The sequence below is a fragment of the Salipiger mangrovisoli genome (assembly GCF_015223355.1).
Lineage (GTDB): Bacteria > Pseudomonadota > Alphaproteobacteria > Rhodobacterales > Rhodobacteraceae > Salipiger > Salipiger mangrovisoli.
The window spans coordinates 55,205-111,173 of sequence record NZ_JADFFK010000018.1 but is presented as its reverse complement, the minus strand read 5'-3'; the positions used below and the strand labels follow the sequence as shown (position 1 = coordinate 111,173).

Annotated in this window: 52 protein-coding genes (2 of these 52 cut by a window edge); 19 read left to right on the top strand and 33 right to left on the bottom strand. The window is 67.6% G+C overall.

Annotated features, from left to right (window positions below; translation table 11 throughout):
- On the bottom strand, nt 1-96 hold the 5' end (the start) of the coding sequence (locus IQ782_RS21190; protein WP_194136664.1) for a hypothetical protein. It extends 309 nt beyond the left edge of the window; 96 of the gene's 405 nt are visible here — the first part of the coding sequence; it begins with the start codon at nt 94-96; its stop codon lies off the left edge, out of view.
- Nucleotides 96-1,298, bottom strand: coding sequence for a pyridoxal phosphate-dependent aminotransferase (locus IQ782_RS21185; protein WP_194136663.1), 1,203 nt, complete (start codon nt 1,296-1,298; stop codon nt 96-98). The genes IQ782_RS21190 and IQ782_RS21185 overlap by 1 nt, the downstream gene beginning before the upstream one ends.
- 114 nt (nt 1,299-1,412) lie before the next feature.
- Here IQ782_RS21185 and IQ782_RS21180 point away from each other — a divergent pair, with 114 nt between their 5' ends.
- The 3 genes from IQ782_RS21180 to IQ782_RS21170 all read left to right on the top strand — a co-directional run bounded on the left by IQ782_RS21180 (nt 1,413) and on the right by IQ782_RS21170 (nt 2,680).
- Nucleotides 1,413-1,814: a helix-turn-helix domain-containing protein gene (locus IQ782_RS21180; RefSeq protein WP_194136662.1), complete on the top strand. Its 402-nt coding sequence runs from the start codon at nt 1,413-1,415 to the stop codon at nt 1,812-1,814.
- On the top strand, nt 1,811-2,074 hold the full coding sequence (locus IQ782_RS21175; protein ID WP_194136661.1) for a succinate dehydrogenase assembly factor 2: 264 nt from the start codon (nt 1,811-1,813) through the stop codon (nt 2,072-2,074). Before IQ782_RS21180 ends, IQ782_RS21175 begins: the two co-directional genes overlap by 4 nt.
- A gap of 108 nt (nt 2,075-2,182) precedes the next feature.
- Nucleotides 2,183-2,680 carry a winged helix DNA-binding protein gene (locus tag IQ782_RS21170; RefSeq protein WP_194136660.1) on the top strand — a complete coding sequence of 166 codons (498 nt, stop codon included), beginning with the start codon at nt 2,183-2,185 and terminating at the stop codon, nt 2,678-2,680.
- Nucleotides 2,681-2,717: 37 nt separating this feature from the next.
- Here the strand turns inward: IQ782_RS21170 and htpX are convergent, their stop codons facing one another.
- The 5 genes from htpX to IQ782_RS21145 all read right to left on the bottom strand — a co-directional run bounded on the left by htpX (nt 2,718) and on the right by IQ782_RS21145 (nt 7,567).
- Nucleotides 2,718-3,755, bottom strand: coding sequence for a zinc metalloprotease HtpX (htpX, locus tag IQ782_RS21165; RefSeq protein ID WP_420832681.1), 1,038 nt, complete (start codon nt 3,753-3,755; stop codon nt 2,718-2,720).
- Nucleotides 3,756-3,823: 68 nt separating this feature from the next.
- Nucleotides 3,824-4,573 (bottom strand): DUF1194 domain-containing protein, encoded by a 750-nt coding sequence (locus tag IQ782_RS21160; protein ID WP_194136659.1) that lies wholly within the window; start codon nt 4,571-4,573, stop codon nt 3,824-3,826.
- Nucleotides 4,574-4,577: 4 nt separating this feature from the next.
- Complete coding sequence (locus IQ782_RS21155) at nt 4,578-5,012, bottom strand: VOC family protein (RefSeq protein WP_095883302.1); 435 nt, start codon at nt 5,010-5,012, stop codon at nt 4,578-4,580.
- Between the two features lie 78 nt (nt 5,013-5,090).
- Entirely contained in the window at nt 5,091-6,515 is a 1,425-nt protein-coding gene (locus tag IQ782_RS21150; protein ID WP_194136658.1) for a hypothetical protein, read from the bottom strand.
- A gap of 20 nt (nt 6,516-6,535) precedes the next feature.
- Nucleotides 6,536-7,567, bottom strand: coding sequence for a hypothetical protein (locus tag IQ782_RS21145; protein ID WP_194136657.1), 1,032 nt, complete (start codon nt 7,565-7,567; stop codon nt 6,536-6,538).
- Between the two features lie 247 nt (nt 7,568-7,814).
- Between IQ782_RS21145 and IQ782_RS21140 the strand changes: the two genes are divergently transcribed.
- The gene (locus tag IQ782_RS21140; RefSeq protein WP_194136656.1) at nt 7,815-8,645 is read left to right on the top strand and encodes a thymidylate synthase; all 831 of its coding nucleotides are present in this window, start codon (nt 7,815-7,817) and stop codon (nt 8,643-8,645) included.
- Nucleotides 8,645-9,121, top strand: a complete 477-nt coding sequence (locus IQ782_RS21135; protein ID WP_194136655.1) for a dihydrofolate reductase — start codon at nt 8,645-8,647, stop codon at nt 9,119-9,121. Before IQ782_RS21140 ends, IQ782_RS21135 begins: the two co-directional genes overlap by 1 nt.
- A gap of 93 nt (nt 9,122-9,214) precedes the next feature.
- Here the strand turns inward: IQ782_RS21135 and IQ782_RS21130 are convergent, their stop codons facing one another.
- Entirely contained in the window at nt 9,215-9,949 is a 735-nt protein-coding gene (locus IQ782_RS21130; protein ID WP_338092622.1) for a porin, read from the bottom strand.
- A gap of 750 nt (nt 9,950-10,699) precedes the next feature.
- Between IQ782_RS21130 and IQ782_RS21125 the strand changes: the two genes are divergently transcribed.
- From IQ782_RS21125 to IQ782_RS21110, 4 genes are all read left to right on the top strand, one after another.
- Nucleotides 10,700-11,305: an outer membrane protein gene (locus IQ782_RS21125; RefSeq protein ID WP_194136654.1), complete on the top strand. Its 606-nt coding sequence runs from the start codon at nt 10,700-10,702 to the stop codon at nt 11,303-11,305.
- A 183-nt stretch (nt 11,306-11,488) separates the two neighbouring features.
- The gene (locus IQ782_RS21120; protein WP_338092620.1) at nt 11,489-11,779 is read left to right on the top strand and encodes a hypothetical protein; all 291 of its coding nucleotides are present in this window, start codon (nt 11,489-11,491) and stop codon (nt 11,777-11,779) included.
- 102 nt (nt 11,780-11,881) lie between these two features.
- Nucleotides 11,882-13,840: a DNA topoisomerase IV subunit B gene (gene parE / locus IQ782_RS21115; protein WP_194136653.1), complete on the top strand. Its 1,959-nt coding sequence runs from the start codon at nt 11,882-11,884 to the stop codon at nt 13,838-13,840.
- A gap of 111 nt (nt 13,841-13,951) precedes the next feature.
- Complete coding sequence (locus IQ782_RS21110; protein ID WP_194136652.1) at nt 13,952-14,173, top strand: hypothetical protein; 222 nt, start codon at nt 13,952-13,954, stop codon at nt 14,171-14,173.
- On the opposite strand, the gene IQ782_RS21105 is transcribed toward IQ782_RS21110, so the two are convergent.
- Nucleotides 14,158-14,496, bottom strand: a complete 339-nt coding sequence (locus IQ782_RS21105) for a hypothetical protein (protein WP_194136651.1) — start codon at nt 14,494-14,496, stop codon at nt 14,158-14,160. The genes IQ782_RS21110 and IQ782_RS21105 overlap by 16 nt on opposite strands.
- A gap of 214 nt (nt 14,497-14,710) precedes the next feature.
- Here IQ782_RS21105 and IQ782_RS21100 point away from each other — a divergent pair, with 214 nt between their 5' ends.
- On the top strand, nt 14,711-15,427 hold the full coding sequence (locus tag IQ782_RS21100; RefSeq protein ID WP_420832682.1) for a DUF1194 domain-containing protein: 717 nt from the start codon (nt 14,711-14,713) through the stop codon (nt 15,425-15,427).
- Nucleotides 15,428-15,459: 32 nt separating this feature from the next.
- Entirely contained in the window at nt 15,460-16,146 is a 687-nt protein-coding gene (locus IQ782_RS21095; RefSeq protein ID WP_194136649.1) for a hypothetical protein, read from the top strand.
- Between the two features lie 93 nt (nt 16,147-16,239).
- On the opposite strand, the gene IQ782_RS21090 is transcribed toward IQ782_RS21095, so the two are convergent.
- From IQ782_RS21090 to IQ782_RS21070, 5 genes are all read right to left on the bottom strand, one after another.
- On the bottom strand, nt 16,240-16,437 hold the full coding sequence (locus tag IQ782_RS21090; RefSeq protein WP_194136648.1) for a CsbD family protein: 198 nt from the start codon (nt 16,435-16,437) through the stop codon (nt 16,240-16,242).
- 104 nt (nt 16,438-16,541) lie between these two features.
- Complete coding sequence (locus IQ782_RS21085) at nt 16,542-16,943, bottom strand: c-type cytochrome (protein WP_194136647.1); 402 nt, start codon at nt 16,941-16,943, stop codon at nt 16,542-16,544.
- A 73-nt stretch (nt 16,944-17,016) separates the two neighbouring features.
- On the bottom strand, nt 17,017-18,474 hold the full coding sequence (locus IQ782_RS21080) for a bromoperoxidase (RefSeq protein WP_194136646.1): 1,458 nt from the start codon (nt 18,472-18,474) through the stop codon (nt 17,017-17,019).
- A 196-nt stretch (nt 18,475-18,670) separates the two neighbouring features.
- On the bottom strand, nt 18,671-21,946 hold the full coding sequence (locus tag IQ782_RS21075; protein ID WP_194136645.1) for a S41 family peptidase: 3,276 nt from the start codon (nt 21,944-21,946) through the stop codon (nt 18,671-18,673).
- A 123-nt stretch (nt 21,947-22,069) separates the two neighbouring features.
- Nucleotides 22,070-22,741: a GntR family transcriptional regulator gene (locus IQ782_RS21070; protein ID WP_194136644.1), complete on the bottom strand. Its 672-nt coding sequence runs from the start codon at nt 22,739-22,741 to the stop codon at nt 22,070-22,072.
- 107 nt (nt 22,742-22,848) lie between these two features.
- On the opposite strand from IQ782_RS21070, the gene IQ782_RS21065 reads away from it, so the two are divergent.
- From IQ782_RS21065 to IQ782_RS21050, 4 genes are all read left to right on the top strand, one after another.
- The gene (locus IQ782_RS21065; RefSeq protein ID WP_194136643.1) at nt 22,849-23,919 is read left to right on the top strand and encodes a 4-hydroxythreonine-4-phosphate dehydrogenase PdxA; all 1,071 of its coding nucleotides are present in this window, start codon (nt 22,849-22,851) and stop codon (nt 23,917-23,919) included.
- A gap of 44 nt (nt 23,920-23,963) precedes the next feature.
- Nucleotides 23,964-24,953 carry a TRAP transporter substrate-binding protein gene (locus IQ782_RS21060; RefSeq protein WP_194136642.1) on the top strand — a complete coding sequence of 330 codons (990 nt, stop codon included), beginning with the start codon at nt 23,964-23,966 and terminating at the stop codon, nt 24,951-24,953.
- A gap of 71 nt (nt 24,954-25,024) precedes the next feature.
- On the top strand, nt 25,025-25,615 hold the full coding sequence (locus IQ782_RS21055; protein WP_240989453.1) for a TRAP transporter small permease: 591 nt from the start codon (nt 25,025-25,027) through the stop codon (nt 25,613-25,615).
- Complete coding sequence (locus tag IQ782_RS21050; RefSeq protein WP_194136641.1) at nt 25,612-26,898, top strand: TRAP transporter large permease; 1,287 nt, start codon at nt 25,612-25,614, stop codon at nt 26,896-26,898. The genes IQ782_RS21055 and IQ782_RS21050 overlap by 4 nt, the downstream gene beginning before the upstream one ends.
- A 42-nt stretch (nt 26,899-26,940) precedes the next feature.
- Here the strand turns inward: IQ782_RS21050 and IQ782_RS21045 are convergent, their stop codons facing one another.
- The gene (locus IQ782_RS21045) at nt 26,941-27,840 is read right to left on the bottom strand and encodes a LysR substrate-binding domain-containing protein (RefSeq protein WP_194136640.1); all 900 of its coding nucleotides are present in this window, start codon (nt 27,838-27,840) and stop codon (nt 26,941-26,943) included.
- A 90-nt stretch (nt 27,841-27,930) separates the two neighbouring features.
- On the opposite strand from IQ782_RS21045, the gene IQ782_RS21040 reads away from it, so the two are divergent.
- Nucleotides 27,931-29,043: an alanine racemase gene (locus tag IQ782_RS21040; RefSeq protein WP_194136639.1), complete on the top strand. Its 1,113-nt coding sequence runs from the start codon at nt 27,931-27,933 to the stop codon at nt 29,041-29,043.
- Nucleotides 29,044-29,054: 11 nt separating this feature from the next.
- Nucleotides 29,055-29,978, top strand: a complete 924-nt coding sequence (locus IQ782_RS21035; protein ID WP_194136638.1) for an ornithine cyclodeaminase family protein — start codon at nt 29,055-29,057, stop codon at nt 29,976-29,978.
- Here IQ782_RS21035 and IQ782_RS21030 read toward each other — a convergent pair.
- Genes IQ782_RS21030 through glsA form a run of 5 tightly spaced genes read right to left on the bottom strand, consistent with a single transcriptional unit; the run spans nt 29,968 to nt 37,151 of the window.
- Nucleotides 29,968-31,497 (bottom strand): adenylate/guanylate cyclase domain-containing protein, encoded by a 1,530-nt coding sequence (locus IQ782_RS21030; protein ID WP_194136637.1) that lies wholly within the window; start codon nt 31,495-31,497, stop codon nt 29,968-29,970. The two genes, IQ782_RS21035 and IQ782_RS21030, sit on opposite strands and share 11 nt — an antisense overlap.
- Nucleotides 31,497-31,862, bottom strand: coding sequence for a response regulator (locus tag IQ782_RS21025; protein ID WP_194136636.1), 366 nt, complete (start codon nt 31,860-31,862; stop codon nt 31,497-31,499). Before IQ782_RS21025 ends, IQ782_RS21030 begins: the two co-directional genes overlap by 1 nt.
- On the bottom strand, nt 31,859-34,501 hold the full coding sequence (locus tag IQ782_RS21020; protein ID WP_194136635.1) for a response regulator: 2,643 nt from the start codon (nt 34,499-34,501) through the stop codon (nt 31,859-31,861). Before IQ782_RS21020 ends, IQ782_RS21025 begins: the two co-directional genes overlap by 4 nt.
- A gap of 29 nt (nt 34,502-34,530) precedes the next feature.
- Nucleotides 34,531-35,304: a Tll0287-like domain-containing protein gene (locus tag IQ782_RS21015; RefSeq protein WP_194136634.1), complete on the bottom strand. Its 774-nt coding sequence runs from the start codon at nt 35,302-35,304 to the stop codon at nt 34,531-34,533.
- Nucleotides 35,301-37,151 carry a glutaminase A gene (gene glsA / locus IQ782_RS21010; protein WP_194136633.1) on the bottom strand — a complete coding sequence of 617 codons (1,851 nt, stop codon included), beginning with the start codon at nt 37,149-37,151 and terminating at the stop codon, nt 35,301-35,303. Before glsA ends, IQ782_RS21015 begins: the two co-directional genes overlap by 4 nt.
- 288 nt (nt 37,152-37,439) lie before the next feature.
- On the opposite strand from glsA, the gene IQ782_RS21005 reads away from it, so the two are divergent.
- Nucleotides 37,440-39,617 carry a SulP family inorganic anion transporter gene (locus IQ782_RS21005; RefSeq protein ID WP_194136632.1) on the top strand — a complete coding sequence of 726 codons (2,178 nt, stop codon included), beginning with the start codon at nt 37,440-37,442 and terminating at the stop codon, nt 39,615-39,617.
- On the opposite strand, the gene IQ782_RS21000 is transcribed toward IQ782_RS21005, so the two are convergent.
- The 3 genes from IQ782_RS21000 to IQ782_RS20990 all read right to left on the bottom strand — a co-directional run bounded on the left by IQ782_RS21000 (nt 39,614) and on the right by IQ782_RS20990 (nt 45,071).
- Nucleotides 39,614-40,588, bottom strand: a complete 975-nt coding sequence (locus IQ782_RS21000; protein WP_194136631.1) for an acetamidase/formamidase family protein — start codon at nt 40,586-40,588, stop codon at nt 39,614-39,616. The genes IQ782_RS21005 and IQ782_RS21000 overlap by 4 nt on opposite strands.
- Before the next feature lie 165 nt (nt 40,589-40,753).
- Nucleotides 40,754-43,888 carry an efflux RND transporter permease subunit gene (locus IQ782_RS20995; protein ID WP_194136630.1) on the bottom strand — a complete coding sequence of 1,045 codons (3,135 nt, stop codon included), beginning with the start codon at nt 43,886-43,888 and terminating at the stop codon, nt 40,754-40,756.
- A 22-nt stretch (nt 43,889-43,910) separates the two neighbouring features.
- Nucleotides 43,911-45,071, bottom strand: coding sequence for an efflux RND transporter periplasmic adaptor subunit (locus IQ782_RS20990; protein ID WP_194136629.1), 1,161 nt, complete (start codon nt 45,069-45,071; stop codon nt 43,911-43,913).
- Between the two features lie 205 nt (nt 45,072-45,276).
- Here IQ782_RS20990 and IQ782_RS20985 point away from each other — a divergent pair, with 205 nt between their 5' ends.
- On the top strand, nt 45,277-45,879 hold the full coding sequence (locus IQ782_RS20985) for a TetR/AcrR family transcriptional regulator (protein ID WP_240989452.1): 603 nt from the start codon (nt 45,277-45,279) through the stop codon (nt 45,877-45,879).
- A 6-nt stretch (nt 45,880-45,885) separates the two neighbouring features.
- On the opposite strand, the gene hutC is transcribed toward IQ782_RS20985, so the two are convergent.
- From hutC to hutI, 10 genes are all read right to left on the bottom strand, one after another.
- A complete protein-coding gene (gene hutC / locus IQ782_RS20980; protein ID WP_194136627.1) occupies nt 45,886-46,614 on the bottom strand; it encodes a histidine utilization repressor in 729 nt (242 codons plus the stop codon).
- 11 nt (nt 46,615-46,625) lie between these two features.
- The gene (locus IQ782_RS20975; RefSeq protein ID WP_194136626.1) at nt 46,626-47,417 is read right to left on the bottom strand and encodes an amino acid ABC transporter ATP-binding protein; all 792 of its coding nucleotides are present in this window, start codon (nt 47,415-47,417) and stop codon (nt 46,626-46,628) included.
- Complete coding sequence (locus IQ782_RS20970; protein WP_194136625.1) at nt 47,414-48,082, bottom strand: amino acid ABC transporter permease; 669 nt, start codon at nt 48,080-48,082, stop codon at nt 47,414-47,416. The genes IQ782_RS20975 and IQ782_RS20970 overlap by 4 nt, the downstream gene beginning before the upstream one ends.
- Nucleotides 48,082-48,726: an amino acid ABC transporter permease gene (locus tag IQ782_RS20965; RefSeq protein WP_194136624.1), complete on the bottom strand. Its 645-nt coding sequence runs from the start codon at nt 48,724-48,726 to the stop codon at nt 48,082-48,084. Before IQ782_RS20965 ends, IQ782_RS20970 begins: the two co-directional genes overlap by 1 nt.
- A gap of 127 nt (nt 48,727-48,853) precedes the next feature.
- Nucleotides 48,854-49,675: a transporter substrate-binding domain-containing protein gene (locus IQ782_RS20960; RefSeq protein WP_095882666.1), complete on the bottom strand. Its 822-nt coding sequence runs from the start codon at nt 49,673-49,675 to the stop codon at nt 48,854-48,856.
- Nucleotides 49,676-49,859: 184 nt separating this feature from the next.
- A complete protein-coding gene (locus IQ782_RS20955; RefSeq protein WP_194136623.1) occupies nt 49,860-51,230 on the bottom strand; it encodes an FAD-linked oxidase C-terminal domain-containing protein in 1,371 nt (456 codons plus the stop codon).
- Nucleotides 51,227-52,918 (bottom strand): urocanate hydratase, encoded by a 1,692-nt coding sequence (hutU, locus tag IQ782_RS20950; protein ID WP_194136622.1) that lies wholly within the window; start codon nt 52,916-52,918, stop codon nt 51,227-51,229. Before hutU ends, IQ782_RS20955 begins: the two co-directional genes overlap by 4 nt.
- Before the next feature lie 24 nt (nt 52,919-52,942).
- The gene (gene hutG, locus IQ782_RS20945; RefSeq protein ID WP_194136621.1) at nt 52,943-53,743 is read right to left on the bottom strand and encodes an N-formylglutamate deformylase; all 801 of its coding nucleotides are present in this window, start codon (nt 53,741-53,743) and stop codon (nt 52,943-52,945) included.
- Nucleotides 53,740-55,257 (bottom strand): histidine ammonia-lyase, encoded by a 1,518-nt coding sequence (gene hutH / locus IQ782_RS20940; RefSeq protein ID WP_194136620.1) that lies wholly within the window; start codon nt 55,255-55,257, stop codon nt 53,740-53,742. The genes hutG and hutH overlap by 4 nt, the downstream gene beginning before the upstream one ends.
- A protein-coding gene (gene hutI / locus IQ782_RS20935; protein ID WP_194136619.1) for an imidazolonepropionase crosses the window boundary here: on the bottom strand, nt 55,254-55,969 show its 3' portion. It continues 490 nt past the right edge of the window; 716 of the gene's 1,206 nt are visible here — the last part of the coding sequence; its start codon lies off the right edge, out of view; it ends in the stop codon at nt 55,254-55,256. The genes hutH and hutI overlap by 4 nt, the downstream gene beginning before the upstream one ends.

Below are 55,969 nucleotides of genomic sequence, written 5' to 3'. Positions count from 1 at the left end.
CTCGATGCGACGCTGCCGGTTCTCCGCGTCCACGCGGAACACCAGCGCTCCGTTGTCGCGGATGCGGAAAAAGAACTCCGGCAGCGCGCCGGGCATTACTTGAGCCCTGCGCAGAAGGCGGCAATGCGCTTGCAGGCCTCGGTCAGCGCCGCGTCCGAAGTCGCGTAGGAGATGCGGAAGGCCGGCGACAGGCCGAAGGCCGCGCCGAAGACCACGGCAACGCCGTTCTCTTCCAGCAGGGCGGTTGCGAAATCCTCGTCGGTGGCGATCTTCTTGCCGCCCGCCGAGGTCTTGCCAAGCAGCCCGTCGATCGTCGGATAGACGTAAAAGGCGCCCTCGGGGGTCGGACAGACAATGCCGTCGATGGCGTTAAGCGCCTCCACCACGAGGTTGCGGCGGCGCTTGAACACCTCGACCCATTCGCCGAGGAACGCCTGCGGCCCGTTGAGCGCCTCGACCGCCGCCCACTGGCTGATCGAGCAGGGGTTGGTGGTGCTCTGCGACTGGATCTTGCGCATGGCGGCGATCAGGTGCTCCGGCCCGCCGGCGTAGCCGATACGCCAGCCGGTCATCGCGTAGGCCTTGGAGACGCCGTTGCAGGTCAGCGTGCGCTCGTAGAGCGCCGGCTCGACCTCGGCCGGGGTGCAGAACTCGAAGCCGTCATAGGCGAGGTGCTCGTACATGTCGTCGGACATGATCCAGACATGCGGGTGCTTCATCAGAACGTCGGTCAGCGCCTTCAGCTCGGCGCGCGAATAGCCCGCGCCGGTGGGGTTCGACGGCGAGTTGAACAGGAACCACTTGGTCTTGGGGGTGATCGCCGCCTCGAGCTGCTCGGGGGTGATCTTGTAGCCGCGATCGGGGGCACCTTCGATGATGACCGGCTCGCCCTGTCCGAGGCGGACCATGTCGGGGTAGCTCACCCAGTAGGGGGCGGGGATGATCACCTCGTCGCCGGGGTTCAGCGTGGCGAGAAAGGCGTTGAACAGCACCTGCTTGCCGCCGGTCGAGACCGAGATCTGCGACGGCTTGTAGGTCAGGCCGTTCTCGCGCGCGAACTTGGCGCAGATCGCCTGCTTCAGCTCGATGATGCCGTCGGGCGCGGTATAGCGCGTTTTGCCCGCGTCGATCGCCGCCTTCGCAGCGTTCCGGATATGCTCGGGCGTGTCGAAATCAGGCTCGCCGGCACCAAGGCCGATCACGTCCTTCCCGGCCGCCTTCAGCTCGTTGGCAAGCTGGGTCACCGCCACGGTGGGCGAGGGTTTCACGCGGGAGAGGGTCTCGGAAAGAAAGGACATTGGGGCACCGTTTGTATTGCTGCGCCTCATGTCATAGGCTGCGCCCCGACACCGTTCAAGCGGCTTCCCCCGCGTCGTGCAGACAGTGGGAGCGAGTGTTGCGAAAGGAGAGTCATGATCGACGAGAACGACTGGTACGGCCCGGACGCGGCCACTTTCGGCGACCGGCTCGCCGCCGCGCGCGAGGCTGCCGGCATGGAGCCGGAGGCCCTGGCCCGGCGGCTGGGAGTGCAGCTCAAGACCTTGCAGGGCTGGGAAGACGATGTTTCTGAGCCGCGCGCCAACCGGCTGCAGATGCTGGCCGGGCTACTGGGGGTGCCGATGGTCTGGCTGATCACCGGCGAGGGCGACGGGGTCTCTGCCCCCGACGAGACCGAAACGCAGATTTCCCCCGACCTCGACGAAACGCTGCTTGAACTTCGCGCCCTGCGCGGCGAAATGCGCAGCGCGGGCGAGCGTCTGGGCCGCCTCGAGAAGAAATTGCGAAAGATGCTCAAGGAAGGGCCTGAAAGATGACCGAAGAGACCCGCGAGAACCGGCTCAAGCGGCTCAGGATGCGCTCGATGCGCCGCGGCACCAAGGAGATGGACATCATCCTGGTGCGTTACACCGACGCGCGGCTCGAGGCGATGACCGACGCCGAGCTCGATGCCTATGAGGCGCTGCTCGACGAGTATGACCCCGATCTCTACCAGTGGATTTCCGGCCAGCGTCCGGCTCCCGAAGAGCTGCGCCCGCTGATCGCCGAGATCACCCGCGTTGCCGCGGGCGGCTGATCCGGTCGGCCCGGTGCCCGCGCTTTTCGGCACATCTGACTAGATTTAACCTATTCTTGGTCTTTCCCCGCCAGAAACTTCGGTCATTCGGTTCTGGCGGAGACGGTCATGAGTATCCACGCCCCCCTTGGAAGAAAGCCGGTCACGGGCTACGTGGCGGGCTACCTTGAAACCCTGTCACTGCTCGAGCGGCTGCACCGATTGCTGCTCGACGTGATCAAGGACGAGTTCGAGCGCGTCAATATTCTCGAGATCAACGCCGTGCAGGCGCTGCTTCTGTTCAATATCGGCGACAATGAAGTGACCGCGGGCGAACTGAAGTCGCGCGGCTACTACCAGGGCTCGAACGTCAGCTACAACCTCAAGAAGCTGGTCGACATGGGCTACATGCACCACCAGCGCTGCGAGATCGACCGCCGCTCGGTACGGGTTCGGCTGACCGAGAAGGGGCGCAACATCCGCGGCCTAGTCGAAGAGCTGTTCCAGCGCCACTCCGAAGGCCTGGAGGCACGGCAAATCGTCGACCTGCAAGGGCTCGAGGACGTGAACAGCGGGCTGCGGCGGCTGGAACGGTTCTGGACCGACCAGATCCGCTACATCTACTGACGCGCCTGCCCTCGGGGGCGCCGGGCCGGAGTGGCGCTCAGCTCCACGGCCCCTCGCCCTCGCCTTCGTCACGGCGCTTGCGCCGCACCGGGCGCGGACGCCCGGCAACGCTTGGGCGATTCGGGTCATCTTCGATCACCTCGCGGCGATCGTTGCGCCCGGCGAATTCGCTTCCCGCGCCATCCCAATCGCCACCCGATCCGCTCTGCCTGCCGGGGCGCCGCTGGCCATGGCCGCCCTGCGCAGCCAGTTCCTGCAGCGCCGCGATGCGGTTTTCGGTGGCCGGGTGGGTGGCAAAGAGGTTGTCGCGCTTGTGCATGTGCAGCGGGTTGATGATGAACATATGGGCGGTGGCCGGGTTCGCCTCGGCCCGCAGGTTGTCGATATGAGACGCGCCGCGCTGGATCTGCGCCAGCGCCGAGGCCAGCCACAGCGGGTTGCCGCAGATCTCTGCCCCGGCCTTGTCGGCGGCATATTCGCGCGTCCGGCTGATTGCCATCTGCACCAGCCCCGCCGCCATCGGCGCCAGGAACATCATCGCCAGCGTGCCGACGATGCCCATGCGGTTCTCATCGCGCGAGCCGCCAAAGAAGAAGGCGAAGTTCGCCAGCATAGAGATCGCCCCGGCAAAGGTCGCGGTGACGGTCATGATCGCCGTGTCATGGTTGCGGATATGGGCCAGTTCATGCGCCACCACCCCGGCCAGTTCCTCGCGCGAGAGGCTGCGCAGCAGTCCGGTGGTCACCGCCACGGCGGCGTTCTGCGGGTTGCGCCCGGTGGCAAACGCATTGGGCTGCGGGTTGTCCATCAGATAAACCTTCGGCACCGGCAACCCGGCGTTCCGGGCCAGCTCGGCCACCATGTCATGAAGCCCGAAGCGATCCCCCGGTGACAGCGGCTGCGCGCCATGCATCCGCAGCACCATCTTGTCGGAATTCCACCAGGTGAACGCATTCATCCCCCCGGCGAAAATGAGCGCGATCACCATGCCCGAACTGCCGCCGATCAGGTAGCCGAGGCCCATGAACAGGGCGGTCATCGCGGCCATCAGCAGGGCCGTCTTCGCATATCCCATGGCTTTTTCTCCGCAAGCAGGCCGTTTCCGCAGATATAGGCGCGCTGCCGCGCGGGACCAAGACGGGCTTAGCGCAGCTCGATGTCCTCGGGGCCAGCCGGGCTGGGGTTGGGCACCAATTCGCCCACCATCATGTCATTCAGCTCGCGGAACAGCTTGCGCGACATGGCGCGCAGGAAATCCTCGTAGCCCGAGGCAATCTCGACAAAGGCCCCCGGCCCGTGCCGCACCTCGCCCTCGAAATATTCGACCACCCGCGGGTCCGAGCCCATCACCGCCAGCCCGTTCACCGTCACCCCTTCGAACGGGTAATGCGCATAGGCCTGCTGCGGCCGGAAACCGTCGTTGGTGATGCCGTCTCCGGACACGTCGATGACCTGGCGTTCGCAGGCCGGTGCCGCTTCGAGGATGCCCGCGCCGAAGCCCAGCGCGTAGCCCATCGCGGTGGGGTAGCGATTGTAGCTGCGCGGCGCGCTCAACAGGCGCACCACCACTGCGTCGATCGTCGCCTCGTCTTGCAGCATGATCCAGTCCAGCACCAGCTGCGACTGGTTGCGCCCGCTCCACTCGTAGGCAGAAAGCGCGACGCCGCCACCGCCCTCGAGGATGGCGCGGCGCACGTCCGGATCGCGCAGAGCCCCCGCCAGCCCTTCCTTCTGCAGCCGGTACTCCTGGTCATCCACCGAGGAGGACACGTCGAGCGCCAGCAGCAGCGCAAGCCGGCAGGGCGTCTCCTGCGCCACTGCGGCGGAGCCGGACCAAAGGCCCAGCCCAAGCGTCAGCCCCAGCCTCAGACCGCAGGCGAGACGCGCGCCCATCGCTTTACCAGTGGCCGGTATTGGGCATGCTTGCCCAGGGTTCGGCGGGCTCCTTGGCATCGCCCTGCTGCAGCAGCTCGATCGACACGTTGTCCGGCGAGCGGACAAAGGCCATGTGTCCGTCGCGCGGCGGCCGGTTGATCGTCACGCCCGCATCCATCAGCGCCTGGCAGGCCGCGTAGATGTCGGGCACCGAGTAGGCGAGATGGCCGAAATGGCGCGAATCCGACGGGAGCCCCTCGTCGCCGTCCCAGTTGTAGGTCAGCTCGACGTCGGCGGTGCCATCATCCTGGTCCGGAGGGCAAAGGAAGACGAGAGTGAAGCGGCCCTTCTCGCTTTCGGTCCGGCGCCGTTCCTTCAGGCCGAGCAATTCATAAAAAGCAATGGATTTATCGAGATCCTTCACGCGAACCATGGTGTGCAGGTAGCGGATCGGCATTTCTTGCCCTTTCCTCGTGGTCTTGGAGTCTTTGATCCCTAGGCTAGCAGGCCCCGGCCACTTGTCGAGACTTCACATTCAGAAGCGCGATTTGAAGCCGAGGCTGACCGAGAGCGTCTCGGTCTCGAAACGGCTCACATTGCTTTCGGAGCGTTCGGCGTTGAGGTCGAGTACCGGCACGAATCCGGCGTAGTCGAGCCGCTCGAAGGTCACCTCCATCCCGGCGCGCCAGACCTCGTCCCGGCGCCCACCGGGCACCGGAAAGAGCACGCGGTAGTCGGGAAAGCGATGCTCAAAAGCCGAGAGCGCGAAGGCGAGACGCAGCGGCCCAACTGCCGAGGCCGGCTCGTAGCCAAGGCGCAGACCGCGGGTGTCGCGGGTGATCTGGCCATTCTCGGACTCCGCCGCGCCGCCCATCAGCGTCATCGAAACGGAACCCGGAGCCCCGAGGTCGTGACTGACGCCAAGCTGGTAGGCCAGCGTGTCAACGTCATCCATGGCGCGCTCGGCGTCCACCTGCCGCTGCCAGGACAGCCCCCCCACCAGCGCCGTCCGCATCCCCAGCGGCTGGACAAGGCTCAGGGCGCCGCGCCTGTAGTCATAGCTGCGCGTGCCGCCCTGCCAGGACCGACCCAGCGTGGCGCTTGCCCCAAGGATCGCCCCCGCGCCGCCCAGCCTGCGGCGATGCTCCACCCCCAGCTCCAGCGAGGAGGACCCGAAATCGCTGTTCTCGAGCTCGGGTGCCTTCTCCTGCGCCTCATCGCTCAGCCAGACCCGACGCAGCGTACCGTAGCCGCGCAGGGAGGTTTCCGAGACCGGGCTGCGCTGCACCGCGTAGCCCAGCGACAGGGCGCCGCGCGCCTCGGTGCCGGACAGCGCCTGCGCTGAGGGCGAGAGGATGCCGACCAGCGGCAGTCCGTCTACGGTGCTGATCTGTTCCGAAGCGCCGCCATTGACGTTTGACGAGGGGGCAACGGTCAACTCCAGCGACAGGTTGAGCCGGGCAAGGCCGCGCATCGCCTTGTATTCGCGCCCCGCGCGCTGTTCGAGCGCCTCGCTCGGCACATCCATCAACGCGCGGCGCATCCAGATCTGGGACAGGAAATACCGCTCGTCGAGCGCATAGGCTGCGGCCATCACCCGCGCAGCTTCATGGCGCTGTACCTCGCTGCGGGCGTAGCGCAGCGCCTGCCGCGCCGCCGCGCGTGCCTCGGCTGCATGGCCGCTGCGCAGTTCGGCCTGGGCGACGACGAAATGGCCATAGGGATCCGCGGGATCGGCGCGCAGCAACAGCCTGCCCAGTTCGGCGGCCAGAGCGAATTGACCCAGCTGCACCGCCCGCAGCGCCGCGATGCGCAGCTGCGCGGCGTCGAGCGTCATGCCTCCGAGCGCCGAAGCCGCCTCGGGCGAGACCGCGGCGGTCGCGCCTACCGGCTCGGCGCACACGCCTTGCCCGGCCAAAGCCAGCCCCAGCGCCACGATCAGGCCGAGCCTGCGCCCCATCGCGGCCGCCCCTGCCCCCGTTACGGGCAAAGCGCCGCGACTGACCCCGGCTTGCCGCATTGGGTGAGCACGAACATACCGACCTCTTCGGCAGTGCCGCCGCTTGCACCGAGCACCCCCTCGGCGTCCCAGCTGAGGTTGGTCAGACCCGCCACATAGGCGGCATCGGTCCCGCCGAAAATCCCGCCGTACGAGCCGGTGATCGTCGGCGAGCTGCCCGCCGCATTGGACGCCGCGCCAAAGAACTCGCCATTGCTGTCGATCTCGGACAGCTCAAGCGTCACCGGGTTCAGCCGCTGCGAAACGTCGGTGTCGCGCGGATCGATGATATCCCGGTTGAAGATCTGCCCGTTCACCTCGTTGTCCACAAAGCTCACGTTCAGGAAGATCACGCCGCGGATCATCGCCGGCTGCCCCGGCAGGTCGAACTCGTCGTAATCGTCCGGCAGCGTGCCCGGATCCAGCAGCTCTGCGCCGTCGCGCGTGCCGAGATTGGTCAGGGCGGCATAGTCGCCTGCATAGGTGACCAGCTGGTCCTCGCCCGCACCCGGCGGGTCGTAGCTGCCGTCCCGCGCGTAGATGCCACCCTGGTACTGCGCGTCGAATTGCCCGCCCGAGCCGACCGCGGCCGCCGCCACGCTGCCATCTTCGCTGGCAGCCCCCAGCGCCATGAAGAACCGGTCGAGCGGGTCCTCCTGCAGCGAATAGGCCACGTAGCCGTCCAGCCCCAGCGCCGAGGTGAGCGCGTCGTTGCGCGCGTAGACCGCGTCGGCCGACCCGGAATCCAGCCCGTTGATCGTCACGGTCACGCTGTCCATGTCCGAGGCGAAGCTGAACTTTGCGAGCGTGCCCGCCAGGTCGTCCGGCACATTGCCGCTGGCCGACGAGCCACCGCCGCTGCCGCCGCCACTCCCGCCGCTGCCCGAGTCCTCGCAGGCTTGAAGCGGGTTGTCGCGAATGCACTCCTCGCCCGACTGAAGCGGGTTCTCGCCGCTGCCGCTGCTGCAGGCTGCAAGCAGTACTAAACTCGTGGCGATAGCTCGTCTTTTCATGGGTGTGCCGCGGTCCCTGCCGGTGTGATTTGCCCCGGAGGCTACGGGAGCGGCGGCCGCACGATCAATCTCCCCCACAGCCAATAACATCGCTGTGAGACAATTCTGCCGCCACATCATCTCGCTTTGCGCCCAGACGAAAGCCCTACATCTTGCAGAAAAGGTCAGGCTGACCCCGGTTACCCGCTTTGCCTCGCCGTTCCGATCCGCTATCTCGGAGGGGCAACACGACCAGCCCGGAGGCCCCATGCGCCAGTATCTCGACGCCCTGCGCACCGTGCGCGATCTCGGCACCCGCTCGACCGATCGCACCGGCACCGGCACGATCTCCCATTTCGGGATGCAGTGCCGCTACCCGCTGGCCGAAGGTTTCCCGCTGGTCACCACCAAGAAGCTGCACCTGCGCTCGATCATTCACGAGCTGCTGTGGTTCCTCGCCGGCGATACCAACATCAAGTATCTCAAGGACAACGGCGTCTCGATCTGGGACGAGTGGGCCGACGAAAACGGCGATCTCGGGCCCGTCTATGGCCACCAGTGGCGGCACTTCCCGACCATCCGCGAGGAGATCGGCGACGACGGCGCGAGCCGCGTCCTGCTTGGGGAGGTCGATCAGATCGCCCAGCTGGTCGAGATGATCAGGACAAGCCCAGACAGCCGCCGCCTCATCGTCTCGGCCTGGAACCCCGGAGAGATCGGCCAGATGGCCCTGCCCCCCTGCCACACGCTCTGGCAGGTGCGCATCCTCGGCGGCAAGCTGCACCTGCAGCTCTACCAGCGCTCGGCCGACATGTTCCTTGGCGTGCCGTTCAACATCGCCTCCTATGCGCTGCTGACGGTGATGCTGGCGCATGTGACCGGCTACGAGCCCGGAGATTTCATCCATTCGATCGGCGATGCGCATATCTATCTCAACCACCTCGATCAGGTGGAAACGCAGCTGTCGCGCACGCCGCACGCGCTGCCGCAGCTGAAACTGGCGCGCGACGTGCCTTCGCTCTTCGATTTCCGCTTTGAGGACTTCATCATCGAGAACTATTCGCCAGAGCCCGCGATCAAGGCGCCGGTGGCCGTCTGATGCTGACCCTCATCGTTGCCCGCGCGAAGAACGGTGCCATCGGCCGCGACAATGACATCCCCTGGTTCAAGCCCGAGGATCTGAAGATGTTCCAGCGCGAGACCTCGGGCGGCGCGCTCATCATGGGCCGACGCACCTGGGAGAGTCTGCCGGTCAAGCCGCTGAAGAACCGCCTCAACATCGTGGTCTCGCGCGATAGCTCGCTGACCGAACATGTCTGCGCCTCGCTCGACGAGGCCTTGGCCCTGGCGAAGGCAGAGGGATATTTCCGCGTCTACGGCATGGGCGGGACCTCGGTCTACGAAGGGCTGCTGCCCCGCGCCGACCGGCTGCTGGTCACCGAGGTCGATCTGGAGGTCGAGGGTGCGGACGCCTTCTTCCCGGCGTTCGACGAAGCCGAATGGCGTGAACTGGGCCGCAAGGAGCTGGGCGGCGACGGGCCGAACTGCATGACGCGCGAGCTGATCCGGGCCTGAATTTTACCGGATGCCCCCGCACCACCGAAGCCGCATGTGAAAATGCCCCGGCCAGACGGCCGGGGCATTTCCTCTTGCGGGTGACTGTGCGCCTCAGAAGGCGGCAAGCACCGAGCTGGACAGCGCGCTGTGACGGCCGTTCTGCACCGAGCCCGCAACGCTGTTGAGCGGAAGCTTCGCACCGCTGTTGCCGAGCGGGAAGGTCACGCCAAGGCGCACGGTGTCCGCGGTCAAGTCCTCGCCAAGCAGCTCTGCGTCGGTGCGCGCCAGTTCCAGCGACAGCGTTGCCGGAACGCTGGTGACGGCGCCAAGGTTGTAGCTGACACCGAAGCCATAGGTATCGATGTCGAGCGTCAGGTCATCTGCGCTGCCGAAGGACGCGCCCCCGAAGACCGCCCAGGGATCGTTGATCTGGTAGGTGCCGGCGAGTTCGATGGTTTCCCAGTCGCCGCTCTCGCCATAGACTTCCAGCGTGCTGCGCACGTAGCGGGCGGAGAGCGTCAGCTGCTCGGTCGGCGCGATGGCCGCCATCAGGCCGAAATCGCGGATCTCGATGTCGTCGATCTCAGGATCGGTGGTCGTGGCACCGTAGAACGCCTGCACCTTGTAGGTGTCGCGGGCATAGCCAGCACTCAGGCCATAGCTGTCGAAGTCCACGTCGGTTCCGAGCAAGAGGTCGGAATCCGCGGTGAAGCGCTCGGCGTAGAGCCCGGCGGAGATTCCATTGTCAAATGCGTAGGACATGGCGAGGCCATAGGCCGGAATGTCGAAATCCTCGCCCTCCTCCGGGTTGGCCTTGTTCAGGCTCAGGTCGAAGCCGAAGGTCAGGGCGCTGGTGGCCTTGGCATCGAAGCTGAGGTCGAGCGACGAGGTGCGCAGGTCGAACCCTTCGATGTCGCTCTTGGCTTACCCCAACGTGGCCGCGGCGCTGTACTCGGCAGCAGAGGTCATCGCCGGGAGGCAGGCGACGGAAAACGCGAGGGCGGAAACAATCCTGATAGTCATATGAAACTCTTATTTGATTCAGGCGGACTTTTTCGTGCAGCGACACGGGAAGCGCAATCTCGCCTGCCCCGGAAAACCGCTTAAGAAAAAGGCGTGTGACCCCATCGCTACAGGCGTTGCCGCCCGCGCGGGCCATCGCGCCGCAAGAATATGTCCGAGACAAGAGACATGAGCGGACGATTCATGTTAAGGCTGACTCGGAAAATCCCCGTTTCGAGACGCCCCGACCCCGCGGGCGAGTCGCGCTTCAGGCGTTCCTGTTGGTGTGCAGGCATGAAACACGCTCACGCGGGCGTGTAAATCCTTACGATTACCTAGCGTCACCAGGTCTGAAAAGGTTCCATGCCCCTGCAATCATGAGCCAGTTCTTGCCAATTGGCGCACACGCTACGGCTGCATTTGGCCGAGACCCCGCCGAAAGGCCGATTTTCGTGGTGGTTCCGCCACAGCACGTTCATGTGACCACTATGTGTGGATCGTTCCGGACGAAAGTTTGGTTGTATCCTCAGTCACACGCTCCGAAGCGAGCATGGACAACACATGATGAAACATGAAGAATATGGAGCAGACCCGATGAAATTTGCACGTATCGCCCTCCCGGCCCTTCTCGCAGGCTCCGTGGCAGTTCCGGCGTTCGCTGGCAGCCTCGAACCCACCGTGGTCGAGCCCGTGGTCACCCCCGTTCCCGTCCCCGTCGCCGTTGGCCGCGACTGGACCGGCTTCTCGGGCGGCATCCAGCTGGGCTACGGCTCGTTCGACACCGATGGCACGCCGGACGACTACGAAGAAGCAATGACCTACGGCCTGAAGTCGTACTATGACTACGACATGGGCGATTGGGTTCTCGGCGGCGGCGTCCAGTACGACTGGTCCGACGCAGACCTCGGCGCAGCTGGCGACCTCGACGGCATCCTGCGCGTCGGCGCGCGCGCTGGTTACGACATGGGCAACACCATGGTTTACGGCACCGGCGGCTACGCCAAAGCCTACACCAGCGGCGGCGACATCGACGGCGGCGATTCCAACGGCTACTTCGCCGGCATCGGCACCGAGACCTTCCTGACCGACAACTGGACCGTCGGCACCGAGCTCACCTACAACGAGTTCACCGAGTTCGACGCCGACGACATGGAACTGAAGAACACCCAGTTCAACGTCTCGCTGAACTACCGCTTCTGATCGAAGCAGGCGCGGGGCCCGGCCCCGCTCCGGATGCCCGGCCTCCTCGTGAGGCCGGGCATTTGCGTTTCCGTAGGCCGGATATCTCGGCAAGACGCGCGCAGGCATTAGGGATTTCGTCATCCAAGCGTTACACTCTCGTGCATGTGGCGCAGGTCTCCGATTCCCCCTCGGACCATTCTCGTGGTCCTTGCTCCGGTGCTATCCGGTTTCCTCGGCGCTGGCCCGGCACCCGCCGCCTCGCCCATAGCCGAGGTGATCTGCGAGCCATCCCCGCGCATGACCGAACGGCTGACGCGGCAGCAGGGCGCGACGCTGGCCTCCACCGGGTTGCGCAGTCCCGAGGAGGTTGTCGAGCTCTGGCTCGACCCCCGCGACAATTGGACGATGGTCATCGCCTATGCCTCCGGAACCTCCTGCATCGTCGCGATGGGTGCCCATTGGTCGCCCACCCAACCACAAGATCCGGCCTGATCCACAGCGTCATCCCCACGATGATGGGGTGCGGGGCTTTTCCCGCAAGCCGCGCTCTGCCATACTCGGCTGCAATCAGAATCCGGGAACGAGCAGTACCACATGGCCGACGACCTCCTCGCCGCAACCGAATCCGCTTCCTATGACGCCTCCTCTATCGAGGTTCTCGAGGGGCTTGAGCCGGTCCGCAAACGCCCCGGCATGTACATCGGCGGCACCGACGAGCGGGCGCTGCACCACATGGTGGCCGAGATCCTGGACAACTCGATGGACGAAGCGGTGGCGGGTCACGCCAACCGCATCGAGGTCGAGCTGAACGCCGATTACTCGGTCACCATCCGCGACAACGGCCGTGGCATCCCGATCGACCCGCACCCCAAGTTCCCCGGCAAGTCGGCGCTCGAGGTGATCCTCTGCACGCTGCACGCGGGCGGCAAGTTCTCGGGCGACGCCTACGAGACCTCGGGCGGCCTGCACGGCGTCGGGGCCTCGGTGGTCAACGCGCTGTCCGATTCCATGGTCGTTCAAGTCGCGCGCAACAAGGAGCTCTTCGAGCAGCGCTTCTCGCGCGGCATCCCGCAGGGCCCGGTCGAGAAGGTCGGCGCCGCGCCGAACCGCCGCGGCACCAGCGTGACCTTCCACGCCGACGAGGACATCTTCGGCCACCACCGGTTCAAGCCCGCGCGCATGCTGAAGATGGTGCGCTCCAAGGCCTATCTCTTCTCGGGCGTCGAGATCCGCTGGAAATCCGCCATCCCCGACGGCGACACGCCGATGGAGGCGACCTTCCACTTCCCCGGCGGCCTTGCCGACTACCTCACCGAAAGCCTCGGCAGCGCCAGCACCTACGCCGACAAGCCCTTCTCGGGCACCGTCGACTTCCGCGAGAAGTTCAACGCGCCGGGCAAGGTGGAATGGGCGATCAACTGGACCCCGTCGCGCGACGGCTTCATCCAGTCCTACTGCAACACCGTTCCCACCCCCGAGGGCGGCACCCATGAGGCGGGCTTCTGGGCCGCGATCCTCAAGGGCATCCGTGCCTACGGCGAGCTGGTGAACAACAAGAAGGCCAACAACATCACCCGCGATGACCTGATGACCGGCGGCTGCGCGCTGGTCTCCTGCTTCATCCGCGAGCCCGAGTTCGTTGGCCAGACCAAGGACCGTCTTGCCACCACCGAGGCGCAGCGCCTGGTCGAGGGCGCGGTGCGCGATCACTTCGACAACTGGCTGGCCTCCGACACCAAGTCGGCGGGCGCGATCCTCGACTTCCTCGTGCTGCGCGCCGAGGAGCGGCTGCGCCGCCGCCAGGAAAAGGAAACCGCCCGCAAGTCGGCCACCAAGAAGCTGCGCCTTCCCGGAAAGCTGACCGACTGTACCGCCAAGAGCCGCGAAGGCACCGAGCTGTTCATCGTCGAGGGCGACTCGGCCGGCGGCTCGGCCAAGGGCGCGCGCTTCCGCGAGACCCAGGCGCTGCTGCCGCTGAAGGGCAAGATCCTCAACGTTCTGGGCGCGGCCTCGAACAAGCTCGGCTCGAACACCGAGATCCGCGATCTCTGCGAGGCGCTTGGCGTCGGTCTCGGCACCAAGTTCAACATCGATGACCTGCGCTACGAGAAGGTCATCATCATGACCGACGCAGACGTCGACGGCGCCCATATCGCCTCGCTCTTGATGACCTTCTTCTTCACCCAGATGCGGCCGCTGATCGACCACGGCCACCTCTACCTCGCCTGTCCGCCGCTCTACCGGCTGACGCAGGGCGCGCGACGCATCTATGTCGCCGATGACGCCGAGAAGGAGGCGATGCTGGCCAAGGGGCTTGGCGGCAAGGGCAAGATCGACGTGCAGCGCTTCAAGGGTCTGGGCGAGATGGACGCCAAGGACCTGAAAGAGACGACGATGGACCCCGCGACGCGCAAGCTGATCCGCGTCACCATCGACGAGGACGAACCCGGCGAAACCGGCGATCTGGTCGAGCGGCTGATGGGCAAGAAGCCCGAGCTGCGCTTCCAGTACATCCAGGAAAACGCCCGTTTCGTTGAAGAACTCGACGTCTGAGGCGGCGAGCCTTCGCGCGGAGCGGAACGCAGCATCCAAAGTGGTTGTTTTCCGCCCGCGCATGGCACACCCTAGGCGTGTTCCTTTCACGACAGACGAACGCCCAGCCCCATGACCAAGACGACGCTCCTGCGCCTTCAGATCACCAGCTTCGTGCTGGCGCATATCCCGCTTTTCGCCGTGGCGCTCTACGCGCTTGCCAATGGCCTCACCGGCCGTCTCGACCTGCTGATGGTCGCCCTGCTGGCCACCCTTGTGGCCGCCGTCGCGATCTGGATGACCCTAGGTCGTGCGCTCGGCGGCTCGGCACAGCCGGTTCAGAACAGGGCGTAGACCAGCAGGGCGATCACGCCCAGCTTGGCCGCCAGCACCAGCACCAGAAGGCCGCGGTTCTCGGGTGCCATCAATTCTTGCCAGAAACTGCGCGGCGCGGGCTCGCCGAAGAGCCGCGCCTGCAGGGCATCATAGACCCGCGCCGGAGGCACCTGGTCCTCGACCGGCCCCATGAAACCGATCAGCCGGCTGTGCCAGAAGTCCATCTCGCCCAGCAGCTCCGGATCGCGTGCCAGCGCGCGCAGCCCGTCGTCCCGCTCTGACGCGGGCAGCAGGCCAAGCGCGAGCTCGGCGGCAAGCAGCGATTTCTCGGGGCTGGTCATCTGGCTGTCCCGCGGTGATCCTGCGATGTGTCGGGCCCGCGGCGGCGCATTCACCGCGCCGCGGGGCCGACGTCACCCGACCAGACTGCCGCATCCCGCGCCCCGGTGCAATCTTGCCGTGGCTTACGGGCCTGTGACTATCTTTTGCCCGCGAGGGGTGGCAGGCTAAGCTAAGTGTCTGCACCGCAAGGAGCCCGAGATGCGCATCCTGTTTCTGAGCCTCGCCCTTGCCAGCGCTGCCCTCGCCGCAGTCAGCCTTCCCGCCGCCGCTCAGGACACCGATCTGGAGCTCGTGCTGCTCGCCGATGCCTCGGGCTCGATCACGCCCGGCGAGCTGCAGTTCCAGCGCGAGGGTTACGCCGAGGCGATCACCGATCCCGAGGTGCTCTCGGTCATCGCCGGGACCGCCTATGGCCATATCGCGGTGACCTACGTCGAATGGGCCGCCTATCAGGCGCAGGTGGTGGGCTGGACGCTGATCGATAGCCCCGAGGCCGCCAAGGGGTTCGCCGCCGCCCTGCTCGACGAGCCGCGCCGGGCCTACGGGCGCAATGCCATCGGCTCGGCGCTGCTGGAAGGGCTGCGGCTGATCGAAGAGAACGACATCGAAGGCTGGCGCAGGGTAATCGACTTCTCTGGGGACAGCGCCAACAGCTGGGCCGGCCCCAGCATCGCGGCGGCGCGCGCGCAGGTGCTCGAGGCTGGGGTGACGATCAATGCGCTGCCGATCCTCCGCCGCGACGATCCCGGACGCGCCAACCCCGAGCTGGAAGTGCTCTATCAGGAGCTGATCATCGGCGGCGTCGGCGCCTTCGTGGTCACTGCGGACACCCGCGAGAGCTTCGCCGAAGCGGTCAAGAAGAAACTGATCCTCGAGATATCGAGTACGGCCGGAAGTCCCACCTTCGCGGCGGCGGAGAGCCGCCCTTGAACCCAATCGGAAAAGTCGTTCATCCTGGTCCCATGCGTTTCATATTTTGCTTTTTCCTGGTGGTCAGCCTCGCCGCCTGCGGCCGCCCGCTCACTCCCAACGAAACCGCCTTCCTCGACGCCATGCAGGGCCAGCAGCTCGATCAGCGCCGGGTGCGCTTCCATGACGGCCTTGCCTCGCGCGCGGTGACCTTCGAACGGCCGATCCGGCCGCGCCTCGCCTGTACCGAGCGCATCTGGCCGCCCTCGAAGGGCGAGACCGTAACGGTTTCGCCGGCAGCGCTGACCCTGTTCAACAACATCTTCTACCGCGAGGATGTCTACCTCGACGACTACCTGCCACGCTATCCCGAGCGGGTGAACCTCTATGCCGCGATGCTCTTTGCCCATGAGATGACCCACGTCTGGCAATGGCAGAACCGCAAGCTCACCGGCTACACGCCGTTGAAGGCCGCCACCGAGCATCAGACCCATGCCGATCCTTACCTGATCGATCCCGACACCACCGCGCGTTTTCTCGATCACGGCTACGAACAGCAGGGGGCCATCGTCGAGGAGTACGTCTGCTGCCAGCTGCTCGACCCCGAGGCCCCGCGCACCTCGCGGCTGCGGGCGATGATATCCGAGGCAATGCCGATCGGCGGGCTGGATGCGGCGCTCGAAGGCACAGAGGTGGTGATCCCGTGGAAGGATGCCGAGGTCGAGAACATCTGCCACTGACCGCGGGCCGTGGCCCGCGGGACCTGCGCGCAACGAAAAAAGCGGGACCCTCCGGCCCCGCTCGCGTCACGATTTTCGGCATGTGCGCCGTGATCAGAGGCCGCGCTGCCAGCTGTCGACCTGCTTTTCGGCCTCTTCCTTGGCCACGCCGTATTTCTTCTGGATCAGGCCGGCAAGCTGCTCGCGATCGCCCTTGGCTTGCTGCACCTCATCATCGGTCAGCTCGCCCCATTGCTCGCGCACCTTGCCCTTGAATTCCTTCCAGTTGCCTTCGATCTGATCCCAGTTCATGATCGGTCCTCCTTGGGTTTCAACTGGGAATAAAACCCGTGGAGCGGCGCTGCGGTTCCTTCTCGAAACCGCGACATTTTCGAGACGGAGCGCCTTTCTGCGCATCACTCGGCGCGTTGCAGCGTTTGCAGATAGGTCACAAGATCGGCAACCGGCTGCACCGTGGGAACCTCTCCGGCAAGCGCCGCGTTCGCGTCGAATCCGAAGAACTGGCCGTAGACCGGCATCGGAGATCCGTGGCTCACCAGCGGGTCGCGCCCGTCGATGCGTTTGACAACCCGCTCCAGCGGAAACGCCCCGCCATTGGCAGCAGCCAACTCGGTAAGATTTGCCGGCTTGATCATCAGCACGCCCGCCATCGGGCCTTCGCCGCGACCGTCCAATCCGTGGCAGGTGGCGCAATGGACGGCGTAGAGCGCCTGCCCGCGATCCGCGTCTTGTGCCAGTGCGCCACCAAGCGGCAGGGCAAGCGTCAGAAGGGCGGCAAGGAAAAGCAGTGTCTGCATGGTCGGGGCTCCTGTTCTGCCCCAAGGTTGCCGCCCCACCGTCTCGCGCACCTTGATCGGCATCAAGCGGCGGTCAGATCACCGCGAGATGCGCACTGGCCCGTTCCGCCACCATCGGAAAGCGCACCGGCCGCCCGTCGCGGCGCAATGCGACGGCGATCTCGCCCGACGAGCGCAGGTAGCTCTCGATGCGCAGCGCGCAGCCGTCGAAATCGGTCATTTCCATCGACACGCCCTGCGCCAGCTTCAGCATCCAGCCCTGAAGCACCTGCAAGGCCAGCGCCTCGCCGATGCGGAGGTTCTGATGGGTCTCGGCCGGCATCTGCGCGCCACAGACCGTGCGCGACAGGGCGATGTCCACCGCCAGCCGGTCCGCTTCGCCCCCGATGTCGATGCCGGGTTCCGGGTCGGTCGCCATGCGAAGCCGCGGCGCCGGGCGGGTATCGAACAGCGCCTTGAAAAGGGTCGAAAGCGCCCCGGCCACCACCACCTGCAAGGCGCTGTCAGAGGGTTGCGGCGGCACCTCCTCGGGAGTCAGTTCGGGCAGCAGGTAGGTCATCGCGCCGCGCAAGCCCTTCTGGGCCTGCTGGTTCATCCGGGTGATCCAATGCAGCAGGTTCGGTGCATAGGTCTGCAACTCGTCGGCCACCTCATGCAGCGAATCGCTCTTGTCCAGCGGCGCGTCGCCGCGCGCCAGCAGGATGCCCAGCCGTGCCGCGGTCACCATCGGCGGGCTCAAGCGGTCCGCCCGCGCCTGCCGGCGCATCACCGTCTCGAACGCCCGCTCGGCGGCCTCGGCCATCAGCGCCAGCACCCGCTGCGCGCTCACTGGATCATCCGTGCCAGTTGGGCTGAGTCCGGGATCGAAGGCGGTGCCGCGCGCCAGCAGCATCAGGGCAGCGTTGTAATAGACACGGCAGGGATGGCTGGCCTGAAGCCGCGCGACCAGCTCGCGCGGCGTGCCCAGCGGCGAAAGCGCGTCTGCCTCCGCGGTCGGCACGGCAAGCGCCGCGCCCGACTGGCGCGCCACCCAGTCCACCCAGGCAGACATCGGGGCCTCGGCGTCCGGTGCCGCCCCGACGATGTCCTGAAGCTCGGGGGCGCTGCGATCGACCCAGTGGAACAACGAGATCGGACCCTGCACCGACTGCCCCGCAACGGCCCAGCTGTAGAGCCCGCCAAGCGTCAGCTGGCCTTCCCGGTTGAGGCGCTGTGCGCGACGTTGCCGCGATCCCTCGCTCTCGCGCGCCAGCGCTGCGCCCCGGCGTTCGAACCAGCCGAGGCTGCGCATCTCGCAGAGCAGCTCGTGAAGCGTGAAGCGGGTGCTGCCATCGATCCAGACCGCGTGATGCGGATCCTGCAACGCCGCGAAGGGCACGTCGCGGATCAGCGCGAGCGCGTAGAGTTCGGCAATCTCGGCGGCCAGCTCAGAGGGTGGCATCACCGGCGGCGGCGGCAGTTGGAGGCAGGGTCGCACCGCGCCGCCTTGACGACGACCGCCGGCGATGACACGGAATCTCGCTTTGTCCATTTCAACGCACCCAGACATGCCGTTCCCCCCTCTGCAGCGCATGACCGCCTTACGGTCAGCGATTTACGTTACGTTAAGTGAACTTGCAGAGCCAGCGTGAACCAAGCGTGAAAACCGGACGGAGATGCAGTCAAGCCGCCGTGAAACTCCGGCCGGTGCGATTAAATCCTAGGCAAATGCAGTCCCCGCGAGCCATTCACGGCGCGCCGCGCTCTTCGTCGATCGCGCGCAGCAGCGCCGCCACGGCGGCCTCGAGCTGCGGATCGCGCCCGGCCTCGATGTCATCCGGGGTGACCCTGACAATCTCGTCCGGCACGATCTCGCGGTTCTCGAAGAACTGCCCCTCGACCGTGCGAAAGCCGAGTTGCGGCACGCCGAGCACGAGTCGCGGCTCCAGCAGCGGCGGGCGAAGCACCGCGGTCCCGGTACCGGGCACCCGGTCGCCGACCGACGGGCCGAGGCCTTCGTGGATGTAGTAATAGGGAAAGACCGAGGCATCCGAGTAGTCCCAGCTGTTGACCACCAGCGCCGTCGGCTTGGCCCAGCGGGTATAGGGCGTTGTGCCAAGATCGACGCCGCTGCGGGTCACCAGCCCCGAATGGCGGCTGCCGGTGAGAAAGGCGGTGAGCTGATCATGCTGGAAGCCGCCGAAGTTGAAGCGCTCGTCGACGATGGCCCCCTCCTTGTCCCGCGCCTTGCCCATGAGGTCGGAATAGACCTGCCGGAAGGCCGAGTCATCCATCCGCGGCACATGGGTGTAGCCAAGACGGCCGCCCGAAAGCGCGTCCACCAGCGCGCGGCGGCGGCTGACCCAACGCTCGTAGGCGAGGCCCGCCTCGGTGCCCGGAGCGGCGGCGCGCAGCGTCACGTCCTGCGCCGCGCCGCCCCCCGCCGGCTGGACGGTGAGGCGCAGCAGGTCCCCGGCCCGGCGATTGAGCAGCGGGGCGATGTCCTCGTCGGCCGCGATAGGCGTGCCGTCCACCGCCCGGATCACCGCGCCTGCGCCCAGCGGCGGTCCGACCAGCGCCGCCGGTCCGCCCGGCAAGGCAGCGGCGATGCGCACGCCGGGGCCATCGTGCGAGGTGTCGTAATAGAGCCCCAGTTCGGCCGTGCTGTCCCAGGCCGGGCTGTCCGCCTTGAAGCTGGAATTGAGATGCGAGGCGTTCAGCTCGCCCAGAAGCTCGTTCATCAGCTCGGCGAAGTCTTCCCAATGGCTGATGTGCGGCAGGTACCGGGCATAGACGTCGCGCATCGCCGGCCAGTCCACGCCATGCATCCCGGCGTCGTAGAACTTTGATTGCACGAAGCGCCAGTGGTGCTCGAACAGATACTCCATCTCGGCAACCGGGTTGAAGCTGGCCTGTAACCGGAAGGGCACCGGGACGCTGAGACCCGAGGCGACGTCCACGCGCTCGAGCCCGTCGGCATGGACAAGGTAGATCGTCGCCCGGTCCGGGCTGACCGCCACGTCGACGATGCCCGCCGGTGACGTCGCGAAGATCTGCCTTGGACGGCCAGAGGCCATGTCGATCGCCGAGCCGGCCAGCACCCCGCTGGCGGGCTGGAAGGTGATCAGCAGCATGGCGCTGTTGTCCGGCGTCATCTCGGCGAGGAGCGGCAGGACCGGCGCACCGGTGACACGGACCTTGCGATAGGGCAGCCCGTCGAAATCCGGCTGCACGACGGGCGCGTGCTGCGCATCGGCAGTCCCGGCTGGCTCGGGGCTTGCCCGGCCAGAGGCAGCCTCGTCGCCCAACTCGCGCCGCAGGTAGCTCTCGGAGGTGAGGTAGGCGGCCACCATATCCTCCAGTCCGCCCTGTTCATCGAGGTTGCGCTGCGAGAACCGGTCGGTGGCCCAGAAGACCACCGTGCCGTCGGGGCTGAAACCCGCCCCGTGGTCACCGAAGCCGGAGTCCGAGATGGCGTGGCGCGCGTGCGCGCCGGTGGTTTCGATCAACTCGACCTCGGTATTGGCCGAGGCGAAGCCGGTGGTGGTCAGGATGTAGCGCCCGTCGGGCGACCATTGGAAATCGAACTCGGCCTCGCCGTAGAAATATGTCGCGCCGTCGGGCAGCATCTCGGTGCTCGTGCCGCGCGCCGCGTCCCAGATGCGGATCGCATTGCGATCATCCCGATAGGCGACGCGCGCGCCATCGGGTGCATAGGCCGGTTGCAGCGCGTCCGTCTCGGTGTCGATCAGAAGCGTTTCCTCAAGCTCCACCGCGGTCAGGATATTCGCGTCATCGGCGCGCGGCAGGGCGGTCTGGTAGATATCCCAGTCGCCGCTGCGCTCGGCGGCATAGAGCAGCCGCCGGCCATCCGGCGCGTAGCTGACCGATTGCTCGGCCTGCGGGGTGTCGGTGATCCGGCGGAAATCCCCGGTGACCGGCGACAGCACGAAGATATCGCCGCGCGCCACCACCGCCAGCTCCCCGCCATCCGGGGACACTGCCGTCTCGGTGATCTGCTCCCCGAGATCGCCGAAGACCTCGCCGGTGAGCAGCGTGCCCTGCCGGATGTGCACCGGCACTTGCACAGGCCGCTCGGCGCCCGGATCGAGCCGCCAGATCTGCGTGTCATAGGTATAGACCAGCGTGCCGTCATCGGCGGCCGACACGAAGCGCACCGGCAGGCTCCGGTGCGAGGTCACGCGGGTCGGCGCCGCCTTTCCATCCAGCGCCATGCGCCAGATGTTGAAAGTTTCGGGCGCGGCGTCGGGGTCTTCGATCCCCGCCTCCGGCATCTCGGTCGCCCAGTAGAGGCCGGACCCATCCGCCGCAAAGGCCGGGCTGCGGTCGCTGCCACGGTAGCCGGTCAACCTGCGATGGGTGCCTTCCTGCATGTCATAGAGCCAGATGTCGGTGGTGCCATCCGAGATCTCGCGCTTGCGCCACGGCACCTCGGGCGAGGTGCGATCGACATAGGCCAGCATCCGGCCATCAGGGCTCACGTCGGCCTGCCCCGCGGGCAACGGCATCACCAGCCGCGCCCGCCCGCCCGCCACCGGCACGCGCATCACCACACCGGAGCTCAGGCCGAGCCCTGCCAGGTGATCGGCGGTCGGGTCGCCCAGTTGCTCAGAGGCGAACAGAACCTCGGTGCCATCGGCGGTGAAAGCCAGCGGTCGCTCTGCCCCGGAATGTTGCGTCAGCCGCGTGATCTCGCCACCGTCCACCGACATCACGAAGACATCCGAGACGTTGAACCTATCGGAGCCGAAGGCGATGCGGCGGCTGTCCGGTGACCAGACCGGCGCGCTGCTGCGGAACTGCCGTTCGGTGAGCGGCACCGCCTCGCCGCCGGCACGCGGCACCAGCCAGATCTGGCCGCGGTAGGTGAAGGCAATGCTGCGTCCATCCGGCGCAACCTGCGCGCCCCTGATCCAATAGGGCCCGACGTCCGCGGACGCGGCGGGCGCAGCAGGCAGCAGCAGGGTAAGCAAGCCCGCGACGAGATATGCAAATGCCTTCATGAAAACAACTCCGCAGCCGGTGCCGTGCCAACCACGCTACGCGTTCAGGAAGACCCTGTCATGCCAAAGAACCGCGCCGCCGCGCCCGCTTCGGCCACCCGTGTCGGGCAGATGAGTGGCAGATCAGAGCGTGTCCTTCACCCGGTCCCAGGTGTTGGTCAGGTGCCGCGACATGACCTCGCCGAGCCGGTCGCCGTCGCGCGCTTCGAGCGCGGCGATCATCTCCTCGTGCTCGGCCACCGCCTCGGCCCAATACCGCTCGGTGCCGTTGCCGACAAATCGGATGCGCTTCAGCCGTCCCTGGATGTTCTGCTGGATCTCCTGCAATGTCTCGTTGCCCGAGAGCGCCGCCAGACGCGCGTGGAATTCCTGGTTCAGCTTGTAATAGGGCAGCCGGTCGCGCTTGCGGTAATGCGCCAGCATCTCCTCGTGCAGTCCTCGCATCCCGGCGATGTCCGCATCGCTCGCCCGTTGGCAGGCGGTCTGCCCGGCAAGCTTCTCAAGATGCCCCAGCACCTCGAGCATCGAGAAGACATCCTGCGGCGAGAGCTTGCGCACGGTTGCCCCGCGCGAGGGCTGGATGACGATCAGCCCCTCGGCCGCCAGCGTGCGCAGCGCTTCGCGGAACGGGGTGCGCGACACGCCCAACTGCTCGAGCAGCTGCACCTCATCGATGCGGCTGCCAGGTTCGAGGTAGCCCTCGATGATGAGATCCCTGATCCGGTTCGCGACCTGATCGTGCAGGGATTCCTTCTTGATTTGCAATGGCATGGCGGAAGCTGAAGACAGGTCCATGACACCTCCGGTTCTGGTCTTTTTCCTAGGTTAGCAAGTTTTTCCTTGCCATGCGATACCGTATCGGAAAACAAAATATACAAAATACATGCGGAGGAGAATCGAATATGCGAGTCGCATTGGCGATCGGCGATGCCGCCGGGATCGGGCCTGAACTGGCCGCGAAGATCGTGGCGGATGCGCAGGCGAACCTTGGCGATCTGATCGTCATCGGGGATGCACGGCTGCTGGCGAAGGGGGCGCAGATCGCGGGGGTGAAGGCCGAGCTGCCGGTGATCTCCACCGCCGAACTGGCCGGCCCCCTGCCCGCAGGATCAGTGCTGCTCGACCTCGGCAACTGCGATCCGGCCTCGGTGCCGGCGGGCAAATCCTCGGTCGCCGGGGGCCGCGCCTCGCTGCAGAACTTCGCCACCGCGCTGCTTCTTGCCAAGGCCGGGATCGCGGGCGTCGTCGCCTTCACCCCGTTCAACAAGCACTCCATGCGGCTCGCCCGCCCCTCCTACGTGGACGAGATCGGCTTCGTCGACGCGGTGACCGGCGCCGAGCAGTCGGGCCGTGAATTCAACGTGCTCGACGAAGTGTGGAACGCCCGCGTGACCTCGCACATCCCGCTGAGCAAGGTCGCCGCCACGATCACCACAGAGCGGGTGGCGAACAGCCTGAAGCTCACCTCGGACGTGATGACCGCCGCGGGCATCCCCAATCCGCGCATCGGCGTCGCCGCGCTGAACCCGCATGCCGGGGATGGCGGCAATTTCGGCCACGAGGACGACGAGGTGATCGCCCCCGCCATCGAAATCGCGAAATCCCAAGGGATTAACGTGACCGGCCCCGTGCCCTCGGATACCGTCTTCGTGCGGGCCATCAAGGGGGGAGAGTTCGACGCGGTGATGACCATGTACCACGATCAGGGCCAGATCGCGATGAAGCTGATCGGCTTCGACCGGGGGGTGACGCTGGTTGCCGGCTACCCCTTCCCGATCGTGACCCCGGCGCATGGCACCGCCTTCGACATCGCGGGTCAGGGCCGCGCCGACACCGGCGCCACCTTCAATGCCATCGCTCTCGGCCGCAAGCTGGCCGGGCTGCAGCCCCGTCCGCCCGCCACGGAGGAGGACCGCCAGCACGCGGCCGGGGCCATCGCGGCGCTCACCGAACCGGAAGTCCTGGCCGGCTGAGCCCACCCCACCAACAGGACCAAGCACTCAGGGAGGAGAACAACTTGGAACTCAAGCATATCGCACTGATCGGCGCCGTCGCCGTCACGCTGCAGGCCGCGCCTGCGCTGGCGCAAACCGAGATCATCTTCGGCCTCAGCGCCGCCGACGGCTCGCTGCAGGACCAGACCGCCGAGGAATTTGCCCGCCGCGCCAATGAGAAACTCGGCGACAAGGCGGTGGTGAAGGTCTTTGACAGCTCGCAGCTGGGCAAGGACAAGGACATGCTGCAAAAGATCAAGCTGGGCACGATGCACATCACCCTGCCCAGCTCGACCATGCCCGAGATCGCGCCGGAATACGCGCTCTTCGACCTGCCCTTCCTCGTCGCCGACCGCGCGCATCTCGCCAAGATCGACGAGGCGCTGTTCGACAGCGTGCTGAAGCCCGCCGCCGAGGCCAAGGGCTACAAGCCGCTGGCAATCTGGGAGAACGGCTTCCGCCAGATCACCAACTCCAAGCACGCGGTGACCACGCCCGCCGACCTCAAGGGCCTGAAGATCCGCACGCCGAATTCCAGCTGGCGCGTGGCGATGTTCCAGGAGTACGGCGCCAACCCGACGCCGATGCCCTTCTCCGAGCTGTTCGTCGCGTTGCAGACCGGCGTGGTCGACGGGCAGGAAAACCCGATGACCAACATCGACGGCGGCAAGCTCAACGAGGTGCAGAAGTATCTGTCGCTATCGAACCACGTCTATTCGCCCGCCTACCCGACCGTGGGCGTGAAGGCCTTCGAAAAGCTCGACCCCGAGGTGCAGAAGATCATCGAGGAAACCGCGCAGGAAGTCGCGCTCTGGGCCCGTGAACAGGGCGAGGCGCAGGACGCCGAGCTGGTGGGCAAGCTCGAAGCGGGCGGGCTCGAGGTCAACAAGACCGACCGCGATGCCTTCGTCGAAGCCTCGAAGCCGATCTACGAGAAGTTCGCGGCAGAGGTGACGGGCGGTCAGGAGATGATCGACCAGGCTCTCTCGCTGGCCAATGGCTCGGGTTCCTGAGCCCGTCAGGTGAACCGGCGGCGCGGGAGCCCCGCGCCGCCTCTCCCCTCGCAGAATTCCCGGAGGCAACCTTGCTGTCCCGTCCCACCCGCTGGCTCGACCTGTTCCTGCAGATCGCCACCATCGCGATGATCGTCGCGCTGGCCTGCGTCGTCCTCCTGGGCGTCGCCTACCGCTACAGCGGCCAGTCGCTGATCTGGTACGACGAGGTCGCCGCGGCGCTCCTCGCCTGGATCACCTTCACCGGGGCCGCGCTGGCCGTGGTGCGCAATTCCCACATGGGGTTCAACGGGCTGATGTTCGGCCTGCCGGGGGCCGGGCGCTTCGCGCTCTTCGGCCTCGTCGAGCTGCTGTTCCTGACCATCTGCCTGATCATCGCCTGGGCCGGCTGGGCGATCCTCGAGATCTTCGGCGACGAGGTGATGACCACCGTCCGCTTCGTGCCGCGCGCCGTGCTGCAGGGCATCCTGCCGGTCAGCTTCGGCCTGATGATCCTCGGACGGCTGCTGACCCTGCCCGAGCGCCTGCAGGCCGTGCGCGACGGGGTCGATCCCGACACCGCCGAGATCGAGCACGAGATCGCCCGCGCCGAGGCCGAGCTGGCCGAGGCCCGCGGCAAGAGCCAGCGCAGCCACCCCTCAGCCCGTGAGGCCACCCAATGATCGAAGCCGGTATCCTGCTCTTCATGTTCGTGCTGATCGCGGTCGGCATGCCCATCGCCTTCTCGATCCTCGGCTCGGCTCTCCTGGGGGTCTTCCTGCTCAACGGCGAGCTCGGCTTCCTCAACGCCGCGCTGTCGCTCTACGACGGTGCCACCAGCTTCCCGCTGATCGCCATCCCGCTCTTCATCCTTGCCGGCGCGCTGATGAACACCGGCGGCATCTCGACCCGGCTCATCGCCTTCGTCTCGGCGCTGATCGGCTTCGTGCGTGGCGGCCTGGCGATGGTCAACGTCGGCGTGTCGATGTTCTTCGCCGAGATCTCGGGCTCCGCCGTGGCCGACGTTGCCGCCACCGGCTCGGTGCTGATCCCGGCGATGAAGAACAAGGGCTACACGCCGCGCATGGCGGCGGCGATCACCTCGTCGTCGGCCTCGCTGGCGATCATCATCCCGCCGTCGATCCCGATGATCCTCTACGGCGCCATGTCCGACACCTCGGTGGTCAAGCTCTTCGTCGCGGGCATCGTGCCCGGCGTTCTGGGTGGCGGGCTTTTGATGGCGCTGTGCTACTACATGGCGCGCCGCTACGACCTGCCGCGCGACGAGGCCTTCTCGCTGCGCCGCCTCGGCGAGACCGCCAAGGAGGCGTCCTGGGCACTGATCCTGCCGGTGGTGATCCTCGGCGGCATCTTCGGCGGCGTGGTCACGGCGACCGAGGGCGCGGCACTGGCGGTGGTGGCAGCGCTTTTCATCGGCGTCTTCATCTACCGCGAGATCGACCTGCGCCATCTCTACCGCGCGCTGGTGGACGGGGTGCTGCAGACCTCGGTGGTGATGCTGATGGTGGCCGCCTCGGCGGTGCTGGGCCTCTACCTCACCGAGACCGAGATGCCGCAGCGGCTGGCCGCGGGGATCACCCAGATCACCACCAACCCGCTTGCCGTGCTGATGATCATCAACCTCTTCCTGCTCTTCGTGGGCATGGTGCTGCACGGAGCGGCGGCGATCATCCTGACGGTGCCGATCTTCATGCCGCTGGTGCATGAGCTTGGCATCGACCCCATCCAATTCGGTATTCTGCTGACGCTGAATATCGCGCTTGGCCAGCAGACCCCGCCGGTCGCGAGCGTCTTGATCACCTCCTGTTCGATCGCCCGCACCGACGTGTGGCGGACCTCTGTCACCAACCTGCCCTTCGTGGGCGTGCTGGTGCTGGTGCTGCTGCTCGTCACCTACGTTCCGGCGGTCTCTCTCTCGCTGGTGGACCTCGTCTACGGCATGTAGCGGATCCGTCGCGGGTCGGCTCTCCCCGGGGCCGGCCCGCGATCAGGATCGGCCCGCCGAGACCTCGGCCGCCAGCCGGTCCACGAAGGCATCGATCCGCGCCGCCCGCACCGCGCGCGGGTTGAGCAGCGCCACGATATCGGCATCGGGCAGCACCCAGCCGGGCAGCACCCGGATCAACCGTCCCGCCCGCAGGTCTTCGGCTACGCTCCACTCCGAACGCTCGACGATGCCATGTCCCGCGAGCGCCCAGCCCCGCAGCACCTCGCCGTCGTTGCAGCTGAAGACCGGCGCGACGCGCAGACTGAGCTCCTCGTCCTGACGTGTGAGCGGCCAGAGCGTCGTGTCGGCCCGATCCTCGCGCACCACGCCCACCCGATGCTTGGCCACCTCCGCCGGGCTGATCGGCAAGCCCTGCCGCGCGGTATATTCGGGCGCGGCGACAAGGAACCGCCGGTTTGAGGCCAGCTTGCGCTGGGTGATCCGCAGGTCAGGAAGGCGCCCGACGTGGATCAGCACGTCCCACGGCCCCCCGTGCATCACGCCGAGCGGGTCCTCGCTGAGCATCAGCCGAGGCCGCAGGTCCGGGTTCTCGGCACCGAAGCGCGCCAGCACCGGCGCCACCCGCAGCCGCCCGAAGCCAAAGGGCGCGATGATCTGCAGCGGTCCCTCGATCCGCCCCGCCCGCGCCGCCATCTCGTCGGTCAGCTCTGCCAGCGCGCCGAGGATCGCCCCCGCCCGCTCAACCAGATAGGCCCCCTCTGCGGTCAGCCCCAGCGACCCGCGGCCCCGGTCCACCAGCCGCAAGTGCAGGCGTTCCTCCAGCAGCGCGAGCCGCTGCGAGACGGCAGGCGGGGTCACGTTCAGCTCGCGCGCCGCGGCGGCGAGACTGGGCGCAGAGGCAAGCGCGGTGAGGAAACGGAGGTCGGCGGGATCAATCATTAAGTCTGAACTTAATATAGCCTTGCCCGTACGTGAATATCTCCTGAATGCAGCCGATGCTATGACAGGGCGACCAACACACGAGGCCCCATGACCACCGCTCATCCTGCCCTTGACGGGCTGACCACCCCGGCGCTGCTGCTCGACGAGGCCCGGATGATCCGCAACATCGACCGGCTGGCCGCACAGGCGCAGACCCTTGGCGTCACCCTGCGCCCGCACCTGAAGACCGCGAAATCCACCGAGATCGCACGCCGGCTCGGCGGGCCGATCACCGTCTCGACGCTGGCCGAGGCCGAGGTCTTCCACGCCGCCGGCCATACCGACATTCTCTACGCCGTGGGCATCGCCCCGCGGAAACTGCCACGGGTGCAGGCGCTGCGGGCCGCGGGCTGCGACCTGACGGTGATCCTCGACAGCCTGGCACAGGCGCGGGCCGTGGCCGAGGCGGGCGTGCCGGCGCTGATCGAGATCGACAGCGACGGGCACCGCGGCGGTCTCGTACCCGATGACCCGCTGCTGATCCGGATCGGCAAGCTCCTGCAGGACGCGGGGCTGCTGCGCGGCGTGCTCACCCATGCCGGTGAAAGCTACGGAGTGAGCGGCCGCGAAGCCCATGCCGGCTTCGCCGAGATGGAGCGCCGTGCCACGGTGCGGGCGGCCGAGGCGCTGCGCGGCGCGGGGCTGACCTGCGCCGTGGTCAGCACCGGCTCGACGCCCACCGCCCATGCCGCCCGCGACCTGTCCGGCGTCACCGAGCTGCGCGCCGGGGTCTACATGTTCTTCGACCTGGTGATGGCGGGGATCGGGGTCTGCGCGCGCGACGACATCGCGCTCAGCGTGCTGACCACCGTCATCGGGCATCAGCGGTCCAAGGGCTGGCTGATGATCGACGCCGGCTGGATGGCGATGTCACGCGACCGCGGCACGGCCGCACAGGCGGTGGATCAGGGCTACGGGCTCGTCTGCGATGCCGCGGGGCGAGAGGTCCCGGACCTCATCGTCGCGGGCGCCAACCAGGAGCATGGCATCGTCTCGCTGCGCCCCGGCAGCAAGGCAGAGATGCCGGACCTGCCGGTGGGCACGCTGTTGCGGATCCTGCCCAATCACGCCTGCGCCACGGCCGCGCAGCACGCGCGCTACCATGTGATCCCTGCGGACGGCGGGCCGATGGCCACCTGGCCCCGCTTCGGCGGCTGGTAAGGACGACCGAGATGATCCTTATCAGCGAAGAGCGCTCCGCGGCGCTCGCGACGCACGCCCGCGCGTTTGCAGCCGCGCGGGACGCCTTCCTCGCCGCCGTGTCGGAGGGCGCGGCCAGCTTTCCGGTTGTGGTTGGCCACGGCAGCGACCCGCGGAACCGCTTCACCGTGAAATCCGCCGCCGCGCCCGAGCTTGCCGGGCTGAAGGTCGGTGCCTATTTCCCCAGCAATGACGCCCGCGGACTGCCGCGCCATGCCTCGACGATCCTGCTGATCGACCAGGCTTCCGGCCGGATCGGCGCGGTGATCGAGGGATCGGCGCTGAACTGCTACCGCACCGCCGCCGCGGATGCGGTGGCCACCGAAACACTCGCCCGCCCCGAGGCCAGCGTGCTCGCGCTCTTCGGCACCGGCCACCAGGCGCGCTACGAGGCCGGGGCGATCGCCCGCATCCGCCCGCTGTCCCGCATCCTTGTCGTTGGCCGCGATCGCGGTCGCACCAGCGCCTTTGCCGAGTCGCTGCGGGCCGAGGGGCTTCCCGCCGAGGCCGCCGAGCCCGAAGCGGCGGTGCGCGCCGCGGACATCGTCGTCACCGCCACCACGGCGACCGCGCCGCTCTTCGATGCGGAGTGGGTCCGTGGCGGCACACATGTCTCGTCCATGGGATCGGATTCACGCGGCAAGCAGGAGCTGCCCCCCGCGCTGTTCACCCGCGCGCGGCTCTTCTGCGATCTGCCCGAGCAGTCGGCGCGCATCGGCGAGTTCCAGCACGCCGCCGCCGGGGCAAGGCTGACCGCCCTCGGAGCGGTGCTCGCAGGCGATGCGCCGGGACGCGTGAGCGCCGAAGAGATCACCATCTTCGACAGTTCCGGGATCTCGCTTCAGGATCTCTACATGGCAAAGGCCATCCTCGCCGCGGCGGGGCTCAATCCGTGAGATAGGTGCGCAGCGCACCGACCCCGCGCAGCGCGCTGATGCGCGGCTCGAACGCGCCGCCGCCGCGCAGCAGCTGCCGGGTCACGTCCGAAAGGTGGATGCGCCCCGGCACACCCGCACCCTCGATGCGGCTGGCAAGATTCACCGTCTCTCCCCAGACGTCATAGACGAAGCGGCTGCGGCCGATCAGCCCGGCGATCACCGGCCCGCTGTGCAGCCCGACGCGCAGGGTCATCTCGCCGTCGGTCCGTGCGGCGATCTCGGGGAGGATCGCGCGGGCAAACCGCAGGGCTCGCTCGGCGTGATCCTCGGCCGGCAGCGGCACGCCGCTGGCGGCCATGTAGGCGTCGCCGATGGTCTTGATCTTCTCGACCCCGTGCTGCGCCGCCAGATCATCGAAGGCGAGGAAGATCTCGGTCAACCGGTGCAGCAGATCGCCGGGGTCGAGCCGCGCCGTCCAGGGGGTGAAGCCGACGATGTCGGCAAAGACGATCGTCGTCGCGGGCACCCGGTCGGCGATCACCGTCTCGCCCGCCCGCAGCCGGGTGATCACCGGCGCGGGCAGCATGGCGTGCAGAAGCGCGTCGGCGCGGTCGCGCTCGTATTCGATCTCGGCAAGGTAACGCAGTTCGCGCTGGTGCCAGCGGTGCTTTTCGAGACAGGAGCCGACGCGCGCGTGCAGCAGCACCGCATCGACCGGACGCTGAAGGTAATCCTCGGCCCCGGCGGCGATGCAGCGGGACACCGCGCGCAGGTCCTTCAGCCCCGAGATGACAATCACCGGGATGTGCCGCCAGTCGGGGGCCTGCTTGATCCGCGCCAGCAGCTCTATGCCGTTCATGTCGGGCATCAGCACGTCGATCAGGATCACGTCGATGTCGGCCCGCTCGAGGATCGCCAGCCCCTCGGCGGCCGAGGCCGCGGTGCTGACCTCATGCCCGTGCCGACCGAGCTGCCGGCGCAAGAGGTCGCGGTTCTCGGCGGTGTCGTCGATGACCAGAACCCGCCCGCCCTTGCCATGCGCCACGCCTCCGTCCCGCGACAGGCTGCGCTCGACCGAGGCTGCAATGCGCCCGTCGAGCGCCGAGCCCGCCAGGCCCGCGGCCCCCGCCTCCGGCCCCAGAACCCTGTCGATCTGGGCCAGCAGCAGGGCGCATTCCCCCACCACCGAGCGGATGTCCTGGCGCACCCCCTCGGGCAGGGCCTCCGAGAACTCCTCGGCCACCAGTTCGGAATAGCCGATGATCGCGGTGATCGGCGTGCGCAGATCGTGGCGCACTCTCTGCCGTTCGCTGGGGGCGACGCCGGAGTCCGCCACCACCGCGATCATCGTCAGCAGTTCCTGCGCCGCGGCAGCAACCCGCTCTGCATCCGCCTCCACCTCGGGCAGATGCAGCGCCCGTATCTCCTCGAGCACGATCGCCTGGATGCCGGCGATGGCCTCGGCCGGGCCGGCGAGGCGCTGGATCACCCGTGTCGCCAGCGCCACCTCGCGGATATCGCCCCCCGCCCGCCGCATCAGCGCGCCAGCAACGCCTCGATCTTGACCAGCAGGCCCGGCAGGTCGATCGGCTTGGTGCCGAAATCGTCGCAGCCCGCCTGCAACGCCTTCACGCGGTCCGCCTCCATCGCATAGGCGGTGAGCGCGATCACCGGGATCGCGGCAGTCGCGGCGTCCAACTTCAACGCCCGTGTCGCCGCCCAGCCGTCGAGCACCGGCAGGCTCATGTCCATGAGCACGAGGTCGGGCCGCGCAGAACGCGCCACCTCGATCCCCTGCTGCCCGTCGCGGGCGGCGAGGATCTGGTAGCCCTTGCGCTGAAGCCGTCGGCTCAGCATGTCGAGATTCATGTCGTTGTCCTCGACAATCAGGATCGTCGTCATATGCTCTTCCCCCCGGAGGTTTCCGCAATCCGGCCCGTCCCAACCTGCCGGGAGATGGCCGCCAGCAGGCCGGCGCGCCCGTCACCGCCCTTCACCACAACGTCGCGCGCGTTGGCCTGGAGCCAGTCGAACTCGCGCCGCGTCAGGTCTTTCGAGGTGACCACGATGACCGGCAGGCCCCGCCCCGCTTCGGTCTCGCGCAGCCGCCGCAGGGTCTGGAAGCCGTCGAGGTTGGGCATCATCAGGTCGAGCACCATCAGCCCCGGCATCCGCTCCGCCACCAGCGCGAGCGCGCGCGCGCCATCGGCGGCCTCGCGCACCGCCCAACCCTCGCGCGCGAGGATGCGGCGAAAAAGGCTGCGCGTCGCCGGATCGTCATCGACCAGCAACACCTCGCGCGGCTGCGCCCCGGTCAGCGCCTGCAGCGCAGCGAGGAGGCGCGCGGGATCGACCGGTTTGCTGAGCAGGTCCACCGCGCCGAAGGCGAGCCCCATCTCGCGGTCCGACAGGATCGAGACCATGATCACCGGAATCTCGCAGAGCAGCGGGTCCTCCTTCATCGTGCGCAGCACCGACCAGCCGTCGCGCTCGGGCATGATGATGTCGAGCAGCACCGTCTCGGGCCGGTGTTCGCGGGCAAGCGCCAGACCCGCCTCCGCGTCCGAGGCAGTCAACACCGCGTAGCCGGCGTCTTTCACAGCCGTGCCGAGGCTCGTCAGCGCGGCGGGGTCGTCGTCGATGATCAGCACAGTGGCGCGGGCCTTTGGGCTGGTCGCCTCGGCACCGCGTGCCGGCAGGCGCATGGTGAAGATCGAGCCCTTGCCGGGCTCGGAGACGACCGAGACGCTGCCGCCCAGCATCTCGCAGTAGCTCTTGACGATCGACAGACCCAGCCCGGTGCCACCGTATTTGCCCGCGGTCGAGCTTTCGGCCTGAACGAAGGGCCGGAAAAGCCGCCCGAGCTGTTCGGCACTCATGCCGATGCCCTCGTCGCTTACCTCGAAGCTCACCACGTCCCCGTCCCGCGCGACGCGCAAATCGACCCGCCCGGCGCTGGTGAACTTGCTGGCGTTGGAGAGCAGGTTGAACAGGTTCTGCCGCAGCTTGGTGCGGTCCGTCCTCATGCTGCCGACACCCGGAGCCACCGCTACGAAAAGGCTGTTGCTGTTGATCGCCAACAGCGGCGCCACGGTCAGCCGCACGTCCTCGACCAGCGCCGCGATGTCGACCTCCTCGAAGAAAAGCTCCATCTTCCCGGCCTCGATCTTCGACAGGTCGAGAACGTCATTGATCAGCGCCAGCAGGTGCCGGCCCGAGCTTTCGATGCGCTCGAGATCCGGCACGGTGCCCTTGTCTCCCGTCTCTTCGGCGTCCTCGATCAGCATCTCGGAATAGCCGATGATCGCGTTGAGCGGGGTACGCAGTTCGTGGCTCATCGAGGCGAGGAAGCGGCTCTTGGCCTCGTTCGCCTGTTCCGCCTCGGCACGGGCCGCTTCGAGGTCGAGCTGGCGGTCGCGCAGCTCGGAAATGTCGGAGTAGACGGCCACCGTGCCGCCGTCGGGCGTCTTGCGCTTCGAGACCAGCAGCCAGCGACCGCCATGGGCCACCTCGACGCGCGAGCCGCTCGGGTCCGAATGGCGGGCAAGGCAATCCGCCCGCCATGCCTCTCGGTCACCCTGCGCTACCTCGACCATGCCTGCGTCCAGTTCGGCATCGAGAAGTTCAGCATAGGTGGCCGTTTCGGAAAGTGCGCGGACAAAGGGGAATATTTCGAGGAACCGCCGGTTGCGCAGCACCAGCCGGTCCTGCGCGTCGAAGAGCGCGAAACCATCGGGGATGGTCTCGATCGCGGTCAGCACCGTGCGTCTCTGGCTCGCGTTGATCTGCTCGAGCTCGGCGCGGGCACGCTGCGCGTCGTGCAGCGCGCGCAGCGTGCCCGACAGGCGGCCGAATTCGTCCCCACCCTCGGGCGGCAGGTCCGCGGGGGCACGGCCTTGCTGCACGTCGATCATGGCCCGGTCTATGCGGTTGAGCGGGCGCAGGATCGAACGCAGCACGACGGCCGTCAGACCTGCCCCGGCGATCACGATCAGCGCGCAGATGACGATGGCGCGCAACCGTGCCGCCTGCGCCGCCGTGGCCGCGGTGCGGTTGGCCTGCTCGGATTGCCGCGACAGGGTGTCCACCAGATCGGCCAGCGCACCGCTGGCCGCCTCGCTCTGCATCCGCGCCTGTGACAGCAGCGTGTTGCCCACAACCCGGTTGCCCGCGGCATAGGCGTCGACGGCAGCAATCGCACTGCCCCAGATGCCCTCGAGCGCGGCCTCGATCACCGATGCTGCCTCGGGCGCGAAGCTTCGCAGCTCGCCCATGCGCTCGGTGAGCCGGTCGCGGGCCGCCCCGGCGTTGCGCTCGGAGAGGGTCAGCTGGCTGACCGCCAGATCGGCCAGCCAGTAACGCAGCGCGCCGAAGTCGCGCTGCGCCCCGGCGGCGAGCTGCAAACGCCGGAAACGTTCGGTCGCTTCGGCGATGCGCGTCTGGTTGGCCGAGAATTCCACCGCCATGACGAGGGTCGAGAGCACCAGAACTCCGAGCAGCGCGGCCGACAGCCCGCCGATGCGAAAGCCGATCCGGCTCACGCGCGGGCCGGAACCTGCCGCCGGGCCGGTCATTGGCCCGCGGAGAGGGTGATCGAGATCGCGCCGCCAAGATCGCCCTCCGCGCCGCCTTCCTTGGGGAAGCCGGTGATGTCGACCTCACCCTTCGGCGTGCCATGGCAGCTGAGGCAGGACGCTGCGTAATACTCGGGGATCAGCATGCGGAACTCCTCGCCTCCCTGAGCGCCCGGCACCATCTCGTACCAGGCGGCACCTTTGTCGTGGCCGGCCGCGCCGAACCGGGTCTCGATCACCTGCGCCTCCCAGGCGTCCGGCCGCGCCGTGCGGTTGCGCACCAGCTCGGGCGGTGCGGTGACCTTGACGCGGGCCAGGTCTCCCACCGCGGCGCCGAAGCGCTCGTTCACCAGCCGGGCAAAGACCGCCGGGATGAAGCCCTTGAAGCCCATGCCCTCCATGTTGATCAGCGGCTGGGACTCGGTGACCACCTCGCGCATCGCCGCCAGCTGCGCCTCGGTGAGCCGGCGCTGCAACGCGCTGAGATCGCCCTCGAGCGGGGCCGCGCCATTGGCTTCTGCATAGGTCTGCGTGACCTGCGCCATGAAGGCGTCGGGCGTCAGCCCCTTGTCGACCAGCGCGGCGTCGTTGATCCGCTCCTGGTTCGCCGAGACCACCGTCCGCCCCGCCCGCAGCAGGGCCGCGAGACGGTTGCCGGTGTCCACCTGGCTGGCCAGGTCCTGCGCTGCCAGCGGGGCCGCCAGCGCGGCCAGACAGAGCCCGGCGATGCCAAGTCCCCGGCCGCATGGCCTGCAGGCTGCACGTTTCATTCGAAGGTTCCGATCTGCACGTTCGCGGCGCGCAGGCGATCCGACAGGCTGCGCGCCAGGTTGCCAAGGATGGTTGCATAGGCGCGCGGCCGCCGCTCGGCGATCTCGCGGATCTGGTCGATGGCAAAGGCGTGGCAGACGACGGGCCCGCTGGCCACGGCGTTGGCCGACCGCAGCCCGCCGTCCAGCATCGCAAGCTCGCCAAAGGCCTGTCCGGGCCCGACCGCGCTGATCCGGCGCGTGCCCTCGGCCACCGGGATGGTGATGCTGACGACGCCGCGCGCCACCACGTAAAAGGCCAGCGCCGCCTCGCCCTGCGTGATGATATGGGTGCCCGGCGCATAGGAGAAGCTGGCCGCGGCGTTTTCCAGCAGGACGATGTCCTGGGGGTCCAGGCCGCTGAACAGCTCGGCCTGGTCGAGCCGCATCGCGTCCGCCCTGCCGCTCACGCGCGCCGCGCCGAGCACCCCGTCCTCGAATGCCTCCAGTGCGGCTTCGGTGGTCGGGGTGCCAAGCGCGTCCTCTCCGCCCTGCGCCGCCAACGCCGCGCCGAGACGGGCGGCTAGACGGTCGGGGATTTCGGTCATCAGCACGCGGCTGCCCGCGCTGCCCAGAAGACCGGGAATGCGCGACAGCAGGTCCAGCGCGGCGGCGTCGATGCTCTCGACCCTGCGGAAATCGAGCACCACGGTCCCGGCCACCCGCGCCTGGCGGCTGGCCTCGCTGGCGACGCGCTCGGCGGCGGCGAAATAGAGCGGGCCGGTCAGCTCGATGGCGGCAAAGGCGTCGCCCACGGCAGCCAGCACCTCGCGCTCGGCCCCGGTGCGCTGGCGCAGCGAGTGCACGTCCCGCGCGCCATAGATCCGCCGGATCGCCGCCGCCGGGTCAAGCGCGCTGGTGCAGGTGTGCAGCCCGAAGTCCCGCGCGAAGGTCCGGCAGACCTCGATGCCGCGCACCGAATTGCCCACCGCGTCGAGCTTCGGCGAATAGACCGCCAGACCGATCTGCCCGGGCACCACCGCCATGATCATCCCAGACACGCCGCTCTTGGCGGGCAGGCCCACGTCATAGAGCCATTGACCCGCGTAATCGTACATGCCGCAGGTGGTCATCACCGACAGCACGTCGCGCGTCACCTCGGGCGAAAACACCTGATCGCCGGTCATCGGCTGGCGGCCGAGCGTCGCCAACGTGCAGGCCATGGCGGCAAGGTCGGCGCAGTTCACCAGCACCGAGCATTGCCGGAAGTAGAGGTCCAGAACCATGTCCGGCTCCGGCTCGATCATCCCCGAGTTCAGCATCAACCAGGCGATGGCGCGGTTGCGGTGGCCGGTTTCATCCTCGGAGCGAAACACCTCCGCATCGATGTCGAGCCGCCGCCCGGCGAGCCGCGAGAACAGGTCGAGCATGTCGGCCGCCCCCGCCTCGGCGGTGGCGCGGGTGAGCAGGGAAGCGGTGACGATGGCGCCCGAGTTGACCATCGGGTTGAAGGCGCGGTTGTGCTGCTCGTCGAGCACGATCGAGTTGAACCGCTCGCCTGTCGGCTCCACCCCGACGCTGGCCAGCACCCGCTCGCGTCCCAGTTCGGTCAGCGCCTGGCCGTACATGAACGGCTTCGAGACCGACTGGATGGTCACCGCGCGATCCCAGGTACCCGCGCGGTAGAGCCGCCCGTCGGCGGTGACGATGGCAATGCCGAAATCCGACGGATCGGCGCGCCCGAGCTGCGGGATGTAGGTCGCCACCTCGCCCGCGTCGATGCCGGAAAGCGCGGCAACCAGCGCGTCGAGATACCGTCCAAGCACGCTGTTGCCCGCGTGAAACGCGTCGTCCGCAAACGGCCGCATCCGTGCCCTCCAATGCATTGTGTTCAATTCCGGCAATACTCGGCAAATGCTGACGCTACGGCAAGTTTGAATTGCCGCGGCTGGCAGTGGTTCCCCGGCGAACGCCGAACCTTTGCCCTGACGGCGGCATTGCTGCGCAGGGATCCGCCGAAGACCCAGGCGCGCCGCAAGCGCCCTGCCGGTCCTCGGCGGCCTCCGGCCAAGACTACCGCATAGCGGGAAACTCCTTGCTTGGCTGGCGTTTGGAGGCAAAACTCGCCAGAGCGCCCGAGGAGGAGAGCGCCGGTTTTGAGCAAAGTCATTTTCGAGGGGCCGGTGCCGGTCCGAACCCGTTTGTCCCGTGTCCTGAGCGCTGGCATCGCGTTTGCCGTGCTTGCCGTGCTGTCGGTGTCCTTCGTCATTTCCTTCGCTGCGCTGGTCTACTCGGGGCCGCTGGCCGGGCAGCTCGGCAAGGGGATCGGCCTTGCGCTCCTGGGCGCGGTGGGCCTGCCGCTGGTGGTCAGCCTGCGCGGCTCGTTCCGCGGAACGATCGCGCAGCCGCAGGATGTGCCCGCGCTGCTGCTGGCCGGGGCGGCGGGCGGCATCAGCGCCGCGCTTGGACCGGGCGAGACCGCCTTTGCCACCGTCGCGACGCTGACCGGCGTCTCCTCCTTGTCCGCCGCCGCCGCGCTCTATCTGGCCGGGCGCTGGCGGCTTGGCACGCTGGCGCGCTACCTGCCCTACCCGGTGATCGGCGGGTTTCTCAGCGCAACAGGGCTGCTGCTGCTGATCGGCGCCCTGTCGATGCTGGTGAAGCAGGAAGTGTCGGTCTGGTCGCTCGCGCCGCTGACGCAGCCGGGCGTGGTCTGGCACTGGGGGGCGTGGCTGCTGTTCAGCCTGTCTGCGGTGATCGTCCTGCGCGCGACGCGCTCGGAACTCGCGCTGCCTGTGCTGCTGATGTTCGGCGCAGCGGGCTTCTACGCCGCGCTCTGGCTGCTCGGCATCGACCTTGAGACCGCCGGGCGAAAGGGGCTTCTGCTTGGACCCTTCGAGGCGGCGAACTTCCTGCAGGGCCTGTCGCCCGCGCTGCCGCTTCAGGCGCAGTGGGGGCTGATCCTGCACCAGATCCCGACGGTGATCGCCATTGCCGCGATGGCCGTGCTTGGCGTGCTGGTCAACTCGAGCGGCCTCGAGGTGGCGCTGGGGCATGACTTCGACCTCGAGCGCGAGCTGAAAGTCACCGGGTTTGCGAACGGTCTTGCCGGGATGACCGGAGGCTTTCCCGGATACCACCTGATCGGCGAAACCGTGCTGGCGGCGAGAATGGGGCTGACCGGGCAAAGTTCCGCGCTTTGCGTCGCGCTCGCCGCAGCGGTGACGCTGCTCTTCGGCGCGTCGGCATTGTCGGTCTTCCCGGTCGGGCTTGCCGCCTCGGTGGTGGCCTTCCTCGGGATCGACCTGCTCTACGAATGGCTTTGGCTGCGCCGCAGGCATTTGCCGGTGATGGACATGGCGGTGATCTGGGCAATCGTGCTGACCGCCGCCACCGTGGGATTCCTGAGCGCGCTCTGTGTCGGGCTGCTGGCGGCGGTGGTGCTGTTCACCGTCTCCTACGCCGGGGTGGACGTGGTGCGTCTGCGGACAACGGGCGCGGCCCGCCGCTCCTCGGTCGAGCGCGGCCGGACCGAGCAGGCGCTGCTGGCCGGACCGGGGCGCGAAACCGCGATCTTCGAGCTCGAGGGCTACCTGTTCTTCGGCACGGCACACCGGCTGCTCGACCAGCTTCGCACCGAGCTGGGCGGACCCCGGCCGCCGAAGCGCATCGTGCTGGACTTCGCGCGGGTGACCGGCATCGACACCTCGGCCGCCCATGCCATTGCCCGCATCGCCGAGGCCTGCGCCCGGCGCCGGACCGAGCTGACGCTGAGCGCCGTGCCCGCTGCGGCCCGGCCGCTGCTGGACGGCCCTGCGGCGCTGGCATCAGCGAGCCGCCAGCCCACGCTCGACGATGCGCTGCTGGCGATCGAGAGCCGGCTGCTCGGCGATGCGCGGCCCCGGCCCGCCGAGAGCCTGCTTGAGGTGCTGTCGCGCGACTGCCCCGGTCTCGACCTGCGGCGGTTCACCGAGGTGATGCCGCTGCGCAAGGGTGCGTGCCTGATCCCCGCCGGCAGCCCCTCGGCCGAGGTCTACCAGCTGCTGACCGGCCAGCTCCGCGCCGAGATCGCAGGTGCCGACCGCCGCCCCCGCGTGGTCGCGCGGCTGCAGCCCGGCGCGCTGGTGGGCGAGATCGCCTACTATGCCGAGGTGCCGCGCACCGCGGCGGTGCTGGCCGACAGCGAGGCGACCGTGCTGCGCATCGATCTCGATCTCATCCCGGACAGCGACCAGGGGCGCGCCGCCGCCGCGATCCTGCACCGGATCGTGGCGCAGCATCTCGCGCGGCGCCTGATGCGGATGACCGAGCTGTTCCGCGACGCCGGGGTCTAGTCCGCTGCCGCGGCGCTGCCACTTTCGAGGATCGATTTCCTGAGCCGCCCGTGCACGCCCTTTTCCTGGTTCACCGACTGGGTGATGGCGAAATCCGCGGCCAGAGAGCAGAGTTGGTAAGCCTCGGTCTCGGTGATGCCCGTGCGCTCGCGGATCATCCCGATCATCTGCCGCAGCGCGATCTGAAGCGCGGTGTCGAGGCTGGCATGGAACCCCATCGAGATCAGCTCGGTCGGGGTCTCCGCGCGCGGGTGATCGATGCGCCCGGCCTCTGCCTTCAGCAGGTCAAAGCGGAAGGTGCCGGTGAGCGCGGTCTCAAGCGCGGTGATGCAGACCTCGCCATCGCCCTGGCAGCCATGCCCGTCGCCGCAGGAGAAGAGCGCTCCCTCGGCCTGCACCGGCAGGTAGAGAGTCGCCCCCTCGGTCAGCAGTTTCAGGTCCATGTTGCCACCGTGCAGCCGTGGCTGGATCGAGGTGATCTCTCCCCATTCCGGTGCCGGGGCCACGCCCATGACGCCGAAGAAGGGATCGAGCGGCAGGGTCGCGCCCCAGGGCAGGCGACAGGTCTTCGTGGCGCGGTCGATGGGGATCAGCGAGAGCGCCTGCTGCGAGACCGGGAATTCTCCGGGTAGCGTTCCCGCGGCAGGACGCACGAGGTTGAAACCCCAGTCCGCCCCCAGCTCGATGCGCTCGATCTCGACCTTCAGCACATCTCCGGGCATCGCCCCTTCGATCGCCACGGGGCCGGTCAGCAGGTGGGCGACGCGCGGCAGACCGGCGGCGAGGATCTCGCGCAGTTCGGGCTGGACGGTCATGCCCGTATCCTCGGCGGGCAGCAGTTCCTCGCGCCCCGAAAAGGTCTGGATGGTCACCCGATCGCCAGGCGCCACGGTCATCACCGGCGGAAGCTCCGACCAGAAGCGGCCCCAGTGGACGGTCTGCGGGGTGGCGGCGAGGTGGTGGTGGGTCATGTCGCTGGGCTCCGGGTTGGGTCGGGCGCAGCTTCGCGGCACGGGGACGGAAGGTAAAGCGCCACGCCCGATCCGCCCGGCCCCGCGCCGGGCAGGCCGCGCCCACGATCCCAAAAAAAGAGCGGACCCGAGGGCCCGCTCTCTCATTTCAGAATGCTCTGGCGATCAGCTGGCCATCTCGGCCCGCTTGGCCGCCAGCTCGCGTTCCTTCTTGCGGCCGAAAATCTTCATCACGACAACGAAGAACAGCGGCACGAAGAGCACGCCCAGCACGGTGCCGGTGATGGTCCCGCCCAGCACGGCCGAGCCCACCGCCTGACGTCCGCCGGCACCCGCGCCCGAGGACAGCACCAGCGGCACCACGCCCAGCGAGAAGGCCAGCGAGGTCATGATGATCGGACGGAAGCGCTGGCGCGCCGCCTCCTTCACCGCGACCAGAAGCTCTTCGCCGGCCTCGTAGCGTTCTCGGGCGAATTCCACGATCAGGATCGCGTTCTTGCCCGTCAGGCCGATCACGGTCAGCAGGCCGACCTGGAAGAAGACGCCGTTCTCGAAGCCGAACCAATAGGCCGCGCCCATGGTGCCGAGCACGCCGATCGGCATCGCCAGCATCACCGAGAAGGGGATCGTCCAGCTTTCATAGAGCGCCGCGAGGCAGAGGAAGATCGCGGCGAGCGACAGCCCGTAAAGCAGCGGTGCCGAGCCGCCCGAGGCGCGCTCTTCCAGCGAAAGACCGGTCCAGGCGATCTGGTAGCCCGGCGGCAGCTGGCTGGCGAGCTTCTCGATTTCGGCCATGGCCTCGCCGGTTGTCACGCCCGGCACGGGCGAGCCCTGGAGCTGCATTGCCGGCACGCCGTTGTAGCGGTTAAGACCTTGCGGGCCGTAGGTCCAGTTCTCCTTGGTGAAGTTGGCAAAGGGCACGAGATCGCCCGAGGCATTGCGCACCCGCCACTTCTCGAGGTCCGAGGGGGTTGCACGGCTGTCGGCCTCGCCTTGAACGTAAACCCGCTTGATCCGGCCGTTGTCGTTGAAGTCGTTGACGTACTGACCCGCCCAGGCGATCGACAGCGTGTTGCCGACGTTGGTCGGGGTCACCCCCATCGCGCCGGCGGCCCGCCAGTCGATGTCGAGATTGAACTGCGCCGCATCTTCCAGCCCCGAGGGGCGGATCGAGGCGATCAGCGGGCTTTGCGAGGCCATGCCGAGCAGCTGGTTGCGCGCGGTCAGGAGTTGCTCATGCGTCTGGCCACCCTGCGCCTGCAGGTAGAAGTCGAAGCCCGAGACGTTGCCCAGCTCGATCACCGCGGGCGGCACGATCGGGAACACCATCGCGTCGCGGATGCCCATGAAGGCAGGGAAGGCACGGCCTGCCACCGCCTGCACGCTCTGCGCGGGCGACGGGCGCTCGGACCAGTCCTTCATCCGCACGAAGGCCAGACCCATGTTCTGCCCCTGCCCGGCGAAGGAGAAGCCGACCACGCCGAACATCGAGTCCACCGCCTCGGATTCCGCTGCGAAATGCTCCTGCACCTGTTCGACCACGTCGAGCGTGCGCTCGGCGGTGGCCCCGGTCGGACCCTGGACGAGGGTCATCAGGATGCCCTGGTCCTCGTCCGGCAGGAAGCCGGTGGGGGTGTTGTTGAACAGGAAGACCATGGCATAGCCAAGCGCGCCGTAGACCACCAGCATGCGCAGCGGGCGCTTGATGATATGGCCGACGGTGCCGGCATAGCCGCCGGTCAGCTTGTCGAAGCCCTTGTTGAACCAGCCCAGCGGGCCGCGGTTGCTGTGATGCGCGTCCTTGGACTTGAGGATGGTGGCGCAGAGCGCCGGGGTCAGGGTCAGCGCGACCAGCACCGACAGGCCCATGGCCGAGACGATGGTGATCGAGAACTGCCGGTAGATGATCCCGGTCGAGCCGCCGAAGAAGGCCATCGGCACGAACACCGCCGAGAGCACCAGCGCGATGCCGACCAGTGCACCGGTGATCTGCCCCATCGACTTGCGCGTCGCCTCGCGCGGCGAAAGCCCTTCTTCCTCCATGATCCGCTCGACGTTCTCCACCACCACGATGGCGTCGTCGACGAGCAGGCCGATGGCCAGCACCATGGCGAGCATGGTCAGCGTGTTGATCGTGAAGCCCGCCATGGCGAGGATCGCGAAGGTGCCGAGGATGACGACCGGCACGGCCAGCGTCGGGATGATCGTCGCGCGGATGTTCTGCAGGAACAGCAGCATCACGAAGAACACCAGCACGATGGCCTCGATCAGGGTCTTCTGCACCTCGTGGATCGAGATCTCGATGAACGGGGTGGTGTCATAGGGGATGACGTAGCTCACGCCTTCCGGGAAGAACTCGGAGTATTCCGCAAGGCGCGTCTTCACCCGCTCGGCGGTGTCGAGCGCGTTGGCGCCCGAGGCGAGCTGCAGCGCCATGCCCGAGGCGGGCTTGCCGTTGTAGCGCGCGATGGTCGAGTAGCTCTCGGCCCCGACCTCGACCCGCGCCACGTCCTTGAGCAGCACGAGGCCGCCGTCGGTTTCCGAGCGCAGCACGATGTTGCGGAAATCCTCGGGGGTGCTGAGCAGCGACTGCGCGGTGATCGTGGCGTTGAGCTGCTGGCCCTCGGGGGCAGGCAGCGTGCCGAAGGCACCGGCCGAGATCTGCGCGTTCTGCGCCGAGACCGCGCTGACCACGTCCGACGGGGTCATTTCGAAGGCCGAGAGCTTGGACGGGTCGAGCCAGATCCGCATCGCGTATTGCGCGCCGAAGACCTGCGCCCCGCCGACGCCCTCGATCCGGCTGAACTCGTCCACGAGGTTCGAGTTCAGGTAGTCCGAGAGGTCGGCCTGATCCATGCGGCCGTCATCCGAGATCAGGCCGATCACCATCATGAAGGACGAGGAGGCCTTTTCCACGGTGACGCCGAGCCGCTGCACCGTCTCGGGCAGCAGCGAGGTCGCCTGTGACAGCTTGTTCTGCACCTGCACCTGCGCCACGTCCGGATCGGTGCCGGATTCGAAGGTCAGGGTGATCGACGAGGTGCCCGCCGAGGTCGAGGAGGACGACATGTAGCGCATGCCGTCGAGCCCGGTCATCTGCTGCTCGACGATCTGGGTGACCGTGTTGGCCACCGTCTCGGCCGAGGCACCGGGATACTGCGCGCTGATCCGGACCGAAGGCGGTGCGATCTCGGGATATTGCGCGATGGGAAGATTGAGGATCGAGAGCACCCCGATCCCCATGATGAGGATCGAGATCACCCAGGCAAAGACCGGGCGGTCGATGAAAAAGCGTGCCATTGTCAGGTTCCTTGCGTCGGGGTCACTCGCTGGCCGCGGCGGTGTCTTCGGTGCCGGCGGCGGCGCGCTCTTCCGGGGTCACGGTCTGACCCTCGGCGATCTTCTGAAGTCCGGCCACCACAACACGGTCGCCGGCCAGGAGCCCTTCGCTGACCACCCATTGATTGCCGTAGTCGCTCTCGATGGTCAGCTGGCGGGTTTCCACCACGTTCTCGGCGTTCACCACCATGGCCATCGGGCGGCCGCGGCGGTCACGGCTCACGCCTTCCTGCGGCACCAGCACGGCGGCATAGACCGAGCCCTGCGGCAACTCGACCTGCACGTACATGCCGGGCAGCAAGAAGTGGTCGGGGTTGGGGAATTCGAGGCGCAGCACGACCACGCCGGTCTGCTCGTTCACGTGCGGCTCGGCAGCGGCAAGGCGACCGGTGTGCTCGTAGAGCTCGCCGTCGGCGAGGCGCAGACTCACCTTGGCTTCACTCTCGCGCGCGGCCGCCTGGCCGCTGCGGCGCCATCGCAGCATCTCGGCGGCCGACTGGGTCACATCGACGTTCACCGTGTCGATGGCGCGGATCGTGGTCAGCGCGGTGGACTGGCCGGCAGTCACCAGCGCCCCCTGCGTCGCATCCGAGAGGCCCACGACGCCGGTCAGCGGCGCGCGGATCGTGGTGCGCTCGAGATCGATGTCGGACGACAGCAGCTGCGCCTCGGCCACTTTCACCGCGGCCTCGGCCACGTCGCGCGCCGCCAGGGCGTCATCCAGCGTCTGCTGGCTGGTCACCGAGCGGTCACGGAGCTCCTGCTGGCGTTTCAGCTCGCGGTCCGCGGAGGCAAGCGTTGCCTGCGCCTGCGCAAGGCTGGCTTCCGCCGAGGCTTTCGCGGCCTCGTAGCTCGCCGGATCGATGCGGTAGAGCGGATCGCCGCGGTTGACCGCCGTGCCTTCCTCGAAGAGGCGCTCGATGACGATGCCGCCGACCTGCGGGCGCACCTCGGCCACGCCGGAGGCCTGCACCCGCCCCGGCAGCTTGGTGGTCAGGGTCACATCGGACGATTGCAGGGTCACGACGGTGACCGGCTGCGGCGGCCGCTCGCCCTGCTGCTGGGCCGAAACGGCTGGGGCGAGCATCACGGCGGCAAGCAGGGCAAGCGGCCGCAGCACGGCAGAGGCAGATCGGATCGGCATGGGAGGACTCCGGAAACAACAATAATGTGCATCTTGCGCACAAGTCGTGAATTGCGATAAGGAAACTCAATGGTTTTGTAAAGCGCGCAGATGTACCAGCGCTACGTTTTCGAGATGACGCTGTGACCAAAGGACACCAATGACAGATTCTGCCCTTCCCGAAGACGACCAGACACCGCCCCGCCGCCGCGGACGGCCGGTTCAGATGGACCAGGAAACGCGGGAAGAGCTGGTGCTGGACGCAGCAACGCAGATGATCGCCGAGCGCGGCCTCGAGGACGCCTCGGTCGCCGCGATCGCGCGGCAGGTACACATGTCGAAGCGCACCATCTACACGATGTTCGACAGCCGAGAGGCCCTGCTGGGTGCCTGTTTCGCGCGTATTGGCGAGCGAATCTTTCGCAGCCGCGACAGCCAGACCGAGGGCGCGCCGCTCGAGGACCGGCTGCGGCACCTTCTGACGCTGAACGAGGAACCGAGTTTGAACGAGGCGCCGCTGGAACTGCTGCGCGCAGTGATCACCTCGGCGCCGACCTATCCCAAGCTGGCCTGCAGCATTCTCGAGACAGGTGCGCTCAGCCTGCGCACCCACATCGCGCGAGAGCTGTCCGAGGCCGCGGAGCGGGGCGAACTGGCGCTCAGACCCGAGCAATGCGACCCGGCCGCCGAGATGCTGATGGACATGGCCTTTGGCAACGGCATCCACAAGCTGCTCGACCCGCAGCGCTACTGCGCCTCGCCCGAGGCGCGCGCGACGCGGCGCGACCGCGCCATCAGCCTGTTCCTCGACGGCGCAAGACCGCGCTGAGGCCGATCAGGTCAGCGACGGCGTGAAGCGGGCGCTCAGGCGGTTCGCGGCACCGGGATAGGTCAGCCGCACCTCGGTCACCGTCTCGCCCTGGCGCCAGGTGCGGCGCTCCATCACCAGGCACGGCGTACCTGCCGTCAGATCGAGCAGCTTGGCGACGCGCGCCGTCGCACCGACGGCAGCAATCGTGTGTTCGGCCTCGCTCCACGGGATATGGCGCAGAAGCCAAACGCCCGGCGCCAGCTCGGCAAAGCTTTCCTCGCGCGCGGCGGGTGCCACCTCGAGATTGATCACCCGGTCCTCAAGGCAGAAGGGCTCTTCGTCGGCATAATGCAGGCATATCAGCGCCAGCACCTCTGTGCCCGCCTCGATCCCCAGCTCGCCCGCCTCGCCCGGAAGCGCCTTGCGCAGCGTCCGATCGATCACCGCGTGGCGATAGACCCCGCCGCGGGCGGTCACCTCGTCCTTGATGTCCTTGATTTCAAGCACCGCGTTCTGGCTCTGCTGCGGCATGACGATCGAGCCCGTCTTGCGCCGCCGCAGCACCAGCCCGGCATTGGCGAGCTGGGTCATCACCTTGTTCACGGTCATCCGCGAACAGCCGTATTCCGTCCGCAGCTCCTGCTCGGTCGGGATACGGTGTCCGGGCGGCCAGGCGCCGGAGAGGATCTTGCCCTCGAGGTCGCTGCGGATGCGGTCGTGCAGCGAAGCTCTGGGGGCGCTCTCCTTGCTCATGCCACTCCCCGTCAGACCAGCGTCGAGGCGCCGCGGTCAAGGTAGGTGTCGAGGAACTGTTCGAGACGCGGATGCCGAGGCTTGGCAAAAGCCTTCGACGGCGCGTCGGTGAACAGCAGCTTGCCGTGGTCAAGGAAGCTGATCTGATTGCCCACGGTGGCGGCAAAGCCGATCTCGTGGGTCACCACGACCATGGTCATGCCTTCGGCCGCGAGGCTGCGCATCACGTTCAGCACCTCGCCGGTCAGTTCCGGGTCGAGCGCCGAGGTCGGCTCGTCGAAGAGCATGATCTTGGGCTCCAGCGCGAGCGAGCGGGCGATGGCGACGCGCTGCTGCTGGCCGCCCGAGAGCTGGCTGGGGTAGTGCCCGGCGCGGTTCTCCAGACCAACCTTGCGCAGCTGCACCATGGCCTTTTCCTCGGCCTCGGCCTTGCCCATCTTGCGCACCCGGCGCAGCGCCGCCGAGACGTTGCCGAGCGCGGTCATATGCGGCCAGAGGTTGAACTGCTGGAACACCATGCCGATCTGCGAGCGCACCTTGCGCAGCTCGGTCGCGCTCTGGCGCTGGCGCTTGCCCGCGCCGTCGTAGACGAAACCGAGCGGCGCGCCCTCGATGAAGATCGAGCCGTCGGTGGCCTCTTCGAGGAAGGCCATGCAGCGCAGCAGCGTCGACTTGCCCGAGCCCGAGGGGCCGATCAGGCAGGATACCTGCCCGCGCGGGATTTCCAGCGAGATGTCATCGAGCACGGTGGTCGTGCCGAAGCGTTTCACCAGATGCTGAACGGAGATCGCGTTGTCGCTCATGCCTTGGCCAGCCTGTATCTTGAGAGTTTCTTTTCCGCGAGCCGCCCCAGCAGGCCCGCCAGTTCGACCAGCACCCAGTAGACGAGCGCGATCAGCACCATCGCCTCGACGAAGGCGTATTCCTGCGAGCCGATGGCGCTGGCGGTCATCGTCATCTCGGGCACCGTGATGAGCGAGAGCAGCGCCGTCTCCTTCAGCAGGATGATCGCCATGTTGACCGAGGGCGGGATCACCAGCAGCGCCATTTCGGGCAGCAGGATGTTGCGGATGATCTGGATGCGGGTGAAGCCGAGGCATTCCGCCGCCTCGACATGGCCCGGCGGCACCGACTGGTAGCCGGCGCGGAAGATCTCGGCGAAATAGGCCGCGCCGTAGATGCTCAGCGCCAGCAGACCCGCCGGCAGTGCGTCCAGCGACAGGCCGATGTAGGGGCCGCCGAAGTAGAGCAGGAAGAGCTGCACCAGGAAGGGCGTGCCGCGGATCACCTCGATCGGCACGGTCAGCGCCTTGTCGACGATCACGCCGCCGTAGCGCCGCGCGGTGGCGATGACAAAACCGATCACCGCGGCGAAGAGCGTGCCGACGACCCAGACAAAGATCGTCATGCCGATGCCGGAGACCAGCGCGTCCTGCTTCGAGAGGATGACGTTGAAATCAAAGCCCATCACTTGCCTCCCACGCCCGGCAGGCGGCGTTCGAGCTGGCGGCCCGCCGTGGCCACCACGAGGTTGATCACCAGGTAGATGAGCCCGGCGCTGGCGTAGATCTCCAGCGGCATGAAGGTCGAGGCGACGAGGTTCTGCGCCATGCGGGTCAGCTCGATGAGACCGACGACCGAGACCAGCGACGAGGCCTTGAGGATCAGGATCGCCTCGTTGATCAGCGCCGGCAGCGTCAGCCGCAGGGCGATCGGCACGCGGATGTGGAAGAAGGTCTGCACCGGGCTGAAGCCCGCCATGTCGGCGCTTTCCACGAGGCCGGTGGGCACCCCCTCGAAGCCGCCGCGCAGGTTTTCCGCCTGGTAGGCGGCGGTGCAGATCGACAGGCCGATGATCGCGGTGACCAGCGAGGGGATTTGGATCCCGACCACCGGCAGCAGGTTGTAGAGCAGCAGCAGCTGCACCAGCAGCGGCGTGCCGCGGAAGAAGGAGATGAAGAATTTCGCGAACCATTGCAGCGGGCGGATGCCCGACAGGTTCGCCGCCGACAGAAGGATCGCCAGGAACAGGCCGATCAGGATCGAAACCGTGCTGACGAAGATCGTCATCAGCGAGGCCTCGAGCAGCAGGTTGAAGAGTTTCCAGCTCATGTTCCGGGAATTGCCTCGGGCTTGGCGTGTGTTACGGGGGAGAAAAATGCCGGCGGTGGCCCCATGGGACCGGCCGCCGGCCAGGCCGAAAGGGCCGGTCCGGGTGAACGGACCGGCAGGGATCGCGTTAGATGTTGGGCTCGGTCACGGCGTCGGGCGTGTCGAAGGTCTGGCCAAACCACTTCTGCTGCATCTCGCCGAGGCGGCCGTCTGCCTTCATCTTGAGGATCGCGGCGTCGATCGCGTCCATCAGCGAGGCGTGGTCATCGTCCTTCAGGCCGGGGAAGCCGAAGTAGGTCTTGGTTCCGAAGGGCGCAACCACCGCGAAGATCTCGGGGCGCTGCTGCGCCACGAAGGCGATGTTCGGCAGCGAGTTGGCGACACCGGCAATGCGGCCCGCGGCGAGGTCGGCATAGGCCTCGTTGAACGAGACGTAGTCCTTGGTTTCCGGCGCCGGGGTCAGCGTCTTGCCGAACTCTTCGAGCTGGGCGAGCTGTGCGGTGGCGTGGCCGGAGCCGATGGTCTTGCCGGCGATGTCCTCGGGCTTGGTGATCGAATCATCCTTGGCCGACTTCAGCAGGGCCACGGTGGCCTCGGCGATCGGCGGGGTGAAGCGGTAGCGCTCCATCCGGGCCTTGGTGATGGTTGCGGGGCCCGCGACCATGTCGAACTGGCCCGCTTCGAGGCCCGGCAGAACACCGGCCCAGTCGAGGGTGATCCACTCGATCTCGACGCCCAGTTCCTCGCCGATGGCGGCGAAGACGTCCATGTTGAGGCCGACGTGATCACCCGCGTCGATGTAGTCGAACGGGGCAAAGGCGGTCTCGGTGCCGACCTTCATGACGCCGGCTTCCTTGATGCGTGCCAGCGCGTCCTGCGCCTGGGCCGCTGCGGCCCCACCCATCAGAAGCGCGGCACCCGCGAGTGCGGAGATGACTTTGTTGCGCATATTCAGTAGTCTCCCTGTTGTCGGTCCCTGCCATACCTCGGGCCGGGTTCCGATTTTGACTATACAAAAAGGGACCACGCCTGCCCCTCATGTCAATCCCTGCCGTTGGGCCTTTTCATGCGGCTTTGTGACAGGCAAGGGCAAGCGCCCAAAAAAAAGGCGCATACCCATAGGTCATCCGCGACTAAAGATCGAAGATCTTGCCGGGGTTCATCAGATTTGCCGGATCGACCGCACGCTTGAGCGTCTTCATCAACGCCAGCGCCGCGCCGTGCTCTGCCTCCATGTAGCTCTTCTTGCCCAGCCCGACGCCATGCTCGCCAGTGGCGGTGCCGCCCATGGCGATGGCGCGTTCGACCAGACGCCCGTGTGCCTCGCGCACCCTCTGCTTCTCGGCCGAGTCGGTCTCGTCGAACAGCATCACGAGGTGGAAATTGCCGTCCCCGACATGCCCGTGCATCGGCGCGATGATGCCCTCGGACTCGAGGTCGGCGCCGGTTTCGGACAGGATGCGCGGCAGTTCGGAGACCGGAACGCAGACGTCGGTGGACAGCGACTTGCAGCCCGGCCGCAGTCCCCGCGCGGCGTAGAGCGCCGAATGCCGCAGCGCCCAGACCCTGCTGTAATCCTCTGGCGTCTCGACCGGGTGCAGCACCGCCTCATGCTCCGACGCCAGCGCATCGAAGGTGTCGCGGTCGGCGTCGACCTGGCTCTCGGAGCCCGCCAGGTCCACCAGCAGCGTCGGCTGCTCGGGCAGCGCGGTCTTATTGTAGGCGTTGATCGCCTTGACCTGCAGCGCGTCCATCAGCTCGATGCGGTTCAGGCAGAGCCCGAATTGCAGCGCCTCGACCACGGTCTGCGTCGCCGCCTCGATGCCGGGGAAACTGTAGAGCCCGGCCTTCGCCATTTCGGGAATGCCGGTCAGCCGCAGCGTGAGCTCGGTGATGATCCCCAGCGTGCCCTCGGCCCCGATGAAGAGATGTGTCAGGTCGTAGCCCGACGAGGATTTCCGCGCCCGCCCGCCGGTGTGGATGATCTGCCCGTCGGGCAGCACCACGGTCAGCCCCATAACCAGATCGGCCATGGTGCCATGGCGCACGGTCATCGTGCCCGAGGCGCGGGTCGAGGCCATGCCGCCGAGCGTCGCATGGGCACCGATGTCGATGGGCAGGAAGAGCCCGGTTGCCCGCAATTCCTCGTTCAGCGCCTGCCGGGTGAGCCCGGCCTGCACGGTGCAGTCCATGTCCTCGGGAGTGACGCGCAGCAGCTTGTCCATCTGCGAGAGATCGATGCAGAGCCCGCCATGGGTGGCGTTCACCTGCCCCTCGATGCAGCTGCCCGCGCCGAAGGGCACGATCGGGCAGCCATGGGCGGCACAGATCTGAACGGCCTGCGCCACCTCCTCGGTGCTTCGCGCCATGAACACCGCGTCGGGCAGGGCCGCCGGGTGCCAGCTGTCCCCTGCCCCGTGCTGCGCGCGGACCGCCTCGCCCCGCTCGATACGGCCCGGAAAGGCGGCTTCAAGGTCGGCGAAGGCGGTCTCGTGTCGTGTCACCCCAGGATCCCCGGCAGGTTGAGTTGATGCTCGCGGGCGCAGTCGAGGGCGATCTCGTAGCCCGCGTCCGCGTGCCGCATAACGCCTGTCGCAGGGTCATTCCAGAGCACGCGCGCCAGACGCTTGTCCGCCGCCTCGGTGCCGTCGCAGCAGATCACCATGCCGGAGTGCTGCGAGAAGCCCATGCCGACGCCGCCGCCGTGGTGCAGCGACACCCAGGTCGCGCCCGAGGCGGTGTTGAGCAGCGCGTTAAGCAGCGGCCAGTCCGAGACCGCATCCGAGCCGTCCTTCATCGCCTCGGTCTCGCGGTTCGGCGAGGCCACCGAGCCGCTGTCGAGGTGGTCGCGGCCGATCACGATCGGCGCCTTCAGCTCGCCGTTGCGGACCATCTCGTTGAACGCGAGGCCGAGCTTGTGGCGCAGCCCGAGGCCGACCCAGCAGATCCGCGCCGGCAGGCCCTGGAAGGCGATGCGCTCGCGCGCCATGTCGAGCCAGTTGTGCAGGTGCGGATCGTCGATCAACTCCTTCACCTTCTGGTCGGTCTTGTAGATATCCTCGGGATCGCCCGAGAGCGCGGCCCAGCGGAACGGGCCGACGCCGCGGCAGAACAGCGGGCGGATGTAGGCGGGCACGAAGCCGGGGAAGGCAAAGGCGTCCTCGAGCCCCTCCTCCAGCGCCATCTGGCGGATGTTGTTGCCGTAATCCAGCGTCGGCACACCGGCGTTCCAGAAGTCGACCATCGCCGCGACGTGGTCGCGCATGGAGGCCTTGGCCGCCTTGGTGACGCCCTTGGGGTCGCTCTCCTGCTTCGCGCGCCACTCGGCGACGGTCCAGCCCTTCGGCAGGTAGCCATGCACCGGGTCATGCGCCGAGGTCTGGTCGGTCACGATATCCGGACGCCCGTTCGGCATCGGCTCGCCCGCCTTCATCCGGCGCACCAGCTCGGGGAAGACGTCGGCGGCATTGGCGATCAGCGCCACCGACTTTGCCTCGCCCGCCTTGGTCCAGCGGTCGATCATCGCCAGCGCCTCGTCGAGGCTGTGGGTCTTCTCGTCGCAATAGCGGGTGCGGATGCGGAAGTCGGCGCGGGTCTCGTCGCATTCCACGGCGAGGCAGCAGGCCCCGGCCATCACCGCCGCCAGCGGCTGCGCGCCGCCCATGCCGCCAAGACCGCCGGTGAGGATCCACTTGCCCTTGAGGTTGCCCTCGTAGTGCTGGCGGCCCGCCTCGACGAAGGTCTCGTAGGTGCCCTGCACGATGCCCTGCGCGCCGATGTAGATCCAGGACCCGGCGGTCATCTGGCCGTACATCGCCAGGCCCTTCTTATCGAGCTCGTTGAAATGGTCCCAGTTTGCCCAATGCGGCACGAGGTTCGAGTTGGCGATCAGCACGCGCGGCGCGTCGGGATGGGTGCGGAACACGCCCACCGGCTTGCCCGATTGCACCAACAGCGTCTCGTCCTCCTCGAGCTTCTTCAGCGCATCGACGATGCGGTCGAAGTCTTCCCAGGTGCGGGCGGCGCGGCCGATGCCGCCGTAGACCACCAGTTCGTGCGGGTTCTCGGCGACGTCGGGGTGCAGGTTGTTCATCAGCATGCGCATCGGCGCTTCGGTCAGCCAGCTCTTGGCCGTGATCTCGGTGCCGGTGGCGGGGAAGACGTCGCGCAGGTTGTGGCGGGGGTTGGTCATCCGGGGACTCCTCGTTGGGCAGAGTTATTTGGCAAGCGCGGGCGCGAGCGCCTCGATCCGCTTGAGCACTTCGGCAAGATGGACCCGCAGCTTGGCGGCCTTGCTCTCGTCATAGGCATAAGGGGCCACTTCGCTTTCGAGGTGGGTGTCCTGCGCCAGCTCCATCTGGATGGCGTGAAAGCCTTCCTCGGGGCGGCCGTAGTGGCGTGTGGTCCAGCCGCCGGTGAAACGGCCGTTGAGCACCGAGGTATAACCCTCGGCAGCGGCGCAGACCTCGGTGGTCGCGGCCTCGATCGACGCGTCGCAGGTCGTCCCCCCGGCCGTGCCGATGTTGAAATCGGGCAGCTTTCCGTCAAAGAGGAACGGGATGTGCGAGCGGATCGAGTGGCAATCGTAAAGGATCGCCACGCCGTGTTTCGCCCGCACCCGCTCAAGCTCGGCCAGCAGCGCCGCATGATAGGGCGCGTGGAAAACTTCGCGGCGGGCGGCGATCTCGGCCGCGTCCGGCTCCTCGGTCCAGATCGGCGCGCCGTCGAAATCGGTCAGCGGCACCAGCCCGGTGGTGTTCTGCCCCGGATAGAGGCTGGCGCCGTCCGGCGGGCGGTTGGCGTCGATCACGTAGCGGTGGAAGGTGGCGCGCACCATGGTGGCCCCCGGCAGCAGCCCCTCGTAGAGCCTGTGGATGTGCCAGTCGGTGTCGCTCAGTTCCTGACCGCGCGGGGTGAGCCTGTCGAAGATCTCGTCCGGCAGGTAGGTGCCGGTGTGCGGCAGGCCGATGACGACGGGGCTGTCGCCCCGGGTGACGGTGACGGGTTCGTTTCTCACAACGCTTCCTCCAGTCCCGCGGCGGCCAGCAGGTCGCCTTCGCGTACCAGCGCGGCACCCTTTTCCAGATCCGGGGCAAGGTAGCGGTCGTTCTCCAGCGGCGCGACATGCTCGCGGATCTTAGCGACGACACGCGCCAGCCGGTGCGAGGTCTTCAGCGGGGCGCGGAAGTCGACGCCCTGCGCCGCGCAAAGCGCCTCGACCCCGAGGATCACCGACAGGTTGCGGTTCATCAGCCCGAGACGGCGCGCGCCGTGGGCGGCCATGGACACGTGGTCCTCCTGGTTGGCCGAGGTCGGCGTGCTGTCGGTCGAGCAGGGGTTGGCGAGATGCTTGTTCTCGGACATCAGCGCGGCGGTGGTCACCTCGGCGATCATGTAGCCCGAGTTGAGCCCCGGCGCGGGCGTCAGGAAGGGCGGCAGGTCGTGGTTCATCGCCGGGTCGACCATCAGCGCCACGCGGCGCTGCGCGATGGCCCCGATCTCCGAAAGCGCCAGCGCGATCTGGTCGGCAGCGAAGGCCACCGGCTCGGCGTGGAAGTTGCCGCCCGAGACGATCTGCCCCGGCCCCAGCACCAGCGGGTTGTCGGTGACCGCGTTGGCCTCGATCTCGAGCGTGGTCGCCGCGTAGCGCAGCAGGTCGATGGCAGCACCGGCCACCTGCGGCTGGCAGCGGATGCAGTAGGGATCCTGCACGCGGGTATCGCCCTCGCGGTGGCTCTCGCGGATCTCCGAGCCGTCCATCAGCTCACGGATGCCCGCGGCGACCTCGATCTGCCCGCGGTGGCCGCGCAGCGTGTGGATCTCGGCGCGGGTGGGCGCGGTGGAGCCCATGATCGCGTCGGTGGTGAGGCTGGCGGTAACAATGGAGGTCTGCGCGTTGCGCCAGCCCTCGAAGAGCCCGACAAGCGCAAGTGCGGTCGAGAACTGCGTGCCGTTGATCAGCGCGAGGCCTTCCTTGGGCCCCAGCACCACCGGCTCCAGACCGGCCTTGGCCAGCGCCTCGGCGCCATGCAGGACCTCGCCGTCAAACTCCGCCTGCCCTGCGCCAAGCAGCACGGCGGTCATATGCGCCAGCGGCGCGAGGTCCCCCGAGGCGCCGACCGAGCCCTGGCAGGGCACGACCGGGGTCACGCCCTTTTCGAGCATCGCTTCCAGCAGATCGACCGTCTGCACCTGCACACCCGAGGCGCCGCGCCCGAGGCTGAGCAGCTTGAGCGCCATCATCAGGCGCGTGGTGGCGCGGGGCAGCGGCTCGCCGACGCCGCAGCAATGCGACAGGATCAGGTTGCGCTGCAGCGTCGCCGTGTCCTCGGGCGCGATCTTGATCGAGGCGAGCTTGCCGAAGCCGGTATTCACGCCGTAGATCGCCTCCGACCCGGCCGCGGCATCTGCGACGACCTTGGCCGAGGCCGCGATGGCGGGGCGGGCCGCATCGTCGAGACGGGCGGGCGCATCGGTTCGCCAGAGCTGTTCGAGCTGCGCCAGCGTGGCGGTGCCGGGGGTGAGGATCATGCTTGGCCTCCGAAAATGCGGGCGTGGAGCGGGTTGAACCCGATGCGATAGGACAGCTCTGCCGGGCTGTCGGTGTTCCAGATATTGAGATCGGCGCGCTGGCCCGCGACGATCCGGCCCCGGTCGCTGAAGCCCAGCGCCTTGGCCGCGTTCACGGTCACCCCGCGCAGCGCCTCTTCCGGCGTCATGCGGAAGAGCGTGCAGCCCATGTTCATGGTCAGCAGCAGCGAGGTGAGCGGCGAGGTGCCGGGGTTGGCGTCGGTCGAGAGCGCCATGGGCACGTTGTGTTGGCGGAAGGCCGCGACGGGCGGTGCCTGCGTCTCGTGGATGGCGTAGAAGGCACCGGGCAGCAGCACGGCGACCATGCCCGCCTGCGCCATCGCCTCGGCATCGGCCTCGGTGGCATATTCCACGTGATCGGCCGAAAGCGCGCCGTACTTGGCCGCCAGCTGGATGCCGCCCTGATGCGACAGCTGCTCGGCGTGCAGCTTGACCGGCAGGCCGAGCCGTTGCGCCTCGGCAAAGACCGGCTCCATTTCCGCGGCGGAGAAGGCGATGCCCTCGCAGAAGCCGTCGACCGCATCCACGAGCCCTTCGGCATGGGCCGCGCGCAGGGTCGGCAGGCAGACCTCGTCGATGTATTGCGCCTTGGTCCCTTGCCATTCCGGCGGCAGCGCGTGCGCGCCGAGGAAGGTGGTCACCACGTTGACAG

Coding starts and splice junctions, on each gene's coding strand:
- glsA (WP_194136633.1), bottom strand. CDS start 37,151: ATGCGGCCGTTTGCGGACGACGCGTTTCACGCGGGCAACAGCGTGCTT.
- IQ782_RS21030 (WP_194136637.1), bottom strand. CDS start 31,497: ATGCGGCGGGCGGGGGGCGATATCCGCGAGGTGGCGCTGGCGACACGG.
- IQ782_RS20970 (WP_194136625.1), bottom strand. CDS start 48,082: ATGGGCTTTGATTTCAACGTCATCCTCTCGAAGCAGGACGCGCTGGTC.
- IQ782_RS21000 (WP_194136631.1), bottom strand. CDS start 40,588: ATGACCCACCACCACCTCGCCGCCACCCCGCAGACCGTCCACTGGGGC.
- IQ782_RS20965 (WP_194136624.1), bottom strand. CDS start 48,726: ATGAGCTGGAAACTCTTCAACCTGCTGCTCGAGGCCTCGCTGATGACG.
- IQ782_RS21070 (WP_194136644.1), bottom strand. CDS start 22,741: ATGGACCTGTCTTCAGCTTCCGCCATGCCATTGCAAATCAAGAAGGAA.
- hutU (WP_194136622.1), bottom strand. CDS start 52,918: ATGACCAACCCCCGCCACAACCTGCGCGACGTCTTCCCCGCCACCGGC.
- IQ782_RS21145 (WP_194136657.1), bottom strand. CDS start 7,567: ATGAAAAGACGAGCTATCGCCACGAGTTTAGTACTGCTTGCAGCCTGC.
- IQ782_RS20985 (WP_240989452.1), top strand. CDS start 45,277: ATGGACCAGGAAACGCGGGAAGAGCTGGTGCTGGACGCAGCAACGCAG.
- IQ782_RS21035 (WP_194136638.1), top strand. CDS start 29,055: ATGATCCTTATCAGCGAAGAGCGCTCCGCGGCGCTCGCGACGCACGCC.
- IQ782_RS21140 (WP_194136656.1), top strand. CDS start 7,815: ATGCGCCAGTATCTCGACGCCCTGCGCACCGTGCGCGATCTCGGCACC.
- IQ782_RS21090 (WP_194136648.1), bottom strand. CDS start 16,437: ATGAACTGGGATCAGATCGAAGGCAACTGGAAGGAATTCAAGGGCAAG.
- htpX (WP_420832681.1), bottom strand. CDS start 3,755: ATGGGATATGCGAAGACGGCCCTGCTGATGGCCGCGATGACCGCCCTG.
- IQ782_RS21180 (WP_194136662.1), top strand. CDS start 1,413: ATGATCGACGAGAACGACTGGTACGGCCCGGACGCGGCCACTTTCGGC.
- IQ782_RS21080 (WP_194136646.1), bottom strand. CDS start 18,474: ATGGACAAAGCGAGATTCCGTGTCATCGCCGGCGGTCGTCGTCAAGGC.
- IQ782_RS21105 (WP_194136651.1), bottom strand. CDS start 14,496: ATGACCAGCCCCGAGAAATCGCTGCTTGCCGCCGAGCTCGCGCTTGGC.
- IQ782_RS21075 (WP_194136645.1), bottom strand. CDS start 21,946: ATGAAGGCATTTGCATATCTCGTCGCGGGCTTGCTTACCCTGCTGCTG.
- IQ782_RS21175 (WP_194136661.1), top strand. CDS start 1,811: ATGACCGAAGAGACCCGCGAGAACCGGCTCAAGCGGCTCAGGATGCGC.
- IQ782_RS20960 (WP_095882666.1), bottom strand. CDS start 49,675: ATGCGCAACAAAGTCATCTCCGCACTCGCGGGTGCCGCGCTTCTGATG.
- IQ782_RS21160 (WP_194136659.1), bottom strand. CDS start 4,573: ATGGGCGCGCGTCTCGCCTGCGGTCTGAGGCTGGGGCTGACGCTTGGG.
- IQ782_RS21045 (WP_194136640.1), bottom strand. CDS start 27,840: ATGATTGATCCCGCCGACCTCCGTTTCCTCACCGCGCTTGCCTCTGCG.
- IQ782_RS21025 (WP_194136636.1), bottom strand. CDS start 31,862: ATGACGACGATCCTGATTGTCGAGGACAACGACATGAATCTCGACATG.
- IQ782_RS21155 (WP_095883302.1), bottom strand. CDS start 5,012: ATGCCGATCCGCTACCTGCACACCATGGTTCGCGTGAAGGATCTCGAT.
- IQ782_RS21150 (WP_194136658.1), bottom strand. CDS start 6,515: ATGGGGCGCAGGCTCGGCCTGATCGTGGCGCTGGGGCTGGCTTTGGCC.
- IQ782_RS20990 (WP_194136629.1), bottom strand. CDS start 45,071: ATGCCGATCCGATCTGCCTCTGCCGTGCTGCGGCCGCTTGCCCTGCTT.
- parE (WP_194136653.1), top strand. CDS start 11,882: ATGGCCGACGACCTCCTCGCCGCAACCGAATCCGCTTCCTATGACGCC.
- hutH (WP_194136620.1), bottom strand. CDS start 55,257: ATGATCCTCACCCCCGGCACCGCCACGCTGGCGCAGCTCGAACAGCTC.
- IQ782_RS21065 (WP_194136643.1), top strand. CDS start 22,849: ATGCGAGTCGCATTGGCGATCGGCGATGCCGCCGGGATCGGGCCTGAA.
- IQ782_RS21095 (WP_194136649.1), top strand. CDS start 15,460: ATGCGTTTCATATTTTGCTTTTTCCTGGTGGTCAGCCTCGCCGCCTGC.
- IQ782_RS21040 (WP_194136639.1), top strand. CDS start 27,931: ATGACCACCGCTCATCCTGCCCTTGACGGGCTGACCACCCCGGCGCTG.
- hutC (WP_194136627.1), bottom strand. CDS start 46,614: ATGAGCAAGGAGAGCGCCCCCAGAGCTTCGCTGCACGACCGCATCCGC.
- IQ782_RS20975 (WP_194136626.1), bottom strand. CDS start 47,417: ATGAGCGACAACGCGATCTCCGTTCAGCATCTGGTGAAACGCTTCGGC.
- IQ782_RS21125 (WP_194136654.1), top strand. CDS start 10,700: ATGAAATTTGCACGTATCGCCCTCCCGGCCCTTCTCGCAGGCTCCGTG.
- IQ782_RS21085 (WP_194136647.1), bottom strand. CDS start 16,943: ATGCAGACACTGCTTTTCCTTGCCGCCCTTCTGACGCTTGCCCTGCCG.
- IQ782_RS21050 (WP_194136641.1), top strand. CDS start 25,612: ATGATCGAAGCCGGTATCCTGCTCTTCATGTTCGTGCTGATCGCGGTC.
- IQ782_RS21015 (WP_194136634.1), bottom strand. CDS start 35,304: ATGAAACGTGCAGCCTGCAGGCCATGCGGCCGGGGACTTGGCATCGCC.
- IQ782_RS21185 (WP_194136663.1), bottom strand. CDS start 1,298: ATGTCCTTTCTTTCCGAGACCCTCTCCCGCGTGAAACCCTCGCCCACC.
- IQ782_RS20995 (WP_194136630.1), bottom strand. CDS start 43,888: ATGGCACGCTTTTTCATCGACCGCCCGGTCTTTGCCTGGGTGATCTCG.
- IQ782_RS21110 (WP_194136652.1), top strand. CDS start 13,952: ATGACCAAGACGACGCTCCTGCGCCTTCAGATCACCAGCTTCGTGCTG.
- IQ782_RS21170 (WP_194136660.1), top strand. CDS start 2,183: ATGAGTATCCACGCCCCCCTTGGAAGAAAGCCGGTCACGGGCTACGTG.
- IQ782_RS21135 (WP_194136655.1), top strand. CDS start 8,645: ATGCTGACCCTCATCGTTGCCCGCGCGAAGAACGGTGCCATCGGCCGC.